Genomic DNA, 45,239 nt, shown 5'->3' with positions numbered 1-45,239 from the left:
TTTAAAGAAGTGGAAGAGTCCGGGTTTAAAACCTTCAATACATTAACGAGAACAATCATATTAAACTATGATGATATTCTCAATTATTTTAATGCTCGTAGCACGAATGCGGCAGCTGAGTCTTTCAATGCCAAAATAAAAAACTTCAGATTACAACTTAGAGGCGTGCGAGATAAATCGTTTTTCCTTTTTAGATTATCTAAACTTTTTGCGTAGTCCCCAAGTTTTGGAACTGATCCTAAATTCTGGACTGCTTTGTATAATTTTATTAAATAAACAAAAGATAAAACATTAGATAAAATAAAAATCCCTTAAATCGTAAAATTTAAGGGATTTTAGAAATCAAATAATTTCTTGTGGTTTCTCCAGGAATCGAACCAGGGACACATGGATTTTCAATCCATTGCTCTACCAACTGAGCTAAGAAACCATTTTGTTTGTTTGACTTACTTCGTTGTTTTAAAGTGATGCAAAAGTACTAAGTTTTCATATATGAAGCAAGTATTAATCACACTTTTTTCTAATAAAAATAAAAACCTACTGATTCTCAGGAGAATTATTTTCTTGTTCCTTTCTTATTTGTTCACTCATTTCTTCTAACACAGGTTTTATGGTACTTTCAGGAAGGTCGCTTATCCTAATATACATCAATCCATCAATGGCATCATTGAAGTTGGGATCCACGTTAAATGCAATAACTTTTGCATTTTGCTTAATGTATTTTTTGATCAGAACAGGCAATCTTAATTCTGGTTCTAGATCGTCAATGATCTTATCCAGCTTGTTTAGATCAGATTCCATTTCGTCAAAGAATAAGCTTTTATCTCTTTCTCTAAGTCTTACTTTATATTCGTTTCTAGGAGTAATGTATTGAGCCACTGCAGAATCATAATAATTAGAACGCATAAACTCAATCATTAATGATTTAGAGAACTCTGAAAACTTATTAGAGATACTCACACCTCCCATTAGGAATTTATGGTCAGGATTTCTTAAACAAACATGCACAATTCCTCTCCATAAAAGGAAAAGAGGAAGGGGTTTCTGTTGGTATTCTTGGCAGATATAGGCTCTTCCCATCTCAATTACTTTTCTAAAGAAAGGATGGATATCTTGTTCAAATTCAAATAAAGAACTGGTGTAGAAACCTTTTATACCAGATTTCTTCATTACTTCCTTACCTAAAGCCATTCTGTAGGCTCCAACAAGCTTCTCTTCTGCATTATCCCAAAGAAAAAGATGATGATAGTGCTTGTCATATTCATCAAGGTCAAAAGGCATATTACTCCCTTCTCCTACAGCACGGAATGTAAGCTCTCTTTGGCGCCCAATTTCCCTCATTACAGAAGGTATTTCTTCGTAAGCAGTGAAATAGATTTCATAGTTACCATTACTAAAAAGCATTTTATCAGTGCCTTTCAGTTTGCTAATGTCTTTAATGATATCTTCTTTCGGAGTTTCATCAATGATATTCTGAACAATATTCTCTTCTCTAAGCAAAGGGAACTTTACATATAGATTTTGAAGATTAATAGCCTGAGCCAAAGACTTTCTCTTTTCGTAGTAAGATTTCATCATATAAACCTTACGTTTTAGGAATTCTCCTAATTCTTCCATGGTTTCCATCTCATCCATTGTCTTGACACTGATGGGTTTTCCAATCCTGATACGGATAGGTTTTTCCCTGTCATTCATCATTTCAGCAGGAAGCATCAAGGTCTGTAAACTCGGGTGAATTTTTGCGACCTGATAAAAAAGGCGGCTGTTCTTTGCATGGAAATACATAGGAACTACCGGCACTTTTGCCATTTTAATAAGCTTAAGAGCCGGTTTTTCCCATTCTTTATCTAAAATTTCACTGTAAGGATTGTTTTTGTTAGAAACTTCTCCTGCAGGGAAAATACCTACACAACCTCCGTTTTGTAAATGCTTTAATGTTTCACGCATTCCTGAAGAGCTGCTGTAAGCTCCTTTTCTGTTTTCAAAAGGATTTACAGAAATTACGAATGGCTCCATCGGCTTGATTTTTTCCAAAAGGAAATTACCCATCACCTTGAAATCCGGACGTACTTCTGATAAAATTTTGCACATTAAAATCCCGTCAATCGCTCCTAGTGGATGATTGGATACCAAAATAAATGGTCCTGTTTTTGGGATTTTTGCGAGATCTTCTTCAAAAGCAACATAGCTTAAGTTTCTTTCTCTCACAAATGAGTCGAAAAAGTCTTTACCTTCCTTATCTTTTAGTTTATCGTATAGTCTGTTTACTTCATTTATTTTAGCAATGCTCATCACAGCAGATGCTATTGGATTCTTTAAAAATCCTATTTTACTTAAGCCGGAAGCTTGAATTAAATCGTTTTTCGAAATTAAACTCATGTGTGTTTAGTCGCAATTAATTTTATTGTGTTACCATTTGAAGCGTATTCTTAGAAATCTGTTCCAATAATACACTTTTTTCCTGGTAAAATTTATCTATGTTCTCCATCTTCGCATTTCTCACGGTAAATAAAGATACATCTTTTACTACTTCAGTTTTAAAAATTTTCTGAAGTTCTTCATTAAGCTCGTCTATTTTACCAAATTTATCTTCCAGACATAAAGCTAAGGAAATTGCAGAGTTCTGCATCAAAGAAACTTTGATTTTATATTTTGATAAATAACCAAAAACCAAACTCATATGATCTTCAGCAACGAATGAAAAGTCTCTTGTAGAAATTTTTAAAAGATTTTGATTTTCTTTTAAAATATAAGATTCCTGATATTCATTTTTATCTGAAGCACCTACTTTTGTTCCTTCTTTAGTAGGATCTACGAAAGATTTTACATAAAAAGGAATATTCTTTTGTTGTAAAGGCTGCAATGTTTTAGGATGGATAACACTTGCTCCATAATAAGCCATTTCAATTGCCTCTTCATAAGAGATATGTGAAAGAAGGGTTACATCCTTGAATTTTCTTGGATCTCCTGTCATTACTCCTGGAACATCTTTCCAGATCGTCATTGCATCTGCATTTAAACAATAAGCAAAGATCGCTGCAGAATAATCTGAACCTTCTCTTCCTAAGGTTACTGTGAAGTTATTATCATCAGAACCAATGAAACCTTGCGTTACATAGCAGATTTCAGGGTTTAGAGTAGACATAAATTCTTCAGTCTTTTTCCAATCTACATTACCATCTCTGTAAGAATTGTCAGTTTTTATATAATCTCTGGCATCTAACCATTGATTGGTAAACTGTATCTCATTCAGATATTCGCTTACGATTTTAGTTGAAATCATTTCTCCGCAGCTTACAACCTGGTCGTAAACAAAATTGTAGTTTGGAGATTTATTTCTTCGTAAAAAAGAATCAATATCATCAAAAAACAAATTGATTTCTGCAAAAACAGCATGATTTTCCTGGAAAAGCCCCTTAGCTATTTCAATGTGTTTCTGTTTAATGTTCTTGATCTCAGCTTGATAGTTGTCCTTCTTGAAATAAAGCTCTACCACTTTTTCCAATTCATTAGTCGTCTTGCCCATGGCTGAAATTACCAGCACACACTTAGCAAATCCTTGGCTTTCTAATACCATGGATACATTTTTTACACTTTCAGCATCTTTTACCGATGCTCCACCAAACTTGAAAATTTTCATTAAATTGTTAAAAATAAAATTGTTAGATAAAATTTAATTGAGTTTTTTACGGACGTCAAAATTATAAATTTACAACGAGATATGAAAGAGGCGAGTGGTACTAAGAATTAAGATTTTATTAAAATTATTGATACAGCCCAAATATTAAAATTTTCTTTCCTTCGCGTGTTAAATTGGTGATTCACTTTAAGGACTAAATTGCAGATACTGATGTGGGTTTGTGGTGTAATCATTTGATATACAGTAGGTAGTGTATTTTGAAAGAAAATTCTTTATATTGTTCCAAATTTTACGAAATTTGAGCAAAACGTAAAAAGAAAAATATGTCAGATCAACCATTACAGACTTTAGGAGAATTTCTTATTGATAAACAAGACGACTTCCAGTATTCTACAGGTGAATTTTCACGTCTTCTGAGTGCAATAAGACTTGCTTCTAAAGTGGTAAACAGGGAAGTAAATAAGGCCGGAATTGCAGATATCATTGGAAAAGCAGGAAATGAAAATATTCAGGGAGAAGAGCAGCAGAAGCTTGATGTGATCGCTAATGAAATTTTTATTACAGCATTATCCCAAAGAGAGGTAGTTTGTGGTATTGCTTCTGAAGAGAATGATGATTTTATTGACATTAAGTGTGGTGAAAATGGTCATCTAAGTAAATATGTTGTATTGATTGACCCGCTAGATGGTTCTTCGAATATTGATGTAAATGTCTCTGTAGGAACTATTTTCTCTATTTACAGAAGAGTAAGCGAGCCAGGTACACCCGTTCAGTTAGAGGATTTCTTACAGAAAGGAGTGAATCAAATTGCTGCAGGATATGTTATTTACGGTTCATCTACCATGATTGTTTATACAACAGGAAACGGGGTGAACGGATTTACATTGGATCCTTCTTTAGGGACCTATTATCTTTCTCATCCGAATATGACATTTCCAAAAACGGGTAAAATTTATTCTATCAACGAAGGAAATTATATCAAATTCCCTCAAGGTGTTAAGAACTATCTTAAATATTGTCAGATGGAAGAAGGCGACAGACCTTATACCTCAAGATATATTGGTTCTTTAGTAGCAGATTTCCATAGAAATATGTTAAAAGGTGGAATCTATATTTATCCATCTTATTCACAAGCTCCAACTGGGAAACTAAGATTACTGTATGAATGTAATCCTATGGCATTCTTGGCAGAACAAGCGGGAGGAAAAGCAACAGACGGATTTAGAAGAATATTGGAAATTGAGCCAACAGAACTTCATCAAAGAATTCCGTTTTTCTGTGGAAGTATAAATATGGTAGAGAAAGCAGAGGAGTTTATGCGAATTGACAGTGTAAAATAAATGAAAGCAAAATATTCTAGATATTTATTAGAATTCAAACGCCCGAGTGGAACATCTCGTGGCGTTTTGCATGAAAAAGAAACTTTTATTCTCGAAATCTCAGAAAATGATAAAAAAGGAATAGGAGAGTGTGCTATTTTCAGAGGACTGAGTTTTGATGACCGACCGGATTATGAAGAAAAGCTGCAATGGCTTTGTGATCATATAGAAAAAGACTCTGAGTTTTTAAAAGAAGAATTAAAAGAATTTCCATCTATTTGGTTTGGGTACGAACAAGCCATTTTGAATTTACAGAATGGAGGCAATCTATATTTTCCTAGTGAATTTACACAAGGAAAAGCTTCAATCGTTATCAATGGTTTGATCTGGATGGGTGACATTCATTATATGGAAGAGCAGATTCAGGATAAACTGAATAATGGTTTCCATTGTATTAAATTGAAAATTGGAGTCGATTGGAAATCTGAACATGTAGTACTTCAAAAATTAAGACAGAAATTTTCCAAAGAAAAATTAGAATTACGTGTTGATGCCAACGGTGGTTTTAGCAAAGTAGAAGCGAAAGTAGTATTGCAACAATTGGCAGATTTGGATATTCATTCCATCGAACAGCCCATTAAGGCAGGTAATTGGAGCGATATGGCAGAATTATGCGCTGAAACTCCAACTCCGATTGCTTTAGATGAAGAATTAATAGGAATCATTAATTACGACGAAAAGAAGAAGCTTTTGCAAACAATAAATCCTCAATACATCATCTTAAAACCTGCTTTAGTGGGAGGTTTTTCCTGTTCTGATGAATGGATTTCTCTTGCAGAAGAATTCAATATTGGTTGGTGGATTACCTCTGCGCTTGAAAGTAATATCGGACTCAATGCAATTACACAGTATACATTTACCAAAAAAAATCCGATGCCACAAGGGTTGGGCACCGGAGCTTTATTTGTCAATAATTTTGAATCCGATTTGGAACTCAAAAATGAGTTGCTATGGTTCAAAATATAATTGAGAAGAATTAACTAGCATGCGGGAGCTGGTGAATCTGGGCAAGTAGTATTGCCACAATAGTCAGGTGCCCATGATCTACAACACATCGTACTTGGATTCCAACTGTTGCATCCAAGAGGCGGTCTTCCTCCTTTGATTGTCTTTAGTTTTTCTCTTTTGATTTTTTCTAGATTTTTCATAATAAAGATTTAATTGATTTGTAAAGTAAAGATCAATTTCTTTTTTAGAATAAACAAGATTTTTAACTATAATTAACTAGATAGTGAAATATTATGAATGTTTTACTGTCTAGTTAATTATAGGATAAAAGCTAAAAACAAGAAATATCTAATAAACTCTAAAAGCTTATTAGATAAAAAATTGAATTGGTTGTATAGATAATGTAATTTTAGGGTCGGATAGTTAGTTTTTTTATATTGTTAATTAAATCACGTCTTTCACGAAAATTGCTTTCTTAATTTTTTTTAATAAATAAGAAAACTTACTTTTAACTTTCTTCATGATATAAAATTTATATTTCTCTGTTTAATGAATTCGCAATCTTTATGCCAATTTTAGTTCCCATGCCAACTTTAACATATGAGCTCATTCATTATATTTTTTTATTAGGTTGTTAAGAAATAATTGTGAAGATATTTTCGTTATCTTTAGCTCTATGGGTGATAAGATTACGATCTACTCCATATAAATTTTGAAAAATATCTCTTTGAACCTGCGAACTAGAAAGGTATCCCCAATGATTTCCGATTTCAAATTTTAAACTATTTTTCAAATCGTTTTCAATGAAAGTACAATCGATGATCGAAACAATATCTTTGAATTTTTCAATATCGCTTGGTCCATTTTTACCTAGTCTTGGGGTTAGAATATTTTTTGTGAACTGAGAAATCCCAAGAATGGTATCTTTTCGGTTTAGATAGATGGAGATTCTGTTGGCTAATAAAGGAAGTTTATTAAATGAGTCTTCAGAATCTTCAAAAACTTTATATGTAACATCAGAGTTCAATAACAAAACCTGATCAATAACTCTTAGAATATTCTCCTTTTTCAAGCTATACAACATACTTTGAAGCACTCTGTTTCCCATAGAATGGGCCATTAAATGAATTCTTTGGTTGCAGGGAGCAAGATCTCGATTGGAAAAAATATCTTTTAAAAATTGAGTGTAAAAATAAAAAAGTCTCAGTAAAGAAGTTCCTGAATTGATACTTGATGCTTTATCATCAAAATAAGTCAAAGGAACAATGCTGCTCGAAGCAGGCCAACTTACAAATAAAATATGCTCAACGGGTGATTCCGGATTGTCTATGAAAAGCTTTTTAAGATCAATCATTGCCTGCAATTCATCATCAAAATCATAGGCATATCCATGAATAAATATCAAAACATCACTTCTTTCTTTGGTGGAAGACATTTCTTTATACAATTCATAAAACATTCTTTGGCTTCCGCCAAGATTATTTGCCGTAAGTGCTGATTTTTTGATTCCCTTTTCACTTAGCAACACATCCAAAACATCTTGGTATCCTTGTTTTTCAGGTTCTGAAAAGAGTTGATAATCTAAAATGTTCCGATTGGTATAATTCTTCTTTTTTTTAGCTTGTGCTGTAGGTTCTTTGTAGTTTTCAAAATTACATTTTGCAATTCTGAAATTAGGAATTGAATATTCATCATTAGAAAATGAATCTAATTTTTCACCCTGATGGCGCACAATTTTCCTGTTACTTAAGATAAAGACAGACATGAGTGTTAGTTTTAGTGAATTTAATCATTTTTCCGCATATTTTAAAAGAAAATAATAATTTTTTAACTTGTTATTTTTAGGATTTTACATTTTCATAAACCCGTGAAATTTCCTAAATTTGCAAATTGTCACAAAATGTGATATTTAAAAGCTGACTTAATGGAAGAAGAAAAAAAATCTCTCAATTTTATTGAGCAAATTATAGAAGATGATTTGGCAAACGGTTTAAACAGAGATCAGATCCGTTTCCGTTTTCCTCCTGAACCGAATGGATATTTACATGTTGGGCACACAAAAGCCATCTGTATCAATTTTGGTTTGGGTGAAAAATACAATGCTCCTGTAAACCTACGTTTTGACGATACAAATCCTGAAAAAGAAGAACAGGAATTTGTAGATTCTATTAAAAAAGACGTCGAGTGGTTAGGATTCAAATGGGATAAAGAATTGTACGCATCAGACTACTTCCAGCAGCTTTACGATTGGGCCGTTCAGTTGATTAAAGATAAAAAAGCTTATGTTGATGAGCAGCCATCTCAAACAATTACAGAACAAAGAAAAAATCCTGCAGAACCTGGAGTTGAATCTCCGTTCAGAAATCGTCCTGTTGAAGAATCTCTAGATTTATTCGAGAGAATGAAAAATGGTGAATTCGAAAGTGGTTCAATGTCTCTTCGTGCAAAAATAGACATGGTTTCGCCAAATATGAATATGCGTGACCCTGTTATGTATAGAATTTTGAATAAACCTCACCACAGAACAGGAACGGATTGGAAAATTTATCCAATGTACGACTGGGCACATGGTGAGTCTGATTATTTAGAGCAAGTATCTCATTCATTATGTTCTTTAGAATTTGAAAATCACAGACCTCTTTATAACTGGTATTTAGAGCAGGTATATGATGAATCTAAAGTAGCTCCTAAGCAAAGAGAATTTGCAAGGATGAATGTTTCTTATATGATTACTTCCAAAAGGAAGCTGCAAAGGCTTGTTGCTGAAAATGCAGTAACCGGATGGGATGATCCTAGAATGCCTACGATTTCCGGAATGAGGAGAAAAGGTTTTACGCCTACTTCCATCAGGAATTTTATTGAGAAAGTAGGAGTTGCTAAAAGGGAAAACCTTATTGAGATTCAATTGTTGGATTTCTGCGTCCGTGAAGATTTGAATAAAGTCGCTAAACGTGTGATGACAGTGGTAGATCCTGTGAAATTGGTGATTGAAAACTATCCTGAAGGAAATGAAGAGTGGTTAGAAACTGAAAATAATCCTGAGCAGGAAAATGCCGGAACAAGGCAGGTTCCTTTTTCAAGAGAATTATATATTGAGCGTGAAGACTTTAAAGAAGAAGCGAACAATAAATTCTTTAGATTAAAACTTGGTGGAGAAGTCCGTTTAAAATCTGCTTACATCATTAAAGCTGAAAGAGTGGAGAAAGATGAGAACGGAGAGATTACAACCATTTATGCTTCTTATGACGAGAAAAGTAAGTCGGGGAGTGGAACTGAGGAAAGTTTAAGAAAAGTAAAAGGTACATTACATTGGGTTTCTGCAAAGCATGCACTTCCTGTAGATGTAAGAATTTACAATAACTTATTCACTGTGGAACAGCCAGATGCTGAAAAAGATGTAGATTTCTTGGATTTTATTAATCCTGAATCTGTCTCTACAATTCAAGGTTTTGCTGAACCTAGTTTAAATGATGTTGCAATTGGAGAACCTCTTCAATTCCAAAGAATTGGATATTTTACGAAAGATCAGGATTCTACGGATACTAAATTGGTATTTAACCGTACTGTAACATTAAAAGACTCTTATAAGCCGGAGTAAAAATCTATTTATACTAATATAAAAAGAACAGGGCTTATTGTATAGGCCCTGTTCTTTTGTTTTAAAATCAAAAATTGTGAAATTAATAAACATATATACCAACTCATTTAAGGGACTTTCTCAGGAAAGTTGGATGTTGGCCTTGGTAATGCTCATCAACCGTGCAGGTTCTATGGTACTTCCGTTTTTAGGAGTATACATGACGGATCATTTACATTTCAGTATAGAGAATACGGGAGTTGTTCTGAGCTTTTTCGGAATAGGATCTGTAATAGGATCTTGGCTAGGAGGATTTATAACCGATAGAATTGGAGAGTATAAAGTTCAATATATGAGTTTGTTACTAAGCGTACCGTTGTTTTGTTTAATTCCAATTTTTAAAACAGAGGTTGGAGTGGCGGCGATCATTTTATTGCAAAGTATTGTAAGTGATACTTTTCGCCCTGCGAACTCGGTGGCAATAACAAAATATGCAAAACCCGAAAATATCACGAGAGCATTTTCATTGAACCGTATGGCCGTGAATTTAGGATTTTCAGTTGGCCCTGCTTTGGGCGGAATTTTATCTGCTATTTCTTACAATTTTTTATTTTACAGTAATGCTTTAGCGGCTTTTCTAGCCGGGATATTATACATTTCTTTCTTTTATAAACGAAATAAATTGGCCAAGTTAAAAGCTAAAAAAGTAAAAGAAGCAATCATTATCAAAAAAGAAAACTCGCCATATAAAGATCGTAAGTTTCTTGTATATTGTTTCTTTTGTATGTTGTTTTCAATATGCTTTTTCCAGTTATTTAGTACGTTGACAATCTTTTATAAAGATACGGCACATTTAAGCCAACAGAGTATTGGGTACATTTTAGGATATAGCGGATTCTTAATTGTTTTGCTTGAAATGGGATTTGTACAAATTGCAGAGAAGTACTTCAGTTTGGCGATAACAATGCTTTTAGGAACTTTCATTTGTGGATTTTCTTATGCAATGATAGCATTTGATTACAGTATGATTACGTTGATTGTTTCTATGACATTACTTTGTATCGGTGAAATTTGGACATTACCTTTTATGTCAACCATCACCGCAATGCGTTCAGGAAAAAACAATAAAGGAGCGTATATGGGACTGAATGGAATTTCGTTTTCAATAGCATTCATTGTTACTCCGTACATAGGAACAATGCTTGCTCAAAAATTCGGATTTAATGCCTTGTGGATTGGAACCGGAGTTTTAGCAACAGGTATTGCTATTGCATTTTACTTTATTGTTCCATGGATGTTGAAAGACAAGAAGGAGTTAGAAGAAGTTATAGAGCAATAAAAATTATTTCAGATTAATAAAATATTCTCCAAGACGGTTATCTGTTTTGGAGAATGTTTTTTATAATCATTTCTGCATGAATTCTTGAATTCTCAATAAACCAGAGATGGGTGTCTTTTCCACCACAAACAACGCCTGCCAAATAAAGATTTTTAATATTTGTTTCCATGGTTTCAGGATGGTAAATAGGGTTTAAACAATCTCCTTGAAGATCAATTCCTGAATTTTTCAAAAACTCAAAATCGGGAAGATAGCCTGTCATCGCCAGGACAAAATCATTCTCAATTTCATGGATCTGTTCATTTTCATCTTTAAAAATAACGGAGTCTTCTTTTATTTCAATAATCTCAGAATTGAAATAAGCGGTAATACTTCCTTCGGCTATTCTATTTTCAATATCTGGTTTTACCCAATATTTTACATTTTTTGAAATTTCAGAATGACGAACAATCATCGTGACTTCAGCTCCTTTTCTATAGGTTTCCAGCGCTGCATCTACAGATGAATTACTAGAACCCACAACCACAATTTTCTGCTTTGCATAAGGGTATGGTTCGGTATAATAATGCTTTACTTTTGGTAGATTCTCTCCGGGGAGGTTCATCAAATTAGGAATATCATAGAACCCTGTTGAGATAATTACATTTTTGGCGTAGTATGTTGCTTTTGAGGTTTTAATTTCAAAAATAGCCTCGTTTTTAGAAACGTTGAGTACTTTTTCATACAGATTAATATTGATATTTTTCTGTCGGGCAATTCCCTGATAATATTCTAATGCATCTTGTCTTCCAGGTTTGGGAGCAGCTGAAATGAAGGGTATCTCGTCTATTTCTAATTTTTCTGCAGTTGAGAAAAATCGCATATATAAAGGGTAATTGTATAATGAATTTACAATAATTCCTTTTTCTATAATTAAATAAGTCAGGTTATTTTTTTTAGCTTCAAGCGCACAATTAAGACCAATGGGTCCGGCTCCAACAATAAGAATATCTAAAACTTCCATCATGCTAAGATATTGAAAAACTTTCTTACCTTTAATTGAAATCATGAATATCCAACAATGAAATATTATATTGCTGTTGCATCAAAAGATCATATTGAAAGAGGAGTTGAAGGCGGATTTATGCAGGCCAATCACGGAAAAGCAACTTCTCTAAAAAGGTTAAGGACTGGAGATGGAATCATCTTCTATTCACCAAAACGGTATTTTGAGAAAGATGAAAAGTGTCAAAGTTTTACTGCAATTGGTATGGTGAAAGATGAGGAAGTTTATCAAGGTGTTATGGCTGAAGGTTTTAATCCGTTTCGTAGAAATATAGATTTTTGTAAGAGTAAAGAAGTTTCAATTATTCCTTTAATTGATGAGTTAGATTTTATTATTGATAAAAAGAAATGGGGATTTTCTTTTCGATTTGGTTTTTTAGAAATTCATGAAAAAGATTTTCAATTCATAAAAAGTAAGATGATATAATGCTGTTAATCCGAGTTTTGAATTAAAAAAACACTTTGTTTCGTATTTGAAGAATTTAAAGGAAATTATTATTTAGTTGCCGTTTAAATTTGAAAATTTTAATATAAACGCTAAGTTTTTTAATGAGACTTTATTATTTTAAGGAAGCTACAAGCTTAATGAAATCAATTAGTTCTTTACCTTCTTAAATAAAGAAGAGCATTGTAAATAAATCTTTGCCTCAAAAATTATAAAATCTCAACCAACTTTTTTGTAAGATTCTTTCTTGAGAACTGTTCAATATTTTGAGTGTTTTCAAGAAGGTTTCCATTTTTCCACAATTCAAATTTTTCTAAGATAAAATCCTTTATTGTTTCAGAATCCTGATAACTGAAATGTTTTCCTGCATGCGTCTCATTTAATATTTTTGAAACATCTGCCCGATCCGGTCCAAAAGAAATGATTTGTTTACCTGTCGCTAAATATTCAAATATTTTCCCCGGAATAATACCTTTTGAAGATTCATTAGGGAAATTAGTGATTAGTAACATATCAGAACTTTGCATTTCTATGATAGCTTTATCATGAGAAATATAACCTAAATTTAAAATGTGATTTTTTAAACCTGAATTTTCAATCGAGTGTAAAATTTTATCATCAATTCTTCCTACAAATTTCAATGAAAAATTTTCAGCAAAATCTGAATTGGTTGTCACCAAATTATCAATGGCTTTCCAAAGATTTTCGGGATTTCTAAGCTGTTCTAAAACACCAATATAACTTAATGTGAATTTTTGTTTGAGAATTTGAGAGTTTGAAGATTTGAGAGTTTGAGAAGAATCTGATTCATCAAAACCATTCGTAATACAAACCGCGTTCGCACCATTTTTACGGAAATTTTCAGCGTCGGTATAGCTTGTGGCTAATGTAATATTAGCATTTCTGAAAACATCATTTTCTAATTGTCGATGTTTTTTGTCGGAGCTTTTAGTTAGTTTTAAATGTTTATAATAAGAAATCTCCGTCCAGGGATCACGAAAATCAGCAATCCATTTTAGATCTGGAAATTTCTTTTTAAGGTTTAAACCAATTAAGTGTAAAGAATGTGGTGGTCCCGAAGTAACTACAACATCTATTTTATTTTCTTTTAAATACTGTTCTAAAAAATTTACAGAAGGTTTTACCCAAAAAACTCTGGCGTCAGGAATGAAAAAATTTCCTCTTACCCAAATCGAAAGCTTTGATTTCCAGCTTTGGTTTTTACCAACATCGAACTGTCCGGCTTTAAACTTCTTATTGCTTTTATTAAGCTTTTCAGCCAATTGATAAGGTTCCCAGATTTTGGTTTTAACGATTTCAATATTCTCAGGAATATCTTTCATTAAGCTTTCATCCAACAAGGGATAACTCGGATTTTCTGGTGTGAAAATAACGGGTTTCCATCCGAATTCAGGTAAATATTTTGCAAACTTCAACCATCTTTGAACACCAGGACCTCCCGCAGGAGGCCAGTAATAGGTGATGATTAATATTTTCTTTTGTTCCATATAAATTCCGTAGGAATAAAACTTAATATTCTTAAAAACTTAAACTTATTCTTAATGTTTTAAATTTAACCATTAAGTTTTTGTTAAGGTGTTAAGGTGTTAAGATTATTAAGATTGAACTTTGTTTTAAGATTTTTGTTCAAGTAGGAGTTCCTTCTTCTTATTTTTATTCATCCAATAAATTCCGAAACCACTTAATGCGATGAATAATCCGAAGCAAAGTAAAGAGATCCATTTTCCTGTTTCAATAACTTCTGGTTCAAAGACCATTCTGATGTTGTGTTTTCCTGCAGGAACGTGTACTGCACGAAGTAAATAATCTGCTTTAATGTAAGGAACTTCTTTGTCGTCTACGAACATTTTCCAACCGTGAGGATAATAAATTTCAGAAAATACGGCCAATTGAGGAGTCTTAGATTCTGATTTGAATTCTAATTCATTAGGCTGGTATTCTGTTAAATTAATAAATGCTGTTGGATCTGCCTGAACGGGTTTATTATTGAAATATTCTTTATCCGAAGAAGCAATAACGGCAGTTTTCTTACTGTCGATTACTCCAATTGATTTAATTTCTTGGTTAGGACTGTTCACAAATTTAAGATCGCTTACAAACCATGCATTTCCATTAGCTTTTGGATTTGGCATTGCTTGAGGCTGTTCTGGGCCACCTACAACCCAATATTTAGCATTCAATAAATTAAGAACATTAGGAAGTTTTACGGAATCCATTACCTGGAAATATTCATTGATTACATCGTCATATCTTCTCAATTTTACGGCGTGATATCCTCCAATTGAAGATTTGAAGTATGATGTATTGGTCTCACTGAATGTCCCTAAAATATTATTGAATATTCTGTAGTGTGTTTTATCTTTTTCAGAAATCGTTTCCAAGGTTTTGTTAACCTGAACGCTGGATACAATAGATCCTAAACTAGGATTAGCCTGCACTTTTTCTACTAATAAATCCGAACTTTCTGTTTGGAAAGGATTTTCGGCAAATACTTTGTCTACATAATTATCATCATTTAAATAGCGCTTGTTTACCGTCCAAAGATCAAATAAACTCACAGCTCCAATAATGATTAATGCGATATTCTGACTTAGCTTTTGCTTCAGTGTCAAGAATAACACAGCAGCTGCAATAGCAACATAGATGAATGCTTTTATGGCATCAACTCTAAATAGTTTAAATCTTTCATCTACCAGAAAATCTAATAGGAAAGGGGGAAGATATAACTTTTCGTTTTCTGTGTAAAAACCTAATAAAGACTTTCCGAAAAGCAATAGAATTAATAAAAATCCTAACGTTCCTCCGCTTACATAAGTAAGGATTTTCTTTTTGTATTCTTCTGTTAATTTCTCGTCTGTAAAGAATCTGTATAATCCGATGATCGCAATTAAAGGGAATAATAATTCTACGATAACCAATATTGAAGACGGCGCTCTGAACTTATTATACATAGGAACGAAGTCGATAAAGAAATCTGACAACGGCATAAAGTTACTTCCCCAAGCCAATAAAATAGTTATAATAGAAGCTCCTAAAATCCAGTAACGGTATTTTTTCCAGGCAAAAAAGAATCCTAATAAAGCTAAGAAACATACAATTGCCCCTTGATAAGCCGGTCCTGAAGTTCCAGGTTGGTCGCCCCAATAGGTTACACTTCCGAAGCCCTTAGAAATTCTATCATATTCGGCTTGTGAATGTACATTTGCCTCAACAAGTCCCTGAGCTTTATTCATGATATCTTTTGCTTCAGGTTCCTGACTTCCGCCACCCATTAATCTAGGGATAAATAGGTTTAAAGTTTCCAGTCTTCCGTAGCTCCACATCAGCATACTTTCTTTATCCATTCCGGATTTTCCTGAAGTATGCGTGTCGTTATCTAAGATTTGTTTTCCACGAACGGTTTCTTTTACATATTCCGCATTAGCCATGATTCTTTGAGAGTTCATCCCCACACCAATGATACAAGCAGCAGCAATAATTCCCGAAGAAATTAAAAAATGCTTCATCGGTGTTTTCTTTTGAATGGCTCTGATTAATTCTGATAAGAATAAAAATCCTAGCGCAATGAAAAGATAATAGGTCATCTGCGGGTGGTTTGCAGCTATCTGTAGCCCCATAAATAGGGTAGTGACAATGAATCCCCAGATGTAACTTTTCCTGATATAAACGAGCAATATTCCGGCTAAAAGTGGCGCGAAATATTCAATAGTATTTACTTTACCATTGTGTCCCGCTGCTATAATAATATAGAAATAGGTGGATAGTCCGAAGAAAGTAGCGCCTAATAAAGCATACTTCCAGTTTCTGACAACTACCATTCCTAAAAGGAAAAATCCGGCGAAAAGTAAGAAAAGATAATTAACCGGTCTTGGCAAAAAGTTCAGATTACTATCAATTTTCTTAATGATATCTCCCTTGAACTGGCTTCCCATCTGATAGGTAGGCATTCCTCCAAACATTGAATCACTCCAATACGTTTCGCTGCCAGTATTAGCTCTGTAATCGAGAAGTTCTTTTGCACCGCCTCTATACTGAACAATATCATGTTGGAAAAGTTGTTTTCCTGTAAAAACAGGTGTGGAATATAAAAATGCTAAAACTATAAATACAACTAATGAAATTGCAGTATAAATTAAGTTTTTATTTTTCGCCATACGGGTTATTATCTTTTATTTTCTTAGGTATTTTTACCTTTTGTCTTTATTATCTTTTACCTCTTCATAATCCACTGTTTCTGCATCCCAGTGGATTTTTTGATGATCCTTAGTCGAGTTGTTGGTGTTTTGCTGCGTATTATTTTGCTTGATATTTTTAAATAAATAACTGTAGAATGTCTTAAAAAATAATCTTTTCAAAATATTCCAAACAAAGAAAATAATAATTGCAGTAAGTACTAACTCAAGAATGAACTTCATAATATTTTTATTTAAGATTCTAAGTTTAAAGCTAGAAGTTTGTCGAGAAATATTTACTATTCATAAAAATTCTCAAATTCTTCAACTCTCTATCCTAAAACTTACTTTATTTATTTTGCAGAAGGATTCACCATTACAGAAGATTTTGAAACACTTTTCATAGACTGAGATTGAGCTCCGTCTGAAATTGTTTCGATTTGAGTAGTAACTACATCAATTTTCTGATTGGTAATCCAACCTGTACTTTGATCAAACTTAATAGTACCGTTTTGTACAAGTTCACTGCTTAAGCTGTGCGTAATTTTGTCTTGTGTTTTCTTTTCGCTTTTCTTAGGAATTCCACCTGTTACAGCAATTTCTGCGATACCGTTTCCTACGCTTTTTAATACATAGTTTGAAGTAACTTTAACAGCTCCGCTTGGGTCTGCGTTTTCAGAATTCGTCCACTTTTCACCAATCTTAGCTCCTTTTTTAGGAATGATTGTAAGGTTTTTATTGAACTGATCTTTCAGTACCTTTTCATTAAAGCTTTGTTTAAGACTTGCAACAACGCTTTCTTTTTGGTTTTTATCTTTGATAAGAGTACCTACGGCATTAGAAACTTTTGTGTAAACTGCATCAAAACCTGTGATAGAAAGTACATTTCCTTTCGTATCCATTTTCATATTCAGTTTGTTTCCTGTAAGCGCTTTGTTGATATTCCAGATCATTTTTAGATCATCCTCTTTCGGCATTGCCAGTTTTGTATCAACAATAATGGTTTTTCCTTCTGCAGATTGAGAGTTTCTTTTTCCGATAAGATTAAGGGTCATGTCATATACATTTCCTTTAATATCATTAACAGTGAAAGTCATCTCATCCGTAGATTCGCTGGTTCCGTTAAGAGATTTTCCTTGAGGATCCGTCATTGTCTTTACATCTCTTTGGTAGGTTGTAAGAGGATAGGTTTTACCTTTTTCAAGCTTAAAAGTTTGAGTGTAAATTCCTGCAGAATCTTTAATTGCCGGGTTTTCTACAACTTTCGCCACAGAATCAGCCGGAACTTCTACAGTGATTGTTTTTCCTGTTTTAGGATCTACTTTGGTTACGGTTGCCGTTTCTTTTTTACAAGAAACTAGAGCTATAGATGATAGTAGAGCAAATGCTGCTATGTTTTTCATTTAAATTAATTTTGAATGTGTTATCGATTAATTTACTTTCATTAATTTCTGTCTTGTTGCTTCATATAAGATTGCTCCACATGCAACAGAAACATTTAAAGATTGTGTTTTTCCTTCAATAGGAAGTTTTATTTTTTCGTCTGAATGATGCAGAACTTCTTTTGAAATTCCGGTTTCCTCATTACCCATTACAATGGCACAAGGTTCTGTGAAACTTACATCATAGATCAGTTTTTGAGCTTTTTCAGTAGCTGCAAATACAGAAATTCCACTTTGTTGAAGATAATCTACAACGTGAGCTAAATTCGGTTCTTTACAAATTTTAATATTATAAAGTGCTCCTGCAGATGTTTTGATAGCATCAGAATTAATTGGCGCGCCTCCTTTTTCAGGAATAATAATAGCATCAATTCCTACACATTCTGCAGTTCTACAGATGGCTCCGAAATTTCTTACATCGGTTAATCTATCCAAAATCAATAAAAATGGAGTTTTCCCTTCTTCAAACAATTGAGGAACAACATCCTCTATTTTATGAAAAGGAACGTCTGAAATAAAAGCTACAACACCTTGGTGGTTTTTTCTCGTAAAACGGTTCAGTTTTTCAACCGGAACGTAGTTAGGACGTAATTTATTTTTGGCTAAAATCGTTTTCAGTTCTGCATAAATATCGCCCTGCAATGCATTTTGTACAAAGATCTTGTCAATAGTTTTTCCTGCTTCAATAGCTTCAATTACCGGACGAAGCCCGAAAATAAAATCGTCTTTTTTATCTGTCATTTTAATATTTTTCTCCTAAAATTGCTCTTTTTTGTGCCATTGCATATCCGTAATGCAGGCTTTCATGTATGTTGTTGAAGATGATGGCATCTTGAATACTTTTCAGGTCCATCCCAAAACTTGTCGTGTAAGGGGTGTAATCTGAGAAGAAATCGCTGTCATAATCTTTCATTAAGATCTTTGAAGTTTCGGTTAATAAAAACTCCAGATCTTCCACTTCAGATTTTTGTACATTTAAGTTCGGAAGGGTTCCTTTCTTATATGTTTCGACCCAATATTTATCGATTCTAAAAGGGTTTCCACTTAGGTAATAGTGCAAAAGTTGCTGTGTAGCAACTGTATGCGCAATATTCCAATAAATGTTATTGTTAAAGCCATCTGGTATTAGCAAAAGGTCTTCATGAGACGTGTTTTGCAGAATATCCAGAAGGTTTCTTCTCACCTGTCTGTGGGCTTGAAAATGATAATTCATTTTACAAAATTTTTAATCACCAAAAATAGTTTAATAAACTGGAAATGACAATTTTTAAACGTGAGATTAAGGTTAAAATTATATAAAATGCTATTTTGAAAAAAATGAAATGTTAAAAAAAGTATTCCTTTTTCGTTTGTTTACAGGAAAATAAATGTTAAAATAATTGATTTTGAGAAGGGTAATTTCTTTTTTACGATGATATCTAATGATTTCGATGTCTTAGTTGCTGTGCTGATGTTTTTAAATATGAGAATTAAACTGGGAGATGATTAACAATGTAATTTCTAAGATGTACTTTACTTTTAAGAGTGGATAAAAAAATACCTCCTAAGAAAAATATTCAATAGGAGGCTCTTTATTGTTTTTAAAAGAATATTCGGATTCTTTTTATTTTTTGATAATCTTATGTTTGAAAGAGGTACCGTCTTTCAAAACAATATTCAGAATGTAAATTCCTGCGCTGTATGAAGAAATATCTATTTTATTTTCCTTGTAGCTTTCAAATAGTTTTCTCCCATCTACACTAAATAGTGTGAGAGATGTTACATCTATTGGTGACTTTATATTAACAAAGTCGGAAGTAGGATTGGGATATATGCTTACATCGGTGGTTTTGATATCCTTCACATTTAAAGTCGCGTTGCTTTTGCTTTGCATATAAACAGATAAATAAACATCACCTTGTTGCTGGTTAAAAACGGCAGTTGGTATGGTATGTTTCAAAGTATGGTTTCCAGCAGTCATGTTAGGTAATGTAAATCCTCTGATAGGAACTGAGTTACCTGGGCACCAGTTGTTCCATGAAGTCCAGTCGTTAAATGTTTTAGGGGTAGCTCCATATATTCCGTTACCTTGTGTGTTGTATACTCTGAAGGGCTCGCATGAAATTCCTCCGGGAGTATAGGTCAGCGCCTGTACATCATCTACATAAGTGTAATTTTGTCTTCTTACATATTCTTCACCACCACTGTTAGCACCATGAGGCGTAGATATTACAACGAAATGAGCGTCGGTAACAGGGCTGGGCAGGTTAAAATTTACAATTCTAACTGTTTCACCGGGAACATCAGTACTGTTATAGTTATTGACTCTGGTGTAGCTTAACAGAGGAGTAAGACTGTTGTATGTTGTAGCAGTAGCTCCCGCATCCGTTGAAAAGAAAGTAAGGGATCCTGAAAAAACATCAATTCTTCCCGAGCATCCGGCAACTTGTGTTTGTGCTGCATAAGGAACACCAAACACATCAAGTTCCATATACATATCGTAAGTGCTGCGAAGCGCAGAATCATGAAATACATTATATAGATTGCTCAAATCATAGGTGTAGGGCACTTCCGTAGGAGATCGGTTTTTACTCATGAAAGGGGTAATGTATCTTCCTACTTCTATTCTTTTTACATTTACATCGTCTGTAGTATAAGTAGCTTGATTTTTAGGAACTAAAGCCAAGAAAACTTCTCCCAGGCGGTCATAGTTGTCACAAAGAGCCCCTATAGATACTCTCATGGCAATTTTTGCTTTAAAAGAATTCAGTTCAGCATCTGTAAGTTTTCTTGCGTATCTCGTGTTGCCTAATCTTATTAGACCTGGAGGAATAGGTTCGGATACCGTTGCTGTATAACCATCATAATAAACTGCTTGTGAAATCACATTCACCATGGTTGTTGTTTGTGATTGAAAAAGTCCCATAGAAAAGAGACTCATAAAGAATAGCTTTTTATACATGTAATTGGTATTTGTCACAAATGTATTAAAATATGCGTTTAAATTTGATGTTTGTTGATTGATTTTTCAAAGTAAATAATGATTTGTTGATAATTGTATAAATATTTAAAGCGATTAAATTGATCTGTGTTTAAAATATTATTTGTATTAGTATGTGTGATTAAATAATCATATTTATTATAAAAATTAAAACTTTAATGCTAAATTAGCACCATATTCCATATTGAATTTATTAATTATGAAAAGAATTTTACTTTTATCTTTATTATTGATATCGTTGATGTTTAATGCACAAATAAATATAAACATTGGAAGCACAACTGTAGGAACTGCTCCGGTGAGTAGTTTTTTTTCCTATTCTTATGTTCAGCAGATCTATCCTAAACAAGAGGTAAATGCGAATGCAGCAGGAAATATTACAGGGCTTATATTCTATGTAGATCCTTCTGCAACTATTTTTGATTCTTCAAATTGGACGGTTTATCTGGGACATACTTCAAAAACTGCTTTTACATCCGGTACAGATTGGGTTCCTGCTTCGCAGCTGACTCAGGTGTTTGCAGGCACAGTGACTAAAAATAATAATAAGGTTGAGGTGGTTTTTTCTACACCATTCGCTTATAACAATACAGATAATTTAGTGGTCGCGGCAAAAGAAAATGCTCCGAGCATCGATATTAATAATTTTGATGAGGCATTTAAAGTGTATTCGCATCTTCCATCTTCTACTCTTTATTACAAAGGGGACGGTATGGTCGTTGATCCGGCATCTCCACCGGGTGGAATAAGAGCTGATTACAAATCAGCAATTACCATTTCAGGATTAGTACCTAGATCTACTGCAGCCTGTCCTTTCGTTGCTTTTCCTACCAATAACGCTCAATTTGTTGCCTTGTCTCCAAATATTAAATGGTTTCCTGTTTCTGGTGCAGATTCTTATAAAATTTCAATAGGAACAAGTTCGGGAAGTACGAACGTGATTAATCAGCAGATCGTAACGGGAACTAATTTTATTCCATCAACTGCCCTTAATGCTGATACCAATTATTATTTGAAAATTACGGCAGTTTCAGCGGGCGTTGAATCTTCAGGTTGTGCAGAGGTTATTTTTAAAACAGTTCCGCCAGTTCCTGTAAATGATGCTTGTTCAGGTGCTTTATTAGCCTCTGTTTTTCCTTATTCATATACGCAAAGCGATGCTATTTCCACAACTAATAACGCAGGGAATATAGCCGTTTGTCCTGATGCAATGAATGATGGAACTTGGTTTAAATTGGTTGGAGACGGCAGTCAGTATACGATTAAAGTGACGATGCCTGCTGGTAGTACTTTTGATCCTCAGGTAGATGTATACAGCGGTACTTGTACTACCTTAGCCTGTGTAGATTCGGCTGATAATGGCGGTGGGGGTGCTACAGAAACAATTACTATCTCAACAATATCCGGAACAACATATTATGCAAATGTAGGATCTTACGAAGAAACAATAGATGCACCGGAAGATGTATTTACGATTGCTATTACTAAGCTTTAATAGATCTGTATACCTTACGTTTTCATCAATTAAATAAAATTTAAGAGCACTATGAAATTATTTAACCAATGATTTTATAGTGTTTTTTTATGTCAATTGACAATGGTTGTTCAGAGAAGAGAATAAAGTTTTACTGCTGATTGTAATTATTTATTCATATAGATTGTGAATTTATAATATCATTAAATTGGACTTTTGAAAGGATTTTAAGAATTAAAAATTAATCTCTTGGCTTTGGATATCTCGTTAAACCTCGGAATTTTTAACAAACTTTAACTCAAAAATGGCATTTATTGTGTTGATTAATGCAAGTATTTATTAGAAATTTACAACTTATTTTAATTTAAACTATGTCAGATACACATCAAGCAGAAGACATTCGTCAGTTGACGGAAAAAATAAAGGAACAAAATTACTTATTTTCACTTCTGAGACAGGAAATCAACAAGGTTATCATTGGTCAGGAATATATGATAGACCGCCTTTTGGTAGGGCTGTTAGGAGGTGGGCACGTTCTTTTGGAAGGGGTTCCCGGATTGGCAAAAACGTTAGCTATAAAAACGTTGGCGGATGCTGTTCATGGTGAATTTTCAAGGATTCAGTTTACACCGGATCTATTGCCTGCAGATGTTGTAGGAACAATGATCTACAATATAAAAGAGAATGATTTTTCTATAAAAAGAGGGCCTGTTTTTGCAAACTTTGTTCTTGCGGATGAGATTAATCGTGCGCCAGCAAAGGTACAGTCTGCACTTTTAGAAGTAATGCAGGAGAAGCAGGTTACAATTGGTGATGAGACGATGAAGCTTCCAAAGCCATTTTTGGTATTGGCAACGCAAAACCCGATTGATCAGGAAGGAACTTATCTTTTGCCTGAAGCGCAAAGCGACCGTTTTATGTTGAAATGTACTATCGATTATCCAAAATTCGAGGATGAAAGAACAGTAATGAGAATGGTTTCTACTTCCCACCAGCCAGTAGTAAAACCGGTAGTTTCTCTGCAAAATATTGTTGATGCCAAAGAATTAATCAATCAGATTTACTTAGATGAGAAAATTGAAAAGTATATTCTGGATATGGTGTTTGCAACCCGTTATCCTGAAAATTACGGTTTGTCTGAACTTAAGAACTATATAAGTTTCGGAGCTTCTCCGAGAGCATCTATTAACTTAGCGATTGCTTCAAGAGCGTATGCATTTTTGAAAGGAAGAGCTTTTGTAATTCCTGAAGATGTAAAAGAACTGGCTAAAGATGTATTGAGACACAGAATTGGTTTAACGTTCGAAGCAGAAGCGGAAGAAATTTCTACCGAAGAAATTGTTAATAGAATTTTAGCAAAAATTCAAGCCCCTTAATTTTTAATGGAAGAAATGGTAATCAGAAAAGCGGTTCAGGAAGATTGTGCTCCCATGTTGGAGTTAATTAAAGAATTAGCTGAATATGAAAAGGCTTTACATGAAGTTACTTTAACTCTAAAACAATTTACTGAAGATGGTTTTGGTAAATCTCCAGTTTGGGGTGCTTTTGTTGCTGAGTTTGAAGGACAGATTGTAGGAATATCATTGTATTATAATCGATATTCGACTTGGAAAGGAAGGAGATTATATCTAGAAGATTTAGTGGTAACCGAAAAACTAAGAGGAAAACAAATTGGAAAAAAACTATTTGAAGCAACCTTAGAACACGGAAAGTCAAATCAATACAGCGGAATGGTTTTTCAAGTATTAAACTGGAACGAGCCAGCAATTAATTTCTACAAAAAATACAGTCCGAAATTTGATAATGAATGGTTTAATGTTTCCATTGAGTTTAAGGATTAAGTTATATGGATTGGCAATATTTAAAAGATAACATTTATTTCTCTGATGGTTCATTAAGAGATATTTATGTTTTAAATATTTCAAGACTTGATTGGTTGAAATGGATAGATTTTATAAATGAAAATTTTGAAGTCAGATTTACATATTGTGATATTGTTGGAGATTTAAAATCAAGCAATCAAATTATTTCTAAATATATATTCGATTATTGGGATAATGTAAGTGAATTTGTTGTAACTGCGACAATAATGATTGGCGAAATTATTTTAAATTGTTACTTTTTTACAGAAGTGGAAATAGAAAATGATATTACGCCAAAGGAAATTAAAAGTTTAGATGATCATAACCAAATTATAGATTATTTAAAATCAGTTTCTAAAATTTTAAACAAAGAAGTTATCTTAACTGCCGAAAACTATGATTTAGATTATGATAGATTAATTACAGTGGTTAATGATCAAGTTTTAATAAAGTAGACATGCAGATAAAAGATATTGTAAAAAAAGTAAAGCAAATAGAAATCCGTACTCGCAGGAAGACGGAAGCTACTTTGATGGGACAATATCACAGTGCTTTTAAAGGACAGGGAATGACTTTTTCAGAGGTCCGTCCGTATCAGTTTGGTGATGAAATCCGTAGGATTGATTGGAATAAAACCGCTCGTTTCCGTGAACCATTTGTAAAAGTAATGGAAGAGGAAAGGGAGCTGACAATGATGATCTTGGTTGATATTTCTGCTTCCATGGATTACGGAACAAAAACCCAGTTGAAAAGAGAATATGTAGCAGAAATTGCTGCCAGTTTAGGGTTTTCAGCGGCGGGAAATAATGATAAAGTTGGTTTGATTCTATTTGCCGATAAAGTATACAAAGTAATTCCGCCACAAAAAGGGAGGAAACATATTTTATCAATTATTAGTAATATATTAACAGCTGATTATGTTCCTGCAGTTTCTAAAATAGATAAAGCAATGGAATATATGATGGGAATATTTAAGAGGAAATCTTTGGTTTTCTTATTCTCAGATTTTGAAGATGAATACGATTCTAAAATGCTTCGTGTGGCTTCAAAGAAACATCATTTGCTTGGAATGAGAATTTATGATGAAAAGGATAACGAGATTCCAGATGTAGGATATGCGCTGTTGTACGATGCCGAAACAGGAAAACAGGTTTGGGCTAATACTTCCAGTGCACGATGGAGATATACTTTTGCAGAAGCGCAAAAACAAAAAGTAAGAGCATTGGAAGATGATTTTGCCAACAGTTCGGCCAGTTTTATGAATGTAAATACGGGTGCGGATTATTCAAAATTATTGTACAGTTATTTTCAGAAGAAATAATTATATCAATAGGAACGGGTTTTAACCCGTTTAAATCTAAAAATTAAAATTAGGCTTTAGCCAAAATTTATTTATTAAAATTGAAAAAATTACTATTTATACTGTCTTTTTTAATCTGTGCAAACGCTTTTTCACAGATACTTTCTTCCAATCTTGAGAAGAAAACCCTTGCTTTGGGAGAGGTAAATTCTATTATTGTGACGATAAATAATCTTCATAATGAAAAGGTGTTAGCAGCTCCTAAGAACGAATTGTTACCTTTCCATTTTGAAGAAATTAAAGATAGTATTGCCCAAAATCCTGATATCTATTATAGAAAAATTGAGTTTTCGGTTTATGAAGAAGGGAAATTTACCATTCCTGAATTGGAATTTAAAGTAGGCGGACAGGTTTTAAAAACAATTCCTTATGAAATTGAGGTTCTGAATACGGCTCAAAAAGCAGATCAGATCAATGATATCATGAATAATAAGGAGGTTAAGCTTGAGGCAAAAGATTATTGGGAGCTTTATAAGTTTTATGTTTTAGCAGCCTTGGCGGTTATAGCTCTTATTATTGCTATTGTGATGTATATGAAATGGGGCAGGAAATCTAAAAGTTCTCCTGCGGTGGCAACCAATCAGACCTTGAAGGAATTAGATTCTCTTAAAAAGAAAAAATATATTGAAGAGGGAAATTACCGTTCATTTTATGTTGAATTGATCGATATTTCCAGAAAATTCATTACCAAACAATATCATTTGCCTGCGGATGTTTTGTTGACAGATGATTTAATAGATTTAATGAAAAAAAATAATACAATCTCTCAGGAAAACGAGAAAGTGATTGCAGATGTATTTTTAAGAGGAGACTTGGTGAAATTTGCCAAAACTTTCCCTGATAAAGATTCTATGGAAAAAGATTTCGCAGACGTTAGAGATTTTGTGAAGAGATCATCAAAGGATTTAGAATTCGAAAACCTGAGAAAAGATGCCTAATTTTGAATTTTATAGTCCGTGGTTTTTACTGCTTTTTCTGTTGTTTATTCCTCTTTTATTTAAAGATTTAAGCAGGCAAAAGAGAAAGGGAATAAAAGTTCCTACCATAAAAAATATGGAAGGAAGTGACGGAATTGTAGCCGTACTTTTCTTACTGAAAATATCTAAATACCTTATTCTTTCTGCACTGATCATTGCGATGGCCAGACCAAGAACGTTTACTGTTTCTCAAGACAGAGATGATACGAAGGGAATTGATATTATGTTGGCTGTTGACGTATCATTGAGTATGTTAGCCAAAGATTTAACACCAGATCGTTTAACGGCACTGAAAGAGATTGCTATAAAATTTGTTGATAAACGACCGAATGATAGAGTAGGGTTAGTAACGTATTCAGGAGAAGCATTTACAAAAGTTCCTGTAACTTCCGATCATCAGGTGGTTATTGATGAATTGAAAAACCTTAATCCGCTGGAACTTCAACCTGGGACTGCTATTGGAGAAGGACTTTCTGTAGCGGTAAATCACCTGAGAAATAGTAAAGCGAAAAGTAAGATCATTATTCTAATGACCGATGGGGTTAATACAATTGAAAATGCAATGCCTGCTCAAGTAGCTGCAGAATTGGCTAAAAACAATGATATCAAAGTATATTCTATCGGAATTGGAACGAATGGATATGCTCTAATGCCTACTCAACAAGATATTTTTGGAGACCTTGTCTTTACAGAAACTCAGGTGATGATTGATGAAGAACTTCTAAGAGAAGTAGCGCAGACTACCAACGGAAAATACTTCAGAGCGACCTCAAACAGTAGCTTGGAAGAGGTTTATAATGAAATTAATCAATTGGAAAAATCTGATATTAAAGTGTCTAAACTTTATAATTATCAGGAATATTTTAAAATTTTCCTTTGGATTGCTTTAGGAATGTTAATTATCGATGCCTTGCTGAGATGGGTGTTTTATAAATTTTTAAGCTGATGGAGTGGTATTTAGGTAATTATTGGTATTTATTGTTGCTGTTGCTTTTGCCGCTGTTAGCTACTTTGTTGATTCGTTTTCTGAAATGGAACAATAGAAGAAGGAACATTTTTGCAGACAGTCAGTTTCATGAAGAATTGTTTGAAAAAAGATCCGGATTTGTTAAAATTTTTCCTGCTTTATATCTTTTAGGTACATTGTTTTTAATCTTCTCTATCATTGATTTATTAAATGGTTCAGAGGAAGTAAAAAGCAATCAGAAGATGAATAATGTAATCTTTATGCTTGATGTTTCAAACTCTATGAATGCGGAAGATATTAATCCAAGTCGTTTGACAGAAGCAAAAAATGTCATGATCAACACGATGCAAAAGATGAAAAGCGATAAAGTGGGGATTATCATGTTTGCAGGTGAAGCGGTTTCCATTTTGCCTTTAACAACAGATTATAGTTCTGCTGAAACCTACATTAATGGGATTGAAACGAATTCTGTACAAGTTCAGGGAACGGATTTCTTGAAAGCTGTAAAAGTAGCAGCAGATAAATTTAAAAATGTAAATAAAGGCTCAAGAAAAATTGTTTTACTGAGCGATGGTGAAGATAATGAAGGCAACGATAATGCGGCTATAAAACTGGCTAACAAAGAAGGGATCATGATTACGTCTGTAGGCATTGGCTCTGATGAAGGGGCGCCAGTTCCTGAATATGTGTTTGGACAATTGATGGGATATAAAACAGACAGAGCCGGAGAAACAGTGATTTCTAAAAGACAAACAGAAGCGCTAAAAAAAATGGCTGAATCTACAGGAGGAACATATATTGATGGAAATAACATCAATGAAGCTCCAAATAGAATCACAGATGCACTAAGTAAGAAAATGTCTTCTTCGGAAACATTGGTGAAATCTCAGAATGCGAATCATTATTATCAATATTTTTTAGCATTTTCAATATTTTTCTTCTTTTTAATTTATATTTTTAACCCCAAAAGAGATTTTAATGTTTAATGTTATTTATTGTGTTCCCTAAACCAATCCCCACTTTAACCCAACTTTAACAATTAAGACTCTGTTTATTAACATATAAAGGGATAATTTTGCATACAATGAATACTAAAATCATTTTTTTATCGTTTATAATTGCTTTTTCGTTTTCAGGCTTCTTATTTGGGCAGGAAAACTATAGAACTTTGGTCTATGAGGGCAATCAGAAATATAACGGTAAAGATTATGATGGAGCGTCTTCTAAGTATATGGAAGCAATAAAGTCTAATGAGAAAGATTTTACGGCACATTATAATTTAGGGAATGCACTGTATAAAAATAAAAAATATGATGAGGCGAAAGCTGAGTTTGAAAAAGCACAAAAACTTTCTCAAAATATTCCCGATAAAGCAGCGGCTCTTCATAATTTAGGAAATACTTATATGCAGATGAAAGAGCCTGAAAAGGCGGCTGTTTATTATAAGCAATCCTTAAAACAAGACCCTTACAACGAAGCCACAAGAAAAAATTATGGAATTGCCAAGTTGAAAGAAAAAGAAAACGAACAAAAGAAAGACCAGCAAAATAAGTCAGGTAAAGGCGGCGGCGGTAAAGACCAACAAAAAAATGATGATCAAAAAGGCAATACTAAAGATCAAAAACAAGATCAAGGAAAAGGCCAGCAAAATCAAGGGAAAAGTCAAGAGGGTAATACTCCAGACAAGAACCAGAAAAATGAAGGTAAAATACCAAAAGATCTTGAAAACGCAATTTTAGATAAAGTAAGCGATAAAGAGAAAGAGACTGCCAAAAGAATTTTAAATAAAAATTCTTATTCGATGCCTGAAAGCAACGAGAAAGATTGGTGATGCAACAAAAAATTATTTACATATTATTTATTCTTTCTTCCGTAATTTCTTACGGGCAGGTAAGTATTAATGTAAATCCGGATAAAAATGATTACACCGGTAAAGATGTTGTGAACCTTACAATCGTTCTGGAAATGAATGGGAGTGAGTATAATCAACAAACGCCAATTCGTCTTCCAGATCTATCCAAATTTAATATTATTGGATCTGGATCTGTAAACAATACGTATGTAGATCCTGCGACCAATACAGTAATTACACAAAGAGTTTCTCAGCTTGCCCTTGAGCCTAAGCAAAAAGGTAAAATTAAAATTGGTTCCGTTTTGGTAACGGTTAATAATAAAATTTATAAAACAGAACCTTTCGATATTTTGGTAAAAGAGGTTGATAAGAGATCTGCTTCGAGTGCTTCTAATGAGGTTTATTTGAATATGGAGATCGATGATAAAGATATTTATCAAGATCAGCCAACTGTTGCTGTTCTAAAAGCTTATTCTAAGAATATGGATAACTTTAGAAAAGTAAAAAATATTCATCTTCCTCAGCAGGATAACATCAATGTTCATCCTATCAGCTTTGTTAAATCTGAAATTGATCCTTCATCTAGTTATGGAAATATGGCTTCACAGGTTTTAGCTGTATTTATGGTTTTCCCAAACGCGGCTGGATATGTTGAGGTTCCTGCTGTTTCCGCCTCTGTTAGTAGCTATTCAAACAAAAATAAAATTATCTCCAACAGAGTTAAGCTTAATGTAAGAAAGCTTCCGGAAGGGTCACCAGAATGCTTTAAAAATGCGGTTGGAAACTTCAATGTAAGTATCTATAATGCTTCGAAAGAAAAAGTGGAAATCAAAAAACCTATCAATGTAGTTGTAAAAGTTACAGGGGAGGGGAATTTATCTGATATGGAACTTCCGAAAATTGCAGAATCTCCGGATTATGAAATTTTTACGCCTAAAATTACGTCAGCAGTTGCTCCTGGAACCACGGGAATTAAAGGGGAAATTTTAGCAAGCTATATTCTAATTCCAAAAAAGGCAGGTGATATTAATGTTAAAACAGAACAATTTGCTTTCTTCAATCCTGCAAATAAAGAATATGTTGATTTAGGACAGGAAACGTTGGCTTTGAATGCATTTTCTCATGATCAGATTATGGATTCTAAAACCACTGTTGAAAAGGTTAATGAATATACCAATAACTTTTTGGAAACGGTAAATACTCCGGTTTTAAAAACTACCTCGTTTAAAGTGAAAGAAAAAGGTAAGTTCCATTGGAATATCCTTTTAACCAATATGGCTATTTTACTGGCATTGTTTGTTGCTTATCTTTTATTTAAGACTTGGCAAAAAAAGCGTACATTAGTTAAAGAAAGTGTACCTTCAAAATCTTTGGGTTCTGTAGCAGAAACTGAAAATGAAATAAGACAAAGCCTAAAAACTGATATTAATGATTATTTCAGTTATTTAGAAAATCTAAAAGATAATGAAGATTATCATAAGTTTTTTCAAACAATAGATGAAATGGATACTGAAGTGAGAAAGGAGTATTTCCAAAGCTCAACAGAAGATTTTAGAAGGTTTTTAGAGAGTTACAAGGGATCTGCTATGGCTGAGGAATACAGAAATCTTTCACAAAAGATTCAGATGGAGAAATATGCTCCTGTAAAATCTCCTGAAGGAATGGATCAACTTTTGAAAGCAATTGTTAATTTGTATTCGCAGATTAGCAAATAATCAATATTTTTTCATATTTTTGCGAAATTTTTAATTACAAAAAGATGGAAGTTTTCAATGATTTTTCTATAAAAGAAATCGTTACCTGTTTTATGGTTCTTTTCGCTGTAATCGATATTATCGGTTCTGTTCCCATTGTTGTAAGCTTGCAACAGAAATTCGGGCAAATTGAAGCCGGTAAAGCTTCAATCACTGCTGGGGTTATTATGATTATATTTTTATTTGTAGGAAATAAGATTCTAAAACTAATTGGGGTAGATGTTAACTCTTTTGCAATCGCCGGAGCATTTGTGATTTTTATCATAGCCTTGGAAATGATTTTGGGGATAGAGATCAATAAAACAACGGAGGCAAAGGCGGCATCTATTGTTCCCATTGCTTTTCCTTTGGTTGCAGGAGCCGGAACTTTAACAACTACGTTGTCGCTTAGAGCTGAATTTCATGATATTAATATTATTTTGGGAATCGTACTCAATACAATTTTCGTATATTTGGTGCTGAAATCTGCAAAATGGTTGGAACGAAGAATGGGAGAGGCTACTTTGTCTATCTTACAGAAAGTTTTCGGGATTATTCTTTTAGCGATTTCAATTAAATTATTTACCGCAAACTTTGCACAATTGGTGCAGAATTATATAAATTTTTAAGAATCATGCAGAAGTTTTATAAAGTATTTTTAGTACTGTTCGTAGTGTTTATCGCAGTTAATCTTTATGCTCTAGACTGGCAATCAGAAGTTTTATCTGAAGATAATCTAAAGTTTGTTTTTTCAATTGCCTCTGCGGTAATTGGGCTTGTTTTACTCTTTGTTTTGGATACTTGGAGTAGAATTGGAGTAAAGAAATAATCTTTAAATCATTAAAATATATCAACTCTTTCATCAATTGAAAGAGTTTTTTTTCGTTTATACTTTTAGGGTCGGGGTTCTCGTTTGATGAATTAAGTTGTAATTGCTAAGGCACTCGAAGCCACTAACTAGCAAATAACCAGATTCTTCAAAACCGCTTCAGATTTTAATTCTGTTTCAATCCATTCTTTTTCAGGATTACTTTGGGCTGTGATTCCACCTCCTACAAAGAGATGAACAGAATTTTGATATAATTTTGCACAACGAAGATTAACGAAAAACTGAATGGTTTCTTCTGTTTCAATTTTGATATAACCAGCATAGAATTCACGTGGGAATTTTTCAATTTTTTGAATATTCTCTTTACAGAAGTCTTTCGGAATACCACAAACGGCTGGGGTTGGATGCAATTCCTTAATAAGACGGTCGAGATCTTCGGGTTGTATTTTTGCTTTAAAATCGGTTCTTAAATGTTTAATATTTCCTGAAATATGATCGTGAGTTTTTGATTCTTTAACTTCACTCAACGTCACATATCTTGTTAAAATATTTCTAATATAAGAGGAAACAGGTTTTTGTTCTTCAATCTCTTTGTCAGACCATTCTTCTGAGACAGGGAGAGTGCCCGCCAAGCTCATGGTTTCAAATTCATGAGTGATCTTATTGAATTTTCCTAAGACCTCCGAAAAAGCGCCCATCCAGGCATCTTCTCCATTATTGAAAATATACCTAAAAGCGTTTGGGTAGGTTTGGCATAAATTTTTAAAGCTGTCTTTTAAATCAATTTGATTAAAATCATTAAAAATTTTCCTTCTAGATAGAACTAATTTTGGAAGTTTATTTTCATTAATAACTTCAATGACCTCTTGCAATTTCTGTAAATATTCATCTTTGGTTTCGGCAATGAAATTGCTTTTATCTTCGGGTAACGAGCTATTAGTAATCACTTCCTGATCAAATTTTTCCTGATCTATTTCAATAGAATTTCCATCAAAATTAATTTGCCTTAGTCCGTCAAAAGAGTGAAAATTGATTAAGCTTTTATCTGCTTTTTTATCTGTTGAATACAGCTTTTCGTCAAAAGGAAATTTGAAATAAATCATGGATTGAATACTTTTTGAAAATCACTACTTTGAAATAATATAAGAAATCCCTAAGTTGATTTTTCTTTCTGCAAAGGTATTGTTAGTCTTAAAAATGTCAAAATCAAATGACGAGTTTTTTAAAGAAACATTCTTCATTTGGTATTGCTGATAATCTAAAGACAATAAAAATCGTTTTAACAATCGATATTGAACTCCAAAAGAGAATCCATAATTGTTTTGAGTGGTTTTAAAATCATCTAATTTATCTAAAACATTATTTTCCGGAACTAAAAACTGCATTTTGTAAATGTTTCTATTCACTAGAAATCCAACAAACGGACGAATATTTTTCCATTCATAGAATACTTTTAATTGAAGGGCGTATTCCAAATGTTTATTATTAAATTTTTGAAAAAGTAAAGGCTGGTGATCTTCTGTGAAGTAAAATCCGTTCAGATAAGTATCTTCTTTATTGCCATCCAGATCGAAAGTAGAATTCCAATAGTAAACATTAGCAGAAAGCATCAAAGATAATCTTGGAGTAATTATACTTTTTGAGACCCAAGCTCCCAGATTTTCTCCAAACTGTTGTTTATTGCTAGAAAGTTCTTTGGCCCACTGGCTGTTTTTCAAACCAATTCCCACCTCGACACCATATTGAAGATGGGTGTTAAGTTGATTTTCTTTTTGTTGATCGATACTATTATCGGTAAAATTTTCTTTATTGATCTCTTTAATTTGTGTTTCTGCAATACTTAATTGGGGAAGCAAGATATCTTTTAATTTTGATTTTATTGGTTTTTCTAAATATATCGTATCATACACGATAACTTTCTCATAAACGTACACTGTGTCTGTCTTTTTTTTCTTTTGGGCTATGGAAAAGTTAGCAATGATAAGGAGTAAGAGTAATATTATTTTTTTTAAGAACATTTTTAATGATTGGTTTTTATCTTTCTACAAATATCGTATCCCTTTGGATAATTTTTTTGACAACAATTACTTTTTTGGGAACCTCAACAGTAGAATCTTTCTGAATGATTTTTTTTGATTTTGCTTGAACTTCTGTATTTATTTCTTTTGAAGTAAATTCAGCTTCAGAAATTTTTATCTCACTATTGGTTTGATACACATTGCCTTTTCTAGAATTAGGAACTAAATTTTCCGTTGGTTTATTATTTTGGGAACTATTTTCAGAAGTATTATTTACATTTTTTGTGTTTAGGTTATTTTTAATTTCAGGGTTCTTTTGTGTGAAATAATTTTTTGTGGGTTTTATGATGAAAATTGAAGCTATGATAATCAGTATAATCGTAGAACTTACAATTACCTTCTTTTTCCATGCTTGATTTGAAACCGAGGGAAAGGAAATTACATTGATATTTTCATTTTCAGGAATTTCAAATGTTTTTGTAGGGGTGATATTGAAATCTGAAAATTTACTTTTGAAAGTTTGTGCCCATAATAATCCTCCAAATCCAAAAAATACAAGTAGCTGAACCATCTTCTTTTTATTCTTCGGACTATCTTGATCTACATGACTCAGCAAATAATTCTGGATAGATTTTTTTGCTCTTAACAAATGAGATTTTGAAGTGTTAACATTAATACCCAGCATTGTTGAAATCTCTGCATGGGAGTAATTTTCAATATAGTATAAATTGAAAACAGATTTATGATGAGAAGGTAGACTGTCAATAGACAAAAGAAGCTCTTCTCTTGTGAAATCGTATATGAAAATATGTTTTTCTTCTGAAACAGGATCGCTCATTTCTGAAAGTATATCTGGAATTTCTGAAATCTCGGTTGAAGTGAAAATTTCGTTACTGTTTTTTCTAATGTACTGCAAAGCATTGTTTACTACAATTTTTTTTAACCAAGCAAAGAGTAATTTTTCATCTCTAAGCTGATGTTTGTTTTGCATTGCTGCGATAAAACTGTCTTGAATAATATCTTCCGCAGCGTAAATATCCTGTATATACCTACGGCAAATCCCCAAGAGTTTTGGGGAATTGTCTTTATATATTTTTTGCCAATTTGTTGAGCTATGCATATTTTTATATTGCTTAGTTCTGGACAACATCAATGCAATGGAGTCCGTTGCCAAAAGAGTAAGGAGGCATGAAACTCTGTATTTCTACATTGTTGATGAAGACTTTCTGCTCTCCGTTATTATTATATCTAATCATATAGATGTTTTGATCAAGAACTTTCATTTCCTGTATCAAATTATACTGAGGATTTGTTATTAAAACCTCTGAGCCATTTTTATAATATTTATTCTTTGACTGTAGATAAACATCATTGTTGTCTAAGATAATTTTGTCTATAGCTCCTACAGAGGGGCTTAATATTGGTGTCTGGATATTGGTTAATAAATTTCTATAAAAAAGAGTAGAGCCAGTACCATATAAATAGAGATTGGAATTATTGGAGGCAATTCCGTTGCGATAAGTGTAAATTGTATTTAAAGGATAAAAAGTAGTATTTATAAAATAGCCGAAGTTAGTGACCCCATTTATTTTTTTATGAGCAGAAACATATACTTTAGAATCATGAACTGTTATAGAGCCAGAATCATTTTGGGTAAACTCATCTGTAAAAAGAATTGTTTTTACTCCATTTTTCCAATAGCAGAATTCAAATCTTTCTGAAGGAGTGGCAGGGTTGAGGTTTGTTGCTTGTCCTAATAAATAAATATCTCCGTTTTTAACATAAAAATCAAAAATCTGGGGCACGTTAGTTATTGGGACATTCAAATATTGATCAAGATCGAATCTTATACCATCTTTCCAGAATGTCTGATAATTCATAGGTACAGTAGGAATTCTTCCTGCAATATAGACATGGTTGTTTTCTACAATTATTTTTCGAGGAATATAAACACTGGGTGGGAGATTGGTTTTTTGTCCGTTTTTCCAATAACAAGATTGATTGTTTTCGCTACCTGCAATATACACATCGTACGAAGCTACAGTTTTTTCTAATTCTTCAGTATTATTTTCTCGACAGGAAAAAATAAATGTAAGTAAAAATAAAAATGATAATAATGTTTTCATAGTCTTTTTCTTATAAGATGTGAAAAAAGAAAAAGGTTGCAGTTATTAGTTGAAAATATTCTTTAAGATACTATTTTAATTTGAAACTATACAAATTTGTTAAAAGATGGAAAAAAATAAAAAGGTAGCAGCAAGGATATAAAAAAAGACTCAAAAAAATTGAGTCTTATATTTTTATGTCAAATGATTATTTGTTGATAATATTGTTGGTCATGGTCGTATGATTAATCAATTGATCTTTTTCATCCCGAATTTCAATTTCTGAAACGTGCATTGTTCTTCCTTTCCTGATGAATCTTGCGACTGCAGTTACAATTCCGTCTTTTTTGCTTCTTAGGTGGTTGGAGTTAATATTTGTTCCTACCCCATAATATTTTGTGCCATCAATGAAAATATTAGACAGACTAGATCCCATTGTTTCTGCTAATACGCAACTTGCGCCGCCGTGTAAAATACCAAAAGGTTGGTGTACTTTAGGCTGAACAGGCATGGTAGCTGTTAAGGTTTCATTTTCCAGATCGATGTCGATGAATTTTATTTCTAATGTTTTAGCTAAAGTAATATCGTTACCCCAACTGTTTAAAAACTGTAGTATCTCTTCTTTTGTTTTGCCTTTCATGATGATAAGTAATAGATAATTGGTAATGAGTAATTTTGCTTCTAGCTTCTAGCTTCTAGCTTCTAGCTTCTAGCTTCTAGCTTCTAGCTTCTGAATCATTTCCCATGATATTTGGATTCCAGTTTTCAGGAATTTTGGGACCGATGTCATTCTTGATATAATAATCCTGAATTTCTTTCATTATTTCAGAGAAAGGAGCACTTGCTAATCTTTCATAAGGAATCGTATATCCCAAATAAACAATGTTTCTTTTAAAATCTCCTGCAGCTAACACCAAAGGAACTTTTGCAGCCAAGGCCATATGATAAAAACCTTTTCTCCACTTCGGAACCCAGCTTCTTGTACCTTCTGGGGTAATAACAAGGCTGAAGTCTTCTTTTTTAAATTGGTTGGCAACAAAATTCACAAGATCATTTTTCTGGCTTCTGTCGATACCAATTCCCCCCAAACCTCTTACAATACTACCATACCAAGCTTTTGTATGGGCATCTTTAATGATAATTTTTATAGGCTTTCCCAATGACCAATAGGCAAGGTTTCCTAATAAATATTCCATATTGTGGGTGTGTGGCGCTACAACAAGAATACATCTGTCCAGACTGTTTACATCGCCTTGTAAAACGACCTTCCAACCTAGGATTTTTAACATCAATTTGCCAATCAGCTTTTTCATATAGTTTGAATTAAAAACAAAAAAGTATAACCTATATAGGTTATACTTTACAAATATATTGAAATATTATCGCTCTTAAAACAAACCGCTGATTAAATCTACGATTTTCATTACAATTTCTAGTGCTACTTGTACCATTTGTAAGTGCTTTTGATTTGGGTTATTATTTGTTTACGAAGATAAGATAATTTCTTGATATGCAGAGGTTAAATTTGGTTTTTTTATTCTTGTTGAGAGAAGAAGAGTGTGAATTTCAAACTGTTGCTTTCCATCCACACCTTCAGCCACTCTCTGCAGTTTATTATTTGGTTTTTATAGAAATTATGTTTTTGTTTTTAACCGAATGGTTTTCGCATTCGTTACTTTTCAATCGCCGAATTATTATATCGTTTTATTCTTTACCTGCATTGTCTATAAGGTCTAGAAGTTGTTTCTCGGTAACGGTTCCCATTATTTGTGAAACAAGTTCTCCTTTTTTATTATAAACTGCTGTTACGGGTCTCTGCGGAAAACTAATTGCTTTGCCTGCAAGCAGATAGGTAAATGTGTATTTGTTCTTTTTATTAAAAGCTTCTATGGTAGAGCTTTTTTCATCAGAGATCATTACAATATTTACTTTACTTGCTGCTTTAACTTTAACTTTTTCGAATATTGGGAACTCTTCTATACAAGGAGCGCACCATGTGGCCCAGTAGTTAACAATTAAGGGTTTATCCAATAATTCTGCTGCTTTTACCTGCTTGCCAGATAGATCATGGAGTTCTAAATTATCCAATGGAGTATTAGGAATTTCCATGTTAGCTTTAAAAATAAAAGCTCCTATGATGATAATTACTACACCTATTCCGTATCCTGTCCAAAATGATTTCTTATTCATCGTATTAATTATTGAATGTGATAAGAAAGAATATGTAAGTAATGATGGCTGCTGTGAAAACTCCTGCAAGCAATCCTAGAATAAAACTGATACTTTTTTTCATTGTGTGTGCTTTAAATATGTTTTATTTAGTTTTTATAGAAACCTTGTTTTTTCCGTCGTTTATTTTGATATCTATATCACCTTTCATCTTTTTGATGTTTGATTTCATTGAATCAATTACTTGGTCAGCCTGGTTTGCAGGAACTTTTTTCCCGTTAATGATGATGCTGTCTTTATCATCAGAGTTGTATTCTATGGTAGAACCGTTTACAGAAATCTTATTTTTTTCGATTCTGATGTTTCCTTGATTGTTATAATCATCGTCATCTTGATCGTTATCATTAATTCCATCTCCGTTTAAATCTCCATCGAATCTAATTCCATCTTTCTTTAAAGCAATTACGATTGTGTTTTGAGGAATTACCAACTCATAATCAATATTATAGTCTCTAAATCTGTGTTCGTAAGGATATTTAATGTAATTAGGAAGAATAATTTTATTGTTAATAATTTCTACCGGAATATTTACATTAAGTGGAATATTGTATCCTTTTGCTTCCTTTTTAATAATTAAATAAGGCGTTTTAATATTTGCTTTTCTTGTTACATCAACATGTACCCAGTCTTTTTCGAAAACAGATACCTTGTCAGAATAAAGATCATTGTCATATCCTGTAAAGTTCTGTGGAATAGCAATTTGTTTTAGATCTACATATAAACTGTCTGAGGTGGTATTGATAGATACTTCTTCTGTATCTTCTTTATGCCCCTTCAAGAACATTTCTTTTTTAGCCATGCTAGCTCCAAAATAAGCACCGAGAGCCATTAAAATAAGGAATAAAGCTCCTATCACCCAACCAATATTTCTTAATTTAGTTTTTGGAGAGAAAATTTTAATGCTTAACAAACTGAAGATAATCGCTGGAATTAATGATCCAATAATGATGATGGCAGATAATATTCTGTATAATCCGCTGTCACCGAAATAGAATTTCATTTCGTTAGCGCCAGGAAAGCTAGAGTCCATTCCGAAAAGTCCGAATACCACAAATACACCAATAATACTTCCTACAGCCACTAAAGCAAAGAATCCACCGATTATATATTTTAAAACATTCCAGATTCCGCTTCCTGCGTTGTTGATATATGGTTTGTTTTCGATGTAGATTTCTCCGACTCTCTGCGTAGATTCGTTGGCAAATTGAACCAGCTTGTTAGATTCATTTTTAAGATTATCGAAGTTCATAGGCTTTCCCTTCATTTTCAAAAAATCTGCTGCAGTTTCTGCTTTTGGTAATACGATCCAAAGAATGATGTAAAGCAATGCAACTAAAGAAGAAGAAATTGCTTGGTTAAAAATTCCAAGGATGAAAATTCCTAACCAGATTGCTCTCATTGCAGTAATATCCATTCCTACATAATGAGCTAATCCTGCGCAAACTCCTGCAATTTTTTGTCTTTCAGGATCACGGAACAATTGCTTTTTATCTGTGTTATCAGAGCTTGAAGTATTGGTTTTATTCGTATTTCTTTCAGAATAGTAAGCTTCTTCCTGTTCTTCAATCTTTTCAGGAGTTCCGATTTGAGCGATTACTCTTTCAACATCAGTATCATTTACTACCTCACGTTTTCCTAAAGAATCTCTGAAAATTTCAACCATTCTTATTTCTATGTCATGCATTACCTCATCTGCTTCTGAAGCGTCCAAAGAGCTTCTCAGTGCATTAAGATAATCGCTAAGCTTTATATATGCGTGTTCTTCTATTGTGAAAGAAAAACCTGCGAGTCCTATTGAGAGTGTCTTGTTCATAGCTTTGTTTTTAAATTTTTTGAGTGATTTGGTTTACAGAATCTGTTAATTCTTTCCAGGTATTTTGAAGTTCGTCCAAAAACAATTTGCCTTTTTCTGTTATTTGGTAATATTTTCTGGGAGGGCCTCCTGTAGATTCTTCCCATCTGTATGATAGAAACTCTCCGTTTTTTAATCTTGTTAGGAGAGGGTAGAGGGTTCCTTCTACTACATCCAGCTTTCCTTTTTTCAGTTCATCTATTAAATCGGAAACATACATTTCGCGAATATTGATGAGACTTAAAATACAGAATTCCAGAATTCCTTTTCGCATTTGCGCTTTGGTATTTTCGGTATTCATCTTTATATTAAGTTTTTTGAGTTAATATTTTCAGAATAAGTTCCTAGCTAGTTGAACCTATCTGAATTCTACATTACAAAGATATGTAATTAAAATGGTAATATGCAATACAAAGTAGTGTATTTTTTATTTTAAAATATTTAATGTGTTGATAATTAAGTATTTAATTTTCATATAAAAATATAAGTCTTAAAATAAAATGGTTTTGAAGAGCTATTTTTTATCTTTGTTCTAGATTTTTATAGGATAAAAAGTCTAATTTTTCTTTAAACCAAACACTTTTATGATGAATTACAATGTATTTTTAAAAGCTTTGGTCTTTCTAGGACCTATGTATTTTGCTCAACATCATTTTGAACTAAAAGATGCTTCTGCGAAATATAACGTTAGCATTAATGTTGAAACTTGTGAAAAAGATGAATGTCAGGGAAAAGCAACCATTGAGCTGATTGATAAAGCTACTTCCAAAAAGTTTCAGACTCTCACTTCTAATAATCTTAATTTTTATTTAAAAGAAGACCAGAAGCCAACAGCTAATATTATTCAGTTATATGACGAGCAGAGTCCCTTGATTTTTGATGATTTTAATTTTGATGGAAGCCAGGATGTTGCCATTAGAAATGGAAATGAAAGCGGGTATGGAGGACCTTCTTATGATGTGTATGTATTTAATTCAACCAAAAAGCAATTTGTGAAAAGTGAAGAATTAACAAATCTTGCGTATGAAAATCTGGGAATGTTTCAAACAGATCATGAGCGTAAACGTTTGATCACCTATGCAAAATCTGGTTGCTGCTGGCATATTACAACAGAGTATGCTGTAGTTCCGAAAAAAGGATTATTGAAAGTGTATGAAATGGAAGAAGATGCAACAGGTGGAGATGCAACTGTAAAAGTCACAAAAAGAGAATTGAAAAATAATAAATGGGTTGCTAAAACCACAAAATATCCAATAAAAGAATATTATAAAGAATAGTAAAATGAAGATCCAGAAAGAAATCGATTTTATTTTAGCAGTTGATGCTTTAAAAAATGTACAGAGAAGAAATTACAATGCCGATGATTCCAGAAGAGAGAATACTGCTGAACATTCGTGGCAGATCGTTATTCTAGCTCAAATTCTTTTTCCTTATGCGAAAAACAGAGCAGATATTGATTTATTGAGAGTGATAAGAATGCTTTCTATTCACGATTTGGTAGAAATTGAAGCCGGTGATACTTTCTTGTTTGATGAAAAAGCAATGGTGGGGAAATTTGAAAGAGAAAAACAGTCTGCTCAAAACATCTTCGGAATTTTGGATGAACCTTTACGTTCGGAATTTTTTAACCTTTGGCTTGAATTTGAAGAAGAGAAAACTCCCGATGCTATTTTTGCATGTGCCATAGACCGAATGATACCTTTCATCTTGAATTCTTATACGTCAGGTAAAAGCTGGACTGAAGCCGGAGTTACAGAAAATCAAGTAAGAAATATGCTGGAAAATGCAATTACTCGTGCTTCCGACGAAATGGGAGAGGCTTTTGAATTTTTAATGGCTAAAAATTTAGAAACGGATAAAATTGTAAAATCATAAAAATAGTTTCGGCGGCCTTTGGCCGCCGAAACTATTTTAAAGTATTTGAATAGGCTTTTTAGATTCGTCAATCGCCACAAACGTAAAATCACCTACAATGGCTCTTTCTCTTTCGTAAGAATACATTTGCTCGGTGTAGATTTCTACATTTACTTTCATACTTGTTTTTCCAACGTAAGAAACTTTACCAATAAGTTCCACAATAGTTCCTGCAGGAATAGGTCTTTTAAAATCTATTTTGTCACTGCTTACCGTTACCACTCTTTTTCTTGCAAAACGGGTAGCGGTGATAAATGCCACTTCATCCATCAGTTGCATCGCTGTACCTCCAAAAAGAGTATCGTAATGATTGGTTGTATTAGGGAAAACGGCTTTAAAAATGCTGGTTTCGGATGCTTTAATTCTTTCTTCTGTAGTCATATTTCATTATTAATTAAAGCGAAAAGAAAGCATATTGGAACAAACAGAAGATGACAGGAATATAGACATTCCTGAAACAGACCATTGATCAATAAACTTCAAATCGCGAAAGTTTTTGTCTTATAGAAATAGGCAGGTCTCCTGACTCGTAACATCTTCATCTCCTTCCCATGCCTCGCACAGTGGATTCTTAATGAAGACTTTAGTTACTTACAGTTGCGCGACAGTTCGTGATTTTCACACGATTCCCTTTTAATCTGCAGTTAAGCAGAACCAATTTCTAAAAAGCTAAATGCCGTCAGCGGGAAGCCAAAAGCAAAATAACTTTTCGGTGCAAAAATAAGGATAATATGAAAACGAAACGAATTATTCCGGATTATTATAGATGATCTGGCTGATAACCTTGCCTTCTTTGATGGTCCAAAGCGTGGTATAGCGGTTTTCTCCTGACCCATTAATCATATAAAGAAAGATGTGATCATTGTCTATAGAAGTCACTCCAACGTTATTGAAATCCATCGTGGGTTGGAATAAATTTTTGATAGCTTCTCTAACAAAAACAGACCCTCTTCCAGGTTGTTGAACTCTGATAGACTTAATTTCCGTCACGCCTTCAGGAAGATCATTACCAATTCCCCAAGGTCTTACTTTATCGATGGTAAGAATTTTTCCGGCAGCATCTTTTTCCTTCTTGCGGTAACTTGCATTAGAAGGATAAACGTCTATAATAACTTTGCTTCTTTGGTTACCAGGTATTTTAGGATTGGTGTCATCCGTGAAAATAAGAGATTTTCCATTTTTAGATTTGGAAGGCGTATATTTTGGTAACTGATCGATGTAAGCGATACGATCTTTATTCACCATTCCTTCTCTGTTAAGAGAGTCATACCTTACGAAAGGTTTTTCGGTGTCGTCTTTATTGGGGTATTTAATCCAGATCCATTCAGTTTCTCCTGGAGCGGGTTTTACATAAACAAAAACATCTCCTCTGCGCATACGGATCTTATCTACAATTTTTCGGTAATTATCTTTAGCAACACGTACCATTGCATAGCCTTCTTCAGCTTTTACAACACCAAAAGGAACTTTATTTTGCCCTTTCATCAGACTTAAAGAAAAAATACTGAAAACTGATAAATAAAATACTTTTTTTGAGGAAATCATCATGAAAAATTTTTGACTCCTCAAATATATAAATTAAATGCTTTTCGGGAGGTATTTAAACAATTGCAATTCTTTAATATCTTTTATTTGTCTTACATGGGTGTTGGAAAGTAAATACATTTCATCCGAAATATCTAAAACATCCTGATAATTATGATCCGAAATAATAAAGCCTTTTTGTTTTGAAATCTCTTTGATTATTTTTTTTAGTTCAGTAGTTATTTTTGGAGAAACACTGTGGAAGGGCTCATCTAATAAAATAATATCTGAATGGGAATGGATAATGAGCAAGACTTCAATAATTCTTTGTTCACCACTAGAAAGGTTTTTTGGTATTTCGTTTAAAAAGGGTTGTATTAATTCTAAGTTGTGGAGTTTATTACTATTTTCTTTATTGCAGAATAGATTGATGAGGTTTTTAATCTTACTGTTTTTTGGTAAAAATGAATATTGAGGGAGATAAGAGATTTTGTTTTTTCGGTCCCATTGATTTTGAAGAATACTCGTATTAAATTTGATAAATTGATTTTCTCCTTTTAATGTTCCAAAAATTATTTGAAATAAAGTAGATTTTCCTACTCCATTACTTCCGAAAAGTCCAACAACTTTGCCCGTCTCACAACTTAAGTAAACATCCTGCAAAATTTTTTTATCACCAAATGATTTCGTGATGCTGTCCACGTGAAGTTTACTCATAAGAATTTTGTAATGATATTGATAATTAAGCTCATTGAAATTGTACTTATCCAAAGGAACTGTCTCGAAAATCCGAAATTGGCGTAAAATAAATATTGGTTTTTAAGCCTTAATTCATAAATGAAAAAATGAAGTAAAGGAAATAATAAAAGAAAACATAATCCGAAAATTTTGAAACTTAAATTTGTTGCTAAAGCAATGAGTAAAGAAAATAATAGGGTTGGAATTAAGATTTTTCCATAAAATATTCCAAGGACTTTTAAATTTTTAAGCATGCTGTAAAATTACGTATAATTCTGAATATAATGATATTATGTAATTTTTTTAGATTAAAATGTAATAATATTTTACTATTTAAACTTAATTTTAAATAATAAATATATTTAGGCGTATGTGAAAAAATAAACTGCTTTTAAAAATTAATAACCAATCATAAAATCTACAAACATGACAAAGTCAATTACTTTTCTTTACGGATTATTTGCTTACCTCGTATTTCTTGTTGCTTTTCTTTATGCAATAGGATTTGTTGGCAATTTTGTTGTTCCAAAATCAATCGACTCTGGAACTGAAACAACCTTTACAGAATCACTTCTCGTCAATGTACTTTTGTTAAGTCTCTTTGCGCTCCAGCATAGCATAATGGCCAGACCAGCATTTAAAAAGTGGTGGACAAAACTTATCAATCCTGTAATTGAGCGCAGTACATATGTATTACTTTCAAGCTTAGCATTACTATTAATGTATTGGCAATGGCAACCCATGCGATCTGTAATCTGGAAAATTGAGAATGAAACTGTAACGATGATTATAAATGGGATTTATCTCTTAGGATGGGT

At 33.0% G+C, this 45,239-nt stretch carries 44 protein-coding genes, 1 tRNA gene, 1 pseudogene and 1 riboswitch; of the genes and pseudogenes, 21 read left to right on the top strand and 25 right to left on the bottom strand.

Annotated elements, in window-relative coordinates; genetic code table 11:
- Nucleotides 1-216, top strand: a 216-nt coding sequence (locus tag BUB80_RS19465; protein ID WP_228433893.1) for a transposase, incomplete at its 5' end; no start/stop codon positions are given.
- A gap of 141 nt (nucleotides 217-357) precedes the next feature.
- Here BUB80_RS19465 and BUB80_RS19460 read toward each other — a convergent pair.
- The 3 genes from BUB80_RS19460 to BUB80_RS19450 all read right to left on the bottom strand — a co-directional run bounded on the left by BUB80_RS19460 (nucleotide 358) and on the right by BUB80_RS19450 (nucleotide 3,640).
- Nucleotides 358-430 (bottom strand) — tRNA-Phe (locus tag BUB80_RS19460).
- Nucleotides 431-537: 107 nt separating this feature from the next.
- Nucleotides 538-2,379, bottom strand: coding sequence for a lysophospholipid acyltransferase family protein (locus tag BUB80_RS19455; protein ID WP_073296614.1), 1,842 nt, complete (start codon nucleotides 2,377-2,379; stop codon nucleotides 538-540).
- 22 nt (nucleotides 2,380-2,401) lie between these two features.
- Entirely contained in the window at nucleotides 2,402-3,640 is a 1,239-nt protein-coding gene (locus BUB80_RS19450; RefSeq protein ID WP_073296612.1) for an aspartate kinase, read from the bottom strand.
- 323 nt (nucleotides 3,641-3,963) lie between these two features.
- Between BUB80_RS19450 and fbp the strand changes: the two genes are divergently transcribed.
- Together fbp and BUB80_RS19440 are read left to right on the top strand one after the other, a co-directional pair.
- The gene (gene fbp / locus BUB80_RS19445; RefSeq protein WP_073296610.1) at nucleotides 3,964-4,980 is read left to right on the top strand and encodes a class 1 fructose-bisphosphatase; all 1,017 of its coding nucleotides are present in this window, start codon (nucleotides 3,964-3,966) and stop codon (nucleotides 4,978-4,980) included.
- On the top strand, nucleotides 4,981-5,985 hold the full coding sequence (locus BUB80_RS19440) for an o-succinylbenzoate synthase (protein WP_073296608.1): 1,005 nt from the start codon (nucleotides 4,981-4,983) through the stop codon (nucleotides 5,983-5,985). It begins immediately after the preceding gene.
- 14 nt (nucleotides 5,986-5,999) lie between these two features.
- Here BUB80_RS19440 and BUB80_RS23705 read toward each other — a convergent pair whose 3' ends face one another.
- Nucleotides 6,000-6,167 carry a bacteriocin-like protein gene (locus BUB80_RS23705; RefSeq protein ID WP_175549634.1) on the bottom strand — a complete coding sequence of 56 codons (168 nt, stop codon included), beginning with the start codon at nucleotides 6,165-6,167 and terminating at the stop codon, nucleotides 6,000-6,002.
- 434 nt (nucleotides 6,168-6,601) lie between these two features.
- Entirely contained in the window at nucleotides 6,602-7,732 is a 1,131-nt protein-coding gene (locus tag BUB80_RS19435; RefSeq protein ID WP_083547296.1) for an alpha/beta hydrolase, read from the bottom strand.
- A gap of 159 nt (nucleotides 7,733-7,891) precedes the next feature.
- Here BUB80_RS19435 and BUB80_RS19430 point away from each other — a divergent pair, with 159 nt between their 5' ends.
- Together BUB80_RS19430 and BUB80_RS19425 are read left to right on the top strand one after the other, a co-directional pair.
- A complete protein-coding gene (locus BUB80_RS19430; protein WP_073296603.1) occupies nucleotides 7,892-9,565 on the top strand; it encodes a glutamine--tRNA ligase/YqeY domain fusion protein in 1,674 nt (557 codons plus the stop codon).
- Between the two features lie 133 nt (nucleotides 9,566-9,698).
- Nucleotides 9,699-10,883 (top strand): MFS transporter, encoded by a 1,185-nt coding sequence (locus tag BUB80_RS19425; RefSeq protein ID WP_073296621.1) that lies wholly within the window; start codon nucleotides 9,699-9,701, stop codon nucleotides 10,881-10,883.
- Nucleotides 10,884-10,920: 37 nt separating this feature from the next.
- Here BUB80_RS19425 and BUB80_RS19420 read toward each other — a convergent pair whose 3' ends face one another.
- Nucleotides 10,921-11,886, bottom strand: a complete 966-nt coding sequence (locus tag BUB80_RS19420) for a YpdA family putative bacillithiol disulfide reductase (RefSeq protein ID WP_073296618.1) — start codon at nucleotides 11,884-11,886, stop codon at nucleotides 10,921-10,923.
- A gap of 57 nt (nucleotides 11,887-11,943) precedes the next feature.
- Here BUB80_RS19420 and BUB80_RS19415 point away from each other — a divergent pair, with 57 nt between their 5' ends.
- A complete protein-coding gene (locus tag BUB80_RS19415) occupies nucleotides 11,944-12,354 on the top strand; it encodes an EVE domain-containing protein (protein WP_073296600.1) in 411 nt (136 codons plus the stop codon).
- A gap of 227 nt (nucleotides 12,355-12,581) precedes the next feature.
- Here BUB80_RS19415 and BUB80_RS19410 read toward each other — a convergent pair whose 3' ends face one another.
- From BUB80_RS19410 to BUB80_RS19380, 7 genes are all read right to left on the bottom strand, one after another.
- Nucleotides 12,582-13,880, bottom strand: a complete 1,299-nt coding sequence (locus BUB80_RS19410; RefSeq protein WP_073296597.1) for a glycosyltransferase family protein — start codon at nucleotides 13,878-13,880, stop codon at nucleotides 12,582-12,584.
- 126 nt (nucleotides 13,881-14,006) lie between these two features.
- The gene (locus BUB80_RS19405) at nucleotides 14,007-16,547 is read right to left on the bottom strand and encodes a YfhO family protein (RefSeq protein ID WP_073296594.1); all 2,541 of its coding nucleotides are present in this window, start codon (nucleotides 16,545-16,547) and stop codon (nucleotides 14,007-14,009) included.
- A 33-nt stretch (nucleotides 16,548-16,580) separates the two neighbouring features.
- A complete protein-coding gene (locus BUB80_RS19400; RefSeq protein ID WP_073296591.1) occupies nucleotides 16,581-16,808 on the bottom strand; it encodes a hypothetical protein in 228 nt (75 codons plus the stop codon).
- Between the two features lie 110 nt (nucleotides 16,809-16,918).
- Complete coding sequence (locus tag BUB80_RS19395) at nucleotides 16,919-17,968, bottom strand: DUF6263 family protein (RefSeq protein ID WP_073296588.1); 1,050 nt, start codon at nucleotides 17,966-17,968, stop codon at nucleotides 16,919-16,921.
- A gap of 27 nt (nucleotides 17,969-17,995) precedes the next feature.
- Nucleotides 17,996-18,748, bottom strand: coding sequence for a 23S rRNA (guanosine(2251)-2'-O)-methyltransferase RlmB (rlmB, locus tag BUB80_RS19390; RefSeq protein ID WP_073296586.1), 753 nt, complete (start codon nucleotides 18,746-18,748; stop codon nucleotides 17,996-17,998).
- A 1-nt stretch (nucleotide 18,749) separates the two neighbouring features.
- Entirely contained in the window at nucleotides 18,750-19,220 is a 471-nt protein-coding gene (locus tag BUB80_RS19385; protein WP_054513189.1) for a DinB family protein, read from the bottom strand.
- 390 nt (nucleotides 19,221-19,610) lie between these two features.
- Complete coding sequence (locus tag BUB80_RS19380) at nucleotides 19,611-20,927, bottom strand: peptide-N-glycosidase F-related protein (RefSeq protein WP_175549633.1); 1,317 nt, start codon at nucleotides 20,925-20,927, stop codon at nucleotides 19,611-19,613.
- A 259-nt stretch (nucleotides 20,928-21,186) separates the two neighbouring features.
- Here BUB80_RS19380 and BUB80_RS19375 point away from each other — a divergent pair, with 259 nt between their 5' ends.
- The 12 genes from BUB80_RS19375 (at nucleotide 21,187) to BUB80_RS19320 (ending at nucleotide 32,041) form a co-directional block, all read left to right on the top strand.
- On the top strand, nucleotides 21,187-22,482 hold the full coding sequence (locus BUB80_RS19375) for a hypothetical protein (protein ID WP_139262796.1): 1,296 nt from the start codon (nucleotides 21,187-21,189) through the stop codon (nucleotides 22,480-22,482).
- Between the two features lie 350 nt (nucleotides 22,483-22,832).
- Nucleotides 22,833-23,837, top strand: a complete 1,005-nt coding sequence (locus BUB80_RS19370) for an AAA family ATPase (protein WP_073296577.1) — start codon at nucleotides 22,833-22,835, stop codon at nucleotides 23,835-23,837.
- A 15-nt stretch (nucleotides 23,838-23,852) separates the two neighbouring features.
- A complete protein-coding gene (locus BUB80_RS19365) occupies nucleotides 23,853-24,302 on the top strand; it encodes a GNAT family N-acetyltransferase (protein WP_228433889.1) in 450 nt (149 codons plus the stop codon).
- A 5-nt stretch (nucleotides 24,303-24,307) separates the two neighbouring features.
- The gene (locus BUB80_RS19360; RefSeq protein WP_073296571.1) at nucleotides 24,308-24,778 is read left to right on the top strand and encodes a hypothetical protein; all 471 of its coding nucleotides are present in this window, start codon (nucleotides 24,308-24,310) and stop codon (nucleotides 24,776-24,778) included.
- A gap of 2 nt (nucleotides 24,779-24,780) precedes the next feature.
- A complete protein-coding gene (locus BUB80_RS19355) occupies nucleotides 24,781-25,644 on the top strand; it encodes a DUF58 domain-containing protein (RefSeq protein ID WP_054513194.1) in 864 nt (287 codons plus the stop codon).
- Nucleotides 25,645-25,724: 80 nt separating this feature from the next.
- A complete protein-coding gene (locus tag BUB80_RS19350; RefSeq protein ID WP_073296568.1) occupies nucleotides 25,725-26,621 on the top strand; it encodes a BatD family protein in 897 nt (298 codons plus the stop codon).
- Complete coding sequence (locus BUB80_RS19345) at nucleotides 26,614-27,606, top strand: VWA domain-containing protein (protein ID WP_073296565.1); 993 nt, start codon at nucleotides 26,614-26,616, stop codon at nucleotides 27,604-27,606. The genes BUB80_RS19350 and BUB80_RS19345 overlap by 8 nt, the downstream gene beginning before the upstream one ends.
- A complete protein-coding gene (locus tag BUB80_RS19340; protein WP_073296561.1) occupies nucleotides 27,606-28,613 on the top strand; it encodes a vWA domain-containing protein in 1,008 nt (335 codons plus the stop codon). The genes BUB80_RS19345 and BUB80_RS19340 overlap by 1 nt, the downstream gene beginning before the upstream one ends.
- A 98-nt stretch (nucleotides 28,614-28,711) precedes the next feature.
- Nucleotides 28,712-29,458 (top strand): tetratricopeptide repeat protein, encoded by a 747-nt coding sequence (locus BUB80_RS19335; protein ID WP_073296558.1) that lies wholly within the window; start codon nucleotides 28,712-28,714, stop codon nucleotides 29,456-29,458.
- Nucleotides 29,458-31,194 carry a BatD family protein gene (locus tag BUB80_RS19330; RefSeq protein ID WP_073296553.1) on the top strand — a complete coding sequence of 579 codons (1,737 nt, stop codon included), beginning with the start codon at nucleotides 29,458-29,460 and terminating at the stop codon, nucleotides 31,192-31,194. The genes BUB80_RS19335 and BUB80_RS19330 overlap by 1 nt, the downstream gene beginning before the upstream one ends.
- A gap of 44 nt (nucleotides 31,195-31,238) precedes the next feature.
- Nucleotides 31,239-31,841 carry a MarC family protein gene (locus BUB80_RS19325; RefSeq protein ID WP_073296549.1) on the top strand — a complete coding sequence of 201 codons (603 nt, stop codon included), beginning with the start codon at nucleotides 31,239-31,241 and terminating at the stop codon, nucleotides 31,839-31,841.
- A 5-nt stretch (nucleotides 31,842-31,846) separates the two neighbouring features.
- Nucleotides 31,847-32,041 carry a hypothetical protein gene (locus tag BUB80_RS19320; RefSeq protein ID WP_054513201.1) on the top strand — a complete coding sequence of 65 codons (195 nt, stop codon included), beginning with the start codon at nucleotides 31,847-31,849 and terminating at the stop codon, nucleotides 32,039-32,041.
- Between the two features lie 128 nt (nucleotides 32,042-32,169).
- Here the strand turns inward: BUB80_RS19320 and BUB80_RS19315 are convergent, their stop codons facing one another.
- The 9 genes from BUB80_RS19315 to BUB80_RS19275 form a co-directional block, all read right to left on the bottom strand.
- The gene (locus BUB80_RS19315; RefSeq protein WP_073296547.1) at nucleotides 32,170-33,144 is read right to left on the bottom strand and encodes a chorismate-binding protein; all 975 of its coding nucleotides are present in this window, start codon (nucleotides 33,142-33,144) and stop codon (nucleotides 32,170-32,172) included.
- A 24-nt stretch (nucleotides 33,145-33,168) separates the two neighbouring features.
- The gene (locus BUB80_RS19310) at nucleotides 33,169-34,059 is read right to left on the bottom strand and encodes a hypothetical protein (protein ID WP_073296544.1); all 891 of its coding nucleotides are present in this window, start codon (nucleotides 34,057-34,059) and stop codon (nucleotides 33,169-33,171) included.
- Between the two features lie 16 nt (nucleotides 34,060-34,075).
- On the bottom strand, nucleotides 34,076-35,179 hold the full coding sequence (locus tag BUB80_RS19305; protein ID WP_175549632.1) for an RNA polymerase sigma factor: 1,104 nt from the start codon (nucleotides 35,177-35,179) through the stop codon (nucleotides 34,076-34,078).
- 13 nt (nucleotides 35,180-35,192) lie between these two features.
- Nucleotides 35,193-36,185: a hypothetical protein gene (locus tag BUB80_RS19300; RefSeq protein WP_073296538.1), complete on the bottom strand. Its 993-nt coding sequence runs from the start codon at nucleotides 36,183-36,185 to the stop codon at nucleotides 35,193-35,195.
- A 187-nt stretch (nucleotides 36,186-36,372) separates the two neighbouring features.
- Nucleotides 36,373-36,804: a PaaI family thioesterase gene (locus BUB80_RS19295; protein ID WP_073296536.1), complete on the bottom strand. Its 432-nt coding sequence runs from the start codon at nucleotides 36,802-36,804 to the stop codon at nucleotides 36,373-36,375.
- Nucleotides 36,805-36,880: 76 nt separating this feature from the next.
- Complete coding sequence (locus BUB80_RS19290; RefSeq protein WP_073296533.1) at nucleotides 36,881-37,477, bottom strand: 1-acyl-sn-glycerol-3-phosphate acyltransferase; 597 nt, start codon at nucleotides 37,475-37,477, stop codon at nucleotides 36,881-36,883.
- Between the two features lie 391 nt (nucleotides 37,478-37,868).
- Nucleotides 37,869-38,354 carry a TlpA family protein disulfide reductase gene (locus BUB80_RS19285; protein WP_073296530.1) on the bottom strand — a complete coding sequence of 162 codons (486 nt, stop codon included), beginning with the start codon at nucleotides 38,352-38,354 and terminating at the stop codon, nucleotides 37,869-37,871.
- A 124-nt stretch (nucleotides 38,355-38,478) separates the two neighbouring features.
- On the bottom strand, nucleotides 38,479-40,206 hold the full coding sequence (locus tag BUB80_RS19280) for a PspC domain-containing protein (protein WP_073296527.1): 1,728 nt from the start codon (nucleotides 40,204-40,206) through the stop codon (nucleotides 38,479-38,481).
- 10 nt (nucleotides 40,207-40,216) lie between these two features.
- A complete protein-coding gene (locus tag BUB80_RS19275; RefSeq protein ID WP_054513210.1) occupies nucleotides 40,217-40,546 on the bottom strand; it encodes a PadR family transcriptional regulator in 330 nt (109 codons plus the stop codon).
- 283 nt (nucleotides 40,547-40,829) lie between these two features.
- Between BUB80_RS19275 and BUB80_RS19270 the strand changes: the two genes are divergently transcribed.
- Nucleotides 40,830-41,522 carry an XAC2610-related protein gene (locus tag BUB80_RS19270; RefSeq protein ID WP_083547294.1) on the top strand — a complete coding sequence of 231 codons (693 nt, stop codon included), beginning with the start codon at nucleotides 40,830-40,832 and terminating at the stop codon, nucleotides 41,520-41,522.
- Between the two features lie 4 nt (nucleotides 41,523-41,526).
- Entirely contained in the window at nucleotides 41,527-42,120 is a 594-nt protein-coding gene (locus BUB80_RS19265) for an HD domain-containing protein (RefSeq protein ID WP_073296525.1), read from the top strand.
- A 36-nt stretch (nucleotides 42,121-42,156) separates the two neighbouring features.
- Here BUB80_RS19265 and BUB80_RS19260 read toward each other — a convergent pair whose 3' ends face one another.
- The 3 genes from BUB80_RS19260 to BUB80_RS19250 all read right to left on the bottom strand — a co-directional run bounded on the left by BUB80_RS19260 (nucleotide 42,157) and on the right by BUB80_RS19250 (nucleotide 44,400).
- Nucleotides 42,157-42,540: an acyl-CoA thioesterase gene (locus BUB80_RS19260; RefSeq protein ID WP_054513213.1), complete on the bottom strand. Its 384-nt coding sequence runs from the start codon at nucleotides 42,538-42,540 to the stop codon at nucleotides 42,157-42,159.
- Nucleotides 42,541-42,654: 114 nt separating this feature from the next.
- Nucleotides 42,655-42,833, bottom strand: a riboswitch (cobalamin riboswitch).
- A gap of 73 nt (nucleotides 42,834-42,906) precedes the next feature.
- Nucleotides 42,907-43,707 (bottom strand): hypothetical protein, encoded by an 801-nt coding sequence (locus tag BUB80_RS19255; RefSeq protein WP_073296522.1) that lies wholly within the window; start codon nucleotides 43,705-43,707, stop codon nucleotides 42,907-42,909.
- Nucleotides 43,708-43,737: 30 nt separating this feature from the next.
- Nucleotides 43,738-44,400 carry an ATP-binding cassette domain-containing protein gene (locus BUB80_RS19250; protein ID WP_073296519.1) on the bottom strand — a complete coding sequence of 221 codons (663 nt, stop codon included), beginning with the start codon at nucleotides 44,398-44,400 and terminating at the stop codon, nucleotides 43,738-43,740.
- Between the two features lie 447 nt (nucleotides 44,401-44,847).
- Between BUB80_RS19250 and BUB80_RS19240 the strand changes: the two are divergent.
- Nucleotides 44,848-45,239 (top strand): annotated as a pseudogene (locus tag BUB80_RS19240) (methanethiol S-methyltransferase); the annotation flags it as partial.

The organism is Chryseobacterium polytrichastri, from assembly GCF_900142445.1.
GTDB lineage: Bacteria > Bacteroidota > Bacteroidia > Flavobacteriales > Weeksellaceae > Chryseobacterium > Chryseobacterium polytrichastri.
This window is presented reverse-complemented; position numbering and strand designations above follow the sequence as displayed.

Coding starts and splice junctions, on each gene's coding strand:
- BUB80_RS19455 (WP_073296614.1), bottom strand. CDS start 2,379: ATGAGTTTAATTTCGAAAAACGATTTAATTCAAGCTTCCGGCTTAAGT.
- BUB80_RS19450 (WP_073296612.1), bottom strand. CDS start 3,640: ATGAAAATTTTCAAGTTTGGTGGAGCATCGGTAAAAGATGCTGAAAGT.
- fbp (WP_073296610.1), top strand. CDS start 3,964: ATGTCAGATCAACCATTACAGACTTTAGGAGAATTTCTTATTGATAAA.
- BUB80_RS19440 (WP_073296608.1), top strand. CDS start 4,981: ATGAAAGCAAAATATTCTAGATATTTATTAGAATTCAAACGCCCGAGT.
- BUB80_RS23705 (WP_175549634.1), bottom strand. CDS start 6,167: ATGAAAAATCTAGAAAAAATCAAAAGAGAAAAACTAAAGACAATCAAA.
- BUB80_RS19435 (WP_083547296.1), bottom strand. CDS start 7,732: ATGTCTGTCTTTATCTTAAGTAACAGGAAAATTGTGCGCCATCAGGGT.
- BUB80_RS19430 (WP_073296603.1), top strand. CDS start 7,892: ATGGAAGAAGAAAAAAAATCTCTCAATTTTATTGAGCAAATTATAGAA.
- BUB80_RS19425 (WP_073296621.1), top strand. CDS start 9,699: ATGTTGGCCTTGGTAATGCTCATCAACCGTGCAGGTTCTATGGTACTT.
- BUB80_RS19420 (WP_073296618.1), bottom strand. CDS start 11,886: ATGGAAGTTTTAGATATTCTTATTGTTGGAGCCGGACCCATTGGTCTT.
- BUB80_RS19415 (WP_073296600.1), top strand. CDS start 11,944: ATGAAATATTATATTGCTGTTGCATCAAAAGATCATATTGAAAGAGGA.
- BUB80_RS19410 (WP_073296597.1), bottom strand. CDS start 13,880: ATGGAACAAAAGAAAATATTAATCATCACCTATTACTGGCCTCCTGCG.
- BUB80_RS19405 (WP_073296594.1), bottom strand. CDS start 16,547: ATGGCGAAAAATAAAAACTTAATTTATACTGCAATTTCATTAGTTGTA.
- BUB80_RS19400 (WP_073296591.1), bottom strand. CDS start 16,808: ATGAAGTTCATTCTTGAGTTAGTACTTACTGCAATTATTATTTTCTTT.
- BUB80_RS19395 (WP_073296588.1), bottom strand. CDS start 17,968: ATGAAAAACATAGCAGCATTTGCTCTACTATCATCTATAGCTCTAGTT.
- rlmB (WP_073296586.1), bottom strand. CDS start 18,748: ATGACAGATAAAAAAGACGATTTTATTTTCGGGCTTCGTCCGGTAATT.
- BUB80_RS19385 (WP_054513189.1), bottom strand. CDS start 19,220: ATGAATTATCATTTTCAAGCCCACAGACAGGTGAGAAGAAACCTTCTG.
- BUB80_RS19380 (WP_175549633.1), bottom strand. CDS start 20,927: ATGAGTCTCTTTTCTATGGGACTTTTTCAATCACAAACAACAACCATG.
- BUB80_RS19375 (WP_139262796.1), top strand. CDS start 21,187: ATGAAAAGAATTTTACTTTTATCTTTATTATTGATATCGTTGATGTTT.
- BUB80_RS19370 (WP_073296577.1), top strand. CDS start 22,833: ATGTCAGATACACATCAAGCAGAAGACATTCGTCAGTTGACGGAAAAA.
- BUB80_RS19365 (WP_228433889.1), top strand. CDS start 23,853: ATGGTAATCAGAAAAGCGGTTCAGGAAGATTGTGCTCCCATGTTGGAG.
- BUB80_RS19360 (WP_073296571.1), top strand. CDS start 24,308: ATGGATTGGCAATATTTAAAAGATAACATTTATTTCTCTGATGGTTCA.
- BUB80_RS19355 (WP_054513194.1), top strand. CDS start 24,781: ATGCAGATAAAAGATATTGTAAAAAAAGTAAAGCAAATAGAAATCCGT.
- BUB80_RS19345 (WP_073296565.1), top strand. CDS start 26,614: ATGCCTAATTTTGAATTTTATAGTCCGTGGTTTTTACTGCTTTTTCTG.
- BUB80_RS19340 (WP_073296561.1), top strand. CDS start 27,606: ATGGAGTGGTATTTAGGTAATTATTGGTATTTATTGTTGCTGTTGCTT.
- BUB80_RS19335 (WP_073296558.1), top strand. CDS start 28,712: ATGAATACTAAAATCATTTTTTTATCGTTTATAATTGCTTTTTCGTTT.
- BUB80_RS19330 (WP_073296553.1), top strand. CDS start 29,458: ATGCAACAAAAAATTATTTACATATTATTTATTCTTTCTTCCGTAATT.
- BUB80_RS19325 (WP_073296549.1), top strand. CDS start 31,239: ATGGAAGTTTTCAATGATTTTTCTATAAAAGAAATCGTTACCTGTTTT.
- BUB80_RS19320 (WP_054513201.1), top strand. CDS start 31,847: ATGCAGAAGTTTTATAAAGTATTTTTAGTACTGTTCGTAGTGTTTATC.
- BUB80_RS19315 (WP_073296547.1), bottom strand. CDS start 33,144: ATGATTTATTTCAAATTTCCTTTTGACGAAAAGCTGTATTCAACAGAT.
- BUB80_RS19310 (WP_073296544.1), bottom strand. CDS start 34,059: ATGTTCTTAAAAAAAATAATATTACTCTTACTCCTTATCATTGCTAAC.
- BUB80_RS19305 (WP_175549632.1), bottom strand. CDS start 35,179: ATGCATAGCTCAACAAATTGGCAAAAAATATATAAAGACAATTCCCCA.
- BUB80_RS19300 (WP_073296538.1), bottom strand. CDS start 36,185: ATGAAAACATTATTATCATTTTTATTTTTACTTACATTTATTTTTTCC.
- BUB80_RS19295 (WP_073296536.1), bottom strand. CDS start 36,804: ATGAAAGGCAAAACAAAAGAAGAGATACTACAGTTTTTAAACAGTTGG.
- BUB80_RS19290 (WP_073296533.1), bottom strand. CDS start 37,477: ATGAAAAAGCTGATTGGCAAATTGATGTTAAAAATCCTAGGTTGGAAG.
- BUB80_RS19285 (WP_073296530.1), bottom strand. CDS start 38,354: ATGAATAAGAAATCATTTTGGACAGGATACGGAATAGGTGTAGTAATT.
- BUB80_RS19280 (WP_073296527.1), bottom strand. CDS start 40,206: ATGAACAAGACACTCTCAATAGGACTCGCAGGTTTTTCTTTCACAATA.
- BUB80_RS19275 (WP_054513210.1), bottom strand. CDS start 40,546: ATGAATACCGAAAATACCAAAGCGCAAATGCGAAAAGGAATTCTGGAA.
- BUB80_RS19270 (WP_083547294.1), top strand. CDS start 40,830: ATGATGAATTACAATGTATTTTTAAAAGCTTTGGTCTTTCTAGGACCT.
- BUB80_RS19265 (WP_073296525.1), top strand. CDS start 41,527: ATGAAGATCCAGAAAGAAATCGATTTTATTTTAGCAGTTGATGCTTTA.
- BUB80_RS19260 (WP_054513213.1), bottom strand. CDS start 42,540: ATGACTACAGAAGAAAGAATTAAAGCATCCGAAACCAGCATTTTTAAA.
- BUB80_RS19255 (WP_073296522.1), bottom strand. CDS start 43,707: ATGATGATTTCCTCAAAAAAAGTATTTTATTTATCAGTTTTCAGTATT.
- BUB80_RS19250 (WP_073296519.1), bottom strand. CDS start 44,400: ATGAGTAAACTTCACGTGGACAGCATCACGAAATCATTTGGTGATAAA.